The 43,994-nt window shown below is 43.5% G+C and carries 37 protein-coding genes; 18 read left to right on the plus strand and 19 right to left on the minus strand.

Features of this window, described 5'->3' with window-relative positions:
• Positions 1-414 precede the first annotated feature (414 nt).
• The 6 genes from ybgF (KFV02_RS08845) to xerC all read left to right on the plus strand — a co-directional run bounded on the left by ybgF (KFV02_RS08845) (position 415) and on the right by xerC (position 5,556).
• Positions 415-1,188 (plus strand): tol-pal system protein YbgF, encoded by a 774-nt coding sequence (gene ybgF / locus KFV02_RS08845; protein ID WP_252381185.1) that lies wholly within the window; start codon positions 415-417, stop codon positions 1,186-1,188.
• An 8-nt stretch (positions 1,189-1,196) separates the two neighbouring features.
• Entirely contained in the window at positions 1,197-2,390 is a 1,194-nt protein-coding gene (gene dprA, locus KFV02_RS08850) for a DNA-processing protein DprA (protein WP_252381186.1), read from the plus strand.
• A gap of 125 nt (positions 2,391-2,515) precedes the next feature.
• Positions 2,516-2,860 (plus strand): hypothetical protein, encoded by a 345-nt coding sequence (locus tag KFV02_RS08855; RefSeq protein WP_252381187.1) that lies wholly within the window; start codon positions 2,516-2,518, stop codon positions 2,858-2,860.
• Positions 2,861-3,703, plus strand: coding sequence for an HDOD domain-containing protein (locus tag KFV02_RS08860; RefSeq protein WP_434800289.1), 843 nt, complete (start codon positions 2,861-2,863; stop codon positions 3,701-3,703).
• A 34-nt stretch (positions 3,704-3,737) separates the two neighbouring features.
• The gene (locus tag KFV02_RS08865; RefSeq protein WP_252381189.1) at positions 3,738-4,661 is read left to right on the plus strand and encodes a GGDEF domain-containing protein; all 924 of its coding nucleotides are present in this window, start codon (positions 3,738-3,740) and stop codon (positions 4,659-4,661) included.
• Complete coding sequence (xerC, locus tag KFV02_RS08870; RefSeq protein ID WP_252381190.1) at positions 4,633-5,556, plus strand: tyrosine recombinase XerC; 924 nt, start codon at positions 4,633-4,635, stop codon at positions 5,554-5,556. The genes KFV02_RS08865 and xerC overlap by 29 nt, the downstream gene beginning before the upstream one ends.
• A 97-nt stretch (positions 5,557-5,653) precedes the next feature.
• On the opposite strand, the gene KFV02_RS08875 is transcribed toward xerC, so the two are convergent.
• The 10 genes from KFV02_RS08875 to galE all read right to left on the minus strand — a co-directional run bounded on the left by KFV02_RS08875 (position 5,654) and on the right by galE (position 15,107).
• Positions 5,654-6,394, minus strand: a complete 741-nt coding sequence (locus tag KFV02_RS08875; RefSeq protein ID WP_252381191.1) for a protein phosphatase CheZ — start codon at positions 6,392-6,394, stop codon at positions 5,654-5,656.
• A 35-nt stretch (positions 6,395-6,429) separates the two neighbouring features.
• On the minus strand, positions 6,430-7,161 hold the full coding sequence (locus KFV02_RS08880; protein ID WP_252381192.1) for an ATP-binding protein: 732 nt from the start codon (positions 7,159-7,161) through the stop codon (positions 6,430-6,432).
• Complete coding sequence (locus KFV02_RS08885) at positions 7,151-7,684, minus strand: PilZ domain-containing protein (protein ID WP_252381193.1); 534 nt, start codon at positions 7,682-7,684, stop codon at positions 7,151-7,153. Before KFV02_RS08885 ends, KFV02_RS08880 begins: the two co-directional genes overlap by 11 nt.
• A gap of 327 nt (positions 7,685-8,011) precedes the next feature.
• Positions 8,012-8,443, minus strand: coding sequence for an NIL domain-containing protein (locus KFV02_RS08890; RefSeq protein ID WP_252381194.1), 432 nt, complete (start codon positions 8,441-8,443; stop codon positions 8,012-8,014).
• An 86-nt stretch (positions 8,444-8,529) separates the two neighbouring features.
• Complete coding sequence (gene ybgF / locus KFV02_RS08895; RefSeq protein WP_252381195.1) at positions 8,530-9,420, minus strand: tol-pal system protein YbgF; 891 nt, start codon at positions 9,418-9,420, stop codon at positions 8,530-8,532.
• Between the two features lie 114 nt (positions 9,421-9,534).
• Positions 9,535-9,747, minus strand: coding sequence for a PLD nuclease N-terminal domain-containing protein (locus KFV02_RS08900; RefSeq protein WP_252381196.1), 213 nt, complete (start codon positions 9,745-9,747; stop codon positions 9,535-9,537).
• Entirely contained in the window at positions 9,747-10,493 is a 747-nt protein-coding gene (lgt, locus tag KFV02_RS08905) for a prolipoprotein diacylglyceryl transferase (protein ID WP_252381197.1), read from the minus strand. The genes KFV02_RS08900 and lgt overlap by 1 nt, the downstream gene beginning before the upstream one ends.
• Entirely contained in the window at positions 10,483-10,968 is a 486-nt protein-coding gene (lspA, locus tag KFV02_RS08910; RefSeq protein ID WP_252381198.1) for a signal peptidase II, read from the minus strand. Before lspA ends, lgt begins: the two co-directional genes overlap by 11 nt.
• 112 nt (positions 10,969-11,080) lie before the next feature.
• A complete protein-coding gene (ileS, locus tag KFV02_RS08915; protein WP_252381199.1) occupies positions 11,081-13,897 on the minus strand; it encodes an isoleucine--tRNA ligase in 2,817 nt (938 codons plus the stop codon).
• Between the two features lie 226 nt (positions 13,898-14,123).
• Entirely contained in the window at positions 14,124-15,107 is a 984-nt protein-coding gene (gene galE, locus KFV02_RS08920; protein ID WP_252381200.1) for a UDP-glucose 4-epimerase GalE, read from the minus strand.
• 223 nt (positions 15,108-15,330) lie between these two features.
• Here galE and KFV02_RS08925 point away from each other — a divergent pair, with 223 nt between their 5' ends.
• A complete protein-coding gene (locus tag KFV02_RS08925) occupies positions 15,331-18,237 on the plus strand; it encodes an insulinase family protein (RefSeq protein ID WP_252381201.1) in 2,907 nt (968 codons plus the stop codon).
• Positions 18,238-18,744: 507 nt separating this feature from the next.
• Here the strand turns inward: KFV02_RS08925 and KFV02_RS08930 are convergent.
• A complete protein-coding gene (locus KFV02_RS08930; RefSeq protein ID WP_252381202.1) occupies positions 18,745-20,031 on the minus strand; it encodes a M23 family metallopeptidase in 1,287 nt (428 codons plus the stop codon).
• A 338-nt stretch (positions 20,032-20,369) separates the two neighbouring features.
• Between KFV02_RS08930 and hysB the strand changes: the two genes are divergently transcribed.
• The 5 genes from hysB (at position 20,370) to KFV02_RS08955 (ending at position 25,963) form a co-directional block, all read left to right on the plus strand.
• The gene (gene hysB, locus KFV02_RS08935; protein ID WP_252381203.1) at positions 20,370-21,287 is read left to right on the plus strand and encodes a NiFeSe hydrogenase small subunit; all 918 of its coding nucleotides are present in this window, start codon (positions 20,370-20,372) and stop codon (positions 21,285-21,287) included.
• Positions 21,288-21,448: 161 nt separating this feature from the next.
• A complete protein-coding gene (gene hysA, locus KFV02_RS08940; RefSeq protein ID WP_252381204.1) occupies positions 21,449-22,966 on the plus strand; it encodes a NiFeSe hydrogenase large subunit HysA in 1,518 nt (505 codons plus the stop codon).
• A 73-nt stretch (positions 22,967-23,039) separates the two neighbouring features.
• Positions 23,040-23,498 (plus strand): NiFeSe hydrogenase maturation protease, encoded by a 459-nt coding sequence (hysD, locus tag KFV02_RS08945; protein WP_252381205.1) that lies wholly within the window; start codon positions 23,040-23,042, stop codon positions 23,496-23,498.
• Between the two features lie 531 nt (positions 23,499-24,029).
• The gene (locus KFV02_RS08950) at positions 24,030-24,581 is read left to right on the plus strand and encodes a glycine cleavage system transcriptional repressor (RefSeq protein ID WP_252381206.1); all 552 of its coding nucleotides are present in this window, start codon (positions 24,030-24,032) and stop codon (positions 24,579-24,581) included.
• A gap of 11 nt (positions 24,582-24,592) precedes the next feature.
• Positions 24,593-25,963 (plus strand): PFL family protein, encoded by a 1,371-nt coding sequence (locus KFV02_RS08955; RefSeq protein WP_252381207.1) that lies wholly within the window; start codon positions 24,593-24,595, stop codon positions 25,961-25,963.
• Between the two features lie 100 nt (positions 25,964-26,063).
• On the opposite strand, the gene KFV02_RS08960 is transcribed toward KFV02_RS08955, so the two are convergent.
• The 5 genes from KFV02_RS08960 to KFV02_RS08980 form a co-directional block, all read right to left on the minus strand.
• Positions 26,064-26,522, minus strand: coding sequence for a hypothetical protein (locus KFV02_RS08960; protein WP_252381208.1), 459 nt, complete (start codon positions 26,520-26,522; stop codon positions 26,064-26,066).
• Positions 26,523-26,745: 223 nt separating this feature from the next.
• A complete protein-coding gene (locus KFV02_RS08965; protein ID WP_252381209.1) occupies positions 26,746-27,081 on the minus strand; it encodes a hypothetical protein in 336 nt (111 codons plus the stop codon).
• Positions 27,082-27,162: 81 nt separating this feature from the next.
• Positions 27,163-28,476 (minus strand): glutamyl-tRNA reductase, encoded by a 1,314-nt coding sequence (gene hemA / locus KFV02_RS08970; RefSeq protein ID WP_252381210.1) that lies wholly within the window; start codon positions 28,474-28,476, stop codon positions 27,163-27,165.
• A gap of 11 nt (positions 28,477-28,487) precedes the next feature.
• On the minus strand, positions 28,488-29,315 hold the full coding sequence (ccsA, locus tag KFV02_RS08975) for a cytochrome c biogenesis protein CcsA (RefSeq protein WP_252381211.1): 828 nt from the start codon (positions 29,313-29,315) through the stop codon (positions 28,488-28,490).
• Positions 29,293-29,973: a precorrin-2 dehydrogenase/sirohydrochlorin ferrochelatase family protein gene (locus KFV02_RS08980; protein WP_252381212.1), complete on the minus strand. Its 681-nt coding sequence runs from the start codon at positions 29,971-29,973 to the stop codon at positions 29,293-29,295. The genes ccsA and KFV02_RS08980 overlap by 23 nt, the downstream gene beginning before the upstream one ends.
• A gap of 482 nt (positions 29,974-30,455) precedes the next feature.
• On the opposite strand from KFV02_RS08980, the gene KFV02_RS08985 reads away from it, so the two are divergent.
• Entirely contained in the window at positions 30,456-32,900 is a 2,445-nt protein-coding gene (locus KFV02_RS08985) for a diguanylate cyclase (RefSeq protein WP_252381213.1), read from the plus strand.
• A 360-nt stretch (positions 32,901-33,260) separates the two neighbouring features.
• Here the strand turns inward: KFV02_RS08985 and KFV02_RS08990 are convergent, their stop codons facing one another.
• Positions 33,261-34,628, minus strand: coding sequence for a sigma-54-dependent transcriptional regulator (locus KFV02_RS08990; protein ID WP_252381214.1), 1,368 nt, complete (start codon positions 34,626-34,628; stop codon positions 33,261-33,263).
• A 42-nt stretch (positions 34,629-34,670) separates the two neighbouring features.
• Entirely contained in the window at positions 34,671-35,930 is a 1,260-nt protein-coding gene (locus tag KFV02_RS08995; protein ID WP_252381215.1) for a sensor histidine kinase, read from the minus strand.
• Between the two features lie 1,297 nt (positions 35,931-37,227).
• On the opposite strand from KFV02_RS08995, the gene KFV02_RS09000 reads away from it, so the two are divergent.
• The 5 genes from KFV02_RS09000 (at position 37,228) to KFV02_RS09020 (ending at position 43,220) form a co-directional block, all read left to right on the plus strand.
• Complete coding sequence (locus tag KFV02_RS09000; protein ID WP_252381216.1) at positions 37,228-38,325, plus strand: YeiH family protein; 1,098 nt, start codon at positions 37,228-37,230, stop codon at positions 38,323-38,325.
• Between the two features lie 248 nt (positions 38,326-38,573).
• Complete coding sequence (locus tag KFV02_RS09005) at positions 38,574-39,026, plus strand: universal stress protein (RefSeq protein ID WP_252381217.1); 453 nt, start codon at positions 38,574-38,576, stop codon at positions 39,024-39,026.
• Positions 39,027-39,478: 452 nt separating this feature from the next.
• The gene (gene phnD / locus KFV02_RS09010) at positions 39,479-40,387 is read left to right on the plus strand and encodes a phosphate/phosphite/phosphonate ABC transporter substrate-binding protein (protein ID WP_252381218.1); all 909 of its coding nucleotides are present in this window, start codon (positions 39,479-39,481) and stop codon (positions 40,385-40,387) included.
• A gap of 200 nt (positions 40,388-40,587) precedes the next feature.
• Positions 40,588-41,865 carry an ATP-binding protein gene (locus KFV02_RS09015; protein ID WP_252381219.1) on the plus strand — a complete coding sequence of 426 codons (1,278 nt, stop codon included), beginning with the start codon at positions 40,588-40,590 and terminating at the stop codon, positions 41,863-41,865.
• Positions 41,862-43,220: a sigma-54-dependent transcriptional regulator gene (locus KFV02_RS09020; RefSeq protein WP_252381220.1), complete on the plus strand. Its 1,359-nt coding sequence runs from the start codon at positions 41,862-41,864 to the stop codon at positions 43,218-43,220. Before KFV02_RS09015 ends, KFV02_RS09020 begins: the two co-directional genes overlap by 4 nt.
• 332 nt (positions 43,221-43,552) lie before the next feature.
• On the opposite strand, the gene KFV02_RS09025 is transcribed toward KFV02_RS09020, so the two are convergent.
• A complete protein-coding gene (locus KFV02_RS09025; protein ID WP_252381221.1) occupies positions 43,553-43,840 on the minus strand; it encodes an SHOCT domain-containing protein in 288 nt (95 codons plus the stop codon).
• Between the last annotated feature and the right edge of the window lie 154 nt (positions 43,841-43,994).

A 43,994-nucleotide genomic window follows, 5' to 3' on the forward strand; every position in this document is an offset into this window, starting at 1 on the left:
GCCCTCGCAATGACAATCTCGCTCCTGTCATTGCGAGTGGAACAAAGTGTAGCGAAGCAATCTCAAAGTTTGAACTGGAAAAAAATCGCTCATAAATTTTAGATAGTTATGGTCAGTATCGCAAAATATTCAGCCCATTCATCCCGATGCTCTGTTTTCCGCAAGCTTGCACTAAGATGGGTTACCCAAACCATTGATAATGCATTTCAGAGACCAAGACTTTCAATCAGAGGCTAAAATGGGGTTGGGCCACAGGCTCAAAATACGAACTAGATACGCATGCAAAAATAAAGTCCTCTTTCAGAAACTGTCGAAATTTATTTATCGAATTTCAAAATTTCGCCGGTCGCCAAACAAGTCTTAAAAATTAGCGGACCAATTATTTGCATACTCATTTATTCAAAGGAGACTAAAATGCCTAAGCTTCTAATCTATACTTTAATCCTTTCTTTTTCACTTGTTGGTTGTGCAGGTAAATGGCCCAAAAGTAAGGAATGGCGCCTGCAGACTCTAGAGGAAAATTTTTTGGAGCTAAAAAACAACCAGAAAAATACCCAAACCAAACTGGTTCAACTAGAAAAAAGGCTTTCTGACGTGGAAAATAACCTGGTAGAGATAAAGCAGAAACAGGATAAAAGCCAAATCCAGCAGACAGAAATTCAGGAGAAAAATGCTGAACAGCCAAGTCAACAGGATATTATTCCTGAGTCTCAAAATAAAAGCGATCCTCAGGTCGAAGACGAAGTGTCCAAAGAAAAACAAGTGACAAAAAAAATCAATTCTGTGCCAGAGAAGCAGGAACATAAAAATGATGAACAGGCATTATACAAAAGGGCCCTTGAGCTAGTCTGGCAAAATAAACCAGAACAGGCTCGGAAACTTTTACTAGATTTTAAAAATAAATATCCCCACAGTGAGCTCATGCCCAATGTCCTATACTGGATTGGCGAAACTTATTATTCCCAGGATCAATTTGCCAAGTCTATTTTGAACTTCAAACAAGTTATGCAAACTTTCCCCAAACACCCAAAAGCTGTCCATGCCCTGTTGAAAATTGCCTATGCCTATGAAAACCTAAACGATAAAAGTAATGCCTTATTTTACCTCAAAGTACTTGTTCAAGATTACCCTAACTCTGACGTAACAGCCAGAGCCAGAAAGAAGATTAAAGAAATCAGCGGCAAATAAGGGAGTGAGTGGACTGTTGTGATCTTTATTTCTCCACCCATTTACCCGTTTGCACATATACCCATTTACCCATTATGAAAAAATACTCCCGAATTGAGGAAATAAGGGCCTGCCTTGCCATGTACCACATCAAGGGACTGGGGCCAAGAACCTGGAAAAGGTTAGCCAGCCATTTTGGGTCACCTGCCAGAGCCTTGAATAATTATGAACAGTGGTTAGACTTAGGCCTGGCCAGAGGTTCCGTGATCAAGGCAGTCAAAGATAAACAATGGGAGGAAAAGGTTGAACAGGATCTGAAAAGAATCGCTAGAAAGAATTATGGGATTGTTATCTGGACAGACGATGATTATCCCTATCTTTTAAGACAGATCCCCGATCCCCCTTTTCTGCTTTATTTTTTAGGCGATAAAAAACTATTAAATGGCGCATGTCTGGCAGTAGTTGGATCGCGCAAGTGTTCCAGGTATGGGCAGGATATGGCCGGAGAAATTTGCTCAGAGCTTTCGGCAAAAGGAGTGACCATAGTATCCGGCCTGGCGCAGGGCATTGATAGTAAAGCTCACCTGGCCGCTCTGGATGGAAAGGGTAGTTCTGTTGCTGTTTTGGGCACAGGCATTGACATTATTTATCCGGCTACGAATAAAACCTTATGGCACAAGCTGACCCAGACAGGACTGATTGTAACAGAATTTGCTCCCGGCACTAAACCTGAGTCCCCTAATTTTCCTCATCGAAACCGCATAATCAGCGGCCTGTCTCTAGGAGTGTTGGTAGTCCAGGGCGCGCAAAAAAGTGGCACCATGATTACGGCCATGCTTGCACTGGAGCAGAACCGGTTGGTGTTTGCTGTCCCCGGGGCAGTAAATATGGCCAACTTTGATGGATGCAATTATCTTATTCAACAGGGTGCTTTTTTGGTGCAAACAGCAGTAGATATCCTGCGCGAACTAAAGCCCATGCTCGGCAAACAGCATGCTTTCCCGGCAACAGAAGAAAAGGACACTGTACCACTTAATGAGGAACTTGATTTAAGTAGAGATGAAAAAAAGGTGCTTGAAACTCTGGCTAAAGAGATTAAAATGCATATTGATCACCTGGCACACGAATTAGATTGGCCCAGCTTTAAGGTTAGTCAGATACTCATCGACCTGGAGATAAAGGGGGCTGTCAAGCGACTGCCCGGAATGCACTATAGTGTTTAAAGAGGAGTAGAGTTAAGTGGGTGTTGCAATTCATTTGTTTACTCTATAACCATGATGACCGTGACATTCACCCCACCGCTCAGCCATTACTCTAAAACTTCAAATTTATATCCGAGGTTTCTGGCATGCAAAAGATCCCTTTAAACCTTGCCCAGCCAGGCATGGTCTTGGAAAAACCAGTGCTAAGAGACAATGGCCTGGTCCTGGTGGCCGAGGGCACTGAGCTCAGCGAACCACTGATCAGTCGTCTGGAGAATATGGGAGTAAAGAATATCATTGTTCAAGGCGAGCCATTAGAATTGGAAGGGATGGCTGGAACCACTTCTTATGCCCAACGCATTGAACGTTTGGACCACCTTTTTCGTAAGTTTAAAGATGACCCCTGGATGAATCAGGTCAAAGCTTTTCTAAAAGCCTATTATGAACAAAAGGCTGCTGAGCAAATCCAACCTCAAAAGCAAAACGATTAGATTATGCAAGACTTAAGAGTAGAACGTAAAGGAAGACTCCTGGCCGTTAAGGACCTGCCCACTTTGCCCACGGTTTTGGATGAGGTGAGCAAGCTGGTTCAGGATCCCGCCTCCTCCACAGAACAGATAGCCAAGGTTATTTCCAAAGACCAGGTACTATCGGCCAAGGTACTCAAGATGGTGAATTCACCCATCTATGGATTCCCCAGACGAATCAGCACAATCCAGCATGCCTTGGTTTTGCTGGGATTTAATGTCATTAAAGGTCTCATTATCAGCACTTCTGTCTTTGATATCATGGCCAAGAACATGATCGGCCTGTGGGAACATAGCTTGGGGTGTGCTCTGGCCTGCTCTAGTATAGCTAAGATTGCCGGATTAAAGGATCCTGAGGAATATTCGGTAGCAGGGCTGTTGCATGATTTGGGTAAAGTAGTGGCTACAGTACAACTGCCGGAACTGAAAGAAGAAATAGATGTTTTGCTCAAAGAAAAAGAATTGACCTATATCGAAGCCGAAGTTGAAGTTATGGGCTTTGGACATGACAGGGTTAATGCCTGGCTATCAGACCACTGGCACCTCCCCCTGCGATTACGCGAAGCACTGGCCTGGCACCATCGTCCTAAATCCGCCCAACATTATCCGGATATGGCCGCCGTTGTCCATATAGGCGACTTTCTCACTCGGGCTTTTGAAGTAGGCTCAGGCGGGGATGATCATATCAGCTACTTAAAACCTGAAGCATTAGAGATATTAAATCTTAAGCTAACCGATCTGGAAAAGGTACTCGATGACCTGGGGCAGGAGTTTGTTGAGCTTTCCGATTTTAGACCGGAAGATTAGAGGTTTGAATAATTGTTCGAGAAGCTAGGGAACTATGAAACACTTTTTTTTAGTTTCATCAGATGCAGAACTTTTTAAACTCTTTAAAGAGATCTGTCCCCAGGTGCAGTGGTCTGTTTTTGAACGCGGGGCCGGGGCCATTGAGTACCTATTCAATGATCCCCCTGAGCTCTTGATAGTGGATAATGATCTGGATGATATAAGTGGTCTGGAACTGATCAGACTTTTTAAGAGCGAAAATGTCTATCGCCAGGTCCCGGTAGTCCTTTGTCTAAAAAAGGAGGCGCTGAGACAAAATCTGGATTTCTCAATGATAGAAGTGGATGATTTCCTGGTCAAGCCGCTGGACAAAGAATTGACTGCTGCCAGGTTAAAGCTGACCTTGGCCCGGGCTGGACGGGCACTTGATGCCAACCCATTAACCAAGTTGCCAGGCAACACCTCCATTATCCATAAAATCCAGGAACTCATAGTTCGTAAACAGGAATTTGCTTTGGCTTATGCTGATTTGGACCATTTTAAATCCTTTAATGATAAATATGGTTTTTCTCGTGGAGACGAAGTACTGATGATGACCGCACGGGTTATTGTGAACACCATTCGAGCATTTGCCGGAATGGATTCCTTTGTCGGCCATATAGGTGGGGACGATTTTGTATTTATTGTGCCACCGGATAAAGTAGAGACTGTTTGTAAGATGATTATCCAAAGCTTTGATAGCATTGTGCCGAACTTCTACGACCAGGAAGACAGGACCCAGGGGTTTATTCGCTCGACAGACCGCCAGGGTAAAATCCAGACATTTCCCATCATGGCCTTGTCCATAGCAGTAGTCTTTAACTTAAAGGGAGAACTGAGTCACTATGGCCAAGCTTCACAAATTGCCATGAACCTAAAAAAATTAGCAAAGAAAAACCCAAAAAGCTGTTATGTCCTGGACCGACGAAAATCTTCCTGAGACAATCCAAATTTTTTTGGCCTATCTGGATGTGGAGAAAGGCTATTCAAAGGCCACTTTGAGCTCCTATGCTTTAGACCTGGCTCAGTGGGAAAACTTTTTAAAGACCAGGAACAAGTCCAATGAACAACCAGATCAAATAAACCGCGTTGACATTCATGCTTTTCTGGCCGAACTACACCGTCAAAGACTTGCTAAGTCCAGCATCGCCCGCAAACTCTCTTCTTTACGCAGTTTTTTTCGTTTTCTCCTCAAAAAAAAATATACTCAGCAAAACCCTTGCCAGGGGTTAAAAAACCCCAAACAAGATAAGCCCCAGCCCAAGACTTTGAATGTGGACCAGGCACTCAGTTTGATGCAGGCAGTGATTGACCCCACCCCTAAAGGTTTACGCGACCTGGCTCTGGCTGAACTACTTTATGGGTCAGGCTTGCGTATAAGTGAAGCCCTTGGGCTTGATCTGGAAGATATTGATCTGAGGCAAAAAATTATTCGTGTCCGGGGCAAGGGAGGTAAGGAAAGACTTGCTCCCATCACAGATGCAGGCCGGGATAGAGTCAAAGCCTATCTTGAGCAAAGAAGCGCTTTTAATCCTCACCCGCAGGAGCAGGCCCTGTTTTTGGGTCTTCGGGGCAGGCGGCTGCAACGCAGAGAAGCAAATAGAATTCTGGCCCGTCTAAGCAAGCTTGCAGGTCTTCCCCAGGAGATCAGTCCACATACCTTGCGACACAGTTTCGCCACCCATTTGCTCCAATCCGGTGCAGACTTAAGGAGTGTTCAGGAACTTTTGGGGCATAGTCGCATCAGCACTACCCAGCGCTACACCCATTTGAATATGGAGACAGTGATGAGAATCTACGATCAAGCCCATCCGCGCGCTCGGGAAGAAGATTGAGAAGTTGGGAGAACAAAAAAAGACTTATTCCAGCCGGCGCAACCTATCTTCCCATCTTCCCATCTTCCTAGCTTCCTATCTTCCTCTTCAAGCCTGGCTAAAGCCCTAATTGAGCCAGAAGCTCATCCACATCCGCCTGGCTAACACCTGCTTGTGGGCCTTTGAGTTCCGATACCGTCTTTTCTGTTTCTGCTTTGATAGTTTCAAAATCTTTATCAGGCTCTTTTTCCTTGGTTTTTATGGACAGTCCCGCGGTTAGATATAGTTTGAGTACATGTTCCTCAATTTTACGCAAAGAAGAAATAATTTTTTTAATCCTCTGACCGGTTAAATCCTGAAAACTTAAAGAGGTCATTATTTTCAGGAGATCCTTATTTAACTCATTGTTTTTGGCTATAAGCCAGTCAATGACCTGGGTAGCATCATGTTTTTCTTTTTTGATCTTTTCCAGAACAGTAATAATATGCGTGCTTTGTTCCAGATGTTTTTCCACAATGGCCATGATCTCTACAGTGGCCTTCTCCGTTGTCTTTAGAACGGCATCCAGCTGGTCAGATGTTTCGTGAAAAATCTCTTCGGCTTCTTCTTTAGTTAACTCAGGCAGTTCTACGCCCATCTGTTCTGTCTGCGTGATCTCGCGATAAATTATCCCCAATCCCTCACGCAGTTCATCGCTTAACTTACGATAAAATTCGCTATCCAACAACGCTTTTGACAGCGCTTCCGCAAGACCTTCTTCCAATACTCTGGCAACAGTATCTGAAACAGCTTCTTTGATAAACTTTTCTGTCTGATCAGTAATATTCGGCATAAGTTCTTGTGTAACATCCTTGGTCAAGCCAAAACCTCCTGAAATTCGTAACTTGCTAACTCTTATTTTAAAAGTGATTTTCTGTCAGGAATTTTAAGAGAAAAGACAGTATCTCCATTCTCACCGGTTAAAGAGGCTGTCCAATTAAGTCTTGAACATAAAAATTTTATTAAAGTAAGCCCCAAGCCCAGATGACCTGGCTTTGTTGTTTGCCAGGGCTGCCATGGATCTTGAACAGAAAGCTTTGTCCTGGAGATAATTTTAAATTCCACCCCATTTCCATAGGGCAAGACCATAATAACTAAATCATGTTCACTCTCCGGATCTTTTTGCTTATAAGCCTCAACGGCATTGGCCAAGGCATGTTCAATACAAAAGGTTAAAGCAAAGGCAGGACACTCAATAACAGGAATATTCTGAGCCAGATTGAACTGACATTTGACCTTGTGCTTGAAGAACAAGTCATTCTGCCAAAAAGCTTCAAGCCAATGCAAAAAATCATTAGGGCTGGCCTCGACTTGATCTTGTTGCAAATAAAATGCCCGTTGAGAATTCAAGTCCAACGCCTGCAATAACTTTTTGCTCCCCTGATTCAGGTAACCAAGTCTTTTGCTCTGATCTTTTAAAGTTGTAAGAGGGTTCTTAGTCAAAACAGAATTAAGCAGAGCAAGCTGCATATCCAAAATATGCGCAACATTATTCAGATTATGCATCAAGCCGTAAAGTTTTCCTCCGCAACTGGCATCCAAATAGTATTGGACAAATGCCAATTGTTGCTCTGGGCTAAAGTTCATTTTTCCTCTCTCTAATTTGCTCCCTTTGTTCCTGAAAAACAAATTGAACAATATGTTCCCGATCAATATCTCGGATGTTGGTAAATTGTACTACCCAAACAGGCACATTATGCAGACTTTCCTGACGATGAATAAGGCCAACTACCCCCACAATCTTCAAGGGAAATTGGGAAAGAACAAGGGCCATTTCTATGGCATCACCCTTCTTAAACTCTGTTTTGGAAACAAATTTAAGCCCTGCACCGCTAATCTCAACTACTTCTGCACTAATTGGGAAGTCTTCCTGGATAGTATCCTGTTTTAACAGGCTTAAGATCATATCCAGCTTGGCATCCATGTTTTGCAAAAATGTGATTAACTCGCGGGGAATGTGGGAACCATGTAGATTTTTGATTACAGAGCTGTCTGCATCACAACCAAGACAGGCAGAAAAAAGAGGTCTGGTATCGGGGGAAGGTAGCTTACGAACATAAGCCTTGAGCCTGGTGGAGGTTCGCGAATAGGAGCGTTTTTGCTTGATCATCTTTCTTCCCCATTAAATAGAGCTTAAAAATTAAAACAAAATCTTAGGGCGAATAGGACAGTACCTTCGCTCAAATAATCTCTCGCAACTTTCTCATAGTATACTCTCTGGCATCATCGAGCAGATGCGGGACTAGCAAGCATGAGATATTTACCGATAAAGAAGAAAGTCCGTGGGCAAGCAGAGCAAAAGTTTACTCATTGGTATATTTTAGAAATTCATTTATTTCACCACCTGCTCATGTGTAAATCATTAACGGGACAGACTAGTAACTCTCTTTTAGCATAAAAAAAAATATTTGCAAATCTTTCAAAAGTGGATTTGCGTTTAAAAGTCTCCGTTGATCTCTACATGCATTGCTTTGACAGGGCAGACACGAGTACATTGACTACAGGCAGTACATCTGGAAGATTCAAAAATCACAAGCCTTGTTTCCAAATCAAGGCGCAAGGCATTAGCTATACACAAAGAAGTGCATAACCCGCAGTGTAAGCATGATTCTTCATCGCGTGAAATACTTTGGGCTACTTCCTGGACGGACACACCATGTTCCTGCAAATAGGAAATGCCCTTTCTATAATCCTCCTCAGTGCCGGAAAGTTCTAAAATCATGTGGCCTTCTTCCTTGGGATCGATCCTGGCCTTTAAGATATTAAAGGTCAAATCAAACTTTTTAGCCAAATTATACATCATAGGACTACGAGAAGTCTCCGGCGAAAAATGTAAGGAAATTATTTTGGAATATTTTTTTTGTTGCATCTTAACTCCCTAATAAAAGAAGCAAAAAGGCCTTAAAAGTTTTGTTTAACCTCTTAGCCTCTTAAACCTTTTAATCTGAAACAGATTTAATCAATGCTGGCCAAAAAACCTTTTGCCCGTCTGGCCTCTATTGTATGAGGAAATTTTTTAATCAATTCTTTTAACACAAGCTGGCCAGCTTTTTTCTTGCCTAGCTTATAAAAGGCCATGCCCTGTTTTAACATGCTCGGCCTTAGTTTATTACTTTTGGAGAATTTACTGATGACCTCTTGGTAGGCCAGGACCGCCCTGGCATAATCCCCCATTTGATAAAAACATTCACCCTGCCAGAAATAGGCATTAGGGACCAATTTATCCTTGGGAAAAGTCCGAATAAACTCATCCCACAAAGACTGGGCCAAATCATACTTGCGAGCATAAAAAGATTCCAAGGCCTTTCTGTATAATTCCTGGGCTGAGTTAGCCGTAAGAAAGGCTGCTTCCTTTTTATCCCCTTCTTTAGGTGACACAACTTTCTCTGACTTTTCGCCTTTTTCATCTTCCAAAAATTCAAGGCCCAATTGACTTTTGGTCCTTTGCCAATTCTTTTCCAGTTGTTCAATTCTTTTGCTCAATATAGTCAGGGTCTGGGTAGAGTTGGTCTGAACCGTGTCTAGTCTTTGTAGTTTTCGGTCAAGTGCATCCATTTGACCGCTTAAAGTAGCTAGTTGAACGCGCAAAGACTCTATTTCGGCCCAGAGATTGGCCTGGGTAGATCTGACAGGAGTACTCGTTTGGACAATCTGCTCTTTTAAAATCTTGGTCCGAGAGTTTAATTCCTGGCGCAGGGCCTCAAGCTGCTTTTTTAGTGCATTATTTTCTCTTACCAGCTTGGCATTTTGGCTACTGACCTGGATACGCAGTGTATCCAGATCATTTTTAGTGACACAAGAGGCGCATAAAAATAAAGCGGCGATAAGAGTAAGTATCCCTTTCATTTCTGCCTTCTTTTGATATGCTATCGGACTACTAAATAGTCCGCCAGATTAAATATTTCCTTTACTTGCCTCCTCAACCACTCAACGACTTAACCGCTCAACTACTCAACTAAATCAAACTTTCTTCCCTCTTTTACGGCCCCAGAACAAATAGGCCAGACCGCCTAAAACAGGAATAAACACAGCACCGGCCAACCAGGCCATCTTTTCTTGAGGTGTGGCAAAGTCACGCTGAAAAATATGCCAGATTGCCCAAAGATTGGGTAAAATAGGCACAACTAATACGATTAGTACTAGTGGTAATTTCTCCGGAGGAATGCCGAACATCAAGCTCTCCTTTTATAAATGACCCAAAGGCCCAAAATAAAAAGCCCCAGGGCAAGGATTTGTGTTACGCTTAAAATTCCGATTGAGCCACGATAGTCGCCTCGAAAAAACTCGATGCTAAATCTAAAAAAAGCATATAAAATGAGAAACAAGCCCATCAATTGGCCAGATCCTTTTAGACGCTTTTTGGCGACCAAAAGGAAGATAAAAGTTACCAGCCCGGCCAGAGAATGATAGATTTGCGTTGGATGCAAGGGAACATACAGAGGCGCCAGAGAATCAGGATGAGTAAAGGTTACGGCCCATGGCAGAGTACATTTCCTCCCATAACAGCAACCGGCAGCAAAACACCCTAGCCTGCCCACGGCCTGACCCAAAGCCAGCCCCGGAGCAACGGCATCCAGCCATGGCCACAAAGGCTGGTTTCTCTTACGCAAAAACACGTACCCACATATAGCACCAACAATGGCACCACCCAAAAAAACCAGACCACCCTTCCAGAACATGAAGATTTCCAGAGGGTGTTCCAGAAAATACCTGGGATTAATGAGCACATAAAGAAGCCTGGCCCCTAAAATACCGCCCAAAATCAGATAAAAACCGAGGTCAGAGACAAGTTTAGGATTTAATCCCCGGTACCTGGCCTCGCGCATGGTCCATGACATACCAAGCAAAAAAGCCGCTGCTATAAAAAAACCATAAGTATAGATGGTAAAAGAACCAATAGTAATCAGTTTAGGATGCATTTTTCTTCCGTTTGTAAAAGGAAATAAGCAGGGCAAGCGAGCCAAGGCTAATGGCAATGTCCGCTACATTAAAGGCCGGCCAATGATGGGTACCCAGGTAAAAATCCAGAAAATCAATGACCTGCCCCAAACGAATACGGTCAACCATGTTGCCCAGAGCCCCACCTAGAATAAGTCCCAGCCCTGTAAACAAGAATTGGTCATTTCGGTCAACAGTTCTAACCAGATGAAAAATAAGGACTATAGCCAGAGCAGAAACTGCAATAAAGAAATAAGTCTGCCACGTCAGGTCTGCTCTATTTAGAAAACCAAAGGCTGCACCTTTGTTCAAGACATGGACCAGGTTAAAAAAACCGGGGATTATGGTAGTCCCTGACCATAAAGGGATGTTGTTCTGTACCCAAAGCTTGGTTATCTGGTCCAGGATCAGGACCAAGGACCCCAGAAAAATAACTATTTTGTATTTTTTGGCCATCTGACTTTACCAGGTTTGTACAATTAAACACGTAGTACTGCAAATAACAAATTAAATAAAAAGCACCGCCATTCTGAACAAAACATTTCTTCTGCTCAGAACAGCCTGGCCACTACGAGCTATATTCCCTCATCACCTCAGCACACCTGGGACAAATTTCAGGATGTTCTTCATCCTGCCCCAGTTCCTCACTGTACACCCAACAACGGCTGCATTTTTGTCCGGAAGCCCTATCGACTTTTATTTTCAGATTGTCGATCTCTTCGCTGGTGTATATGTCCTCCGGAGCCTCTGAGATGGGGGCAATATTTACCTGCGAGACAATAAAAACTTCCCTTAAATATGAGTGCACAGACTGCAACATTTCCCGAAGTTCATCGGATACATAAAGAGTGATCCGGCTATCAAGTGAATGTCCTAAAAGACCTGATTTGCGTGCCGGTTCAATGGCTCTGGTAACTTCGTAGCGCAAATCCAGGACAAGATTCCATAGACTCTTCTCTTCCTCAGTTAAGAGATCTTTTAAATCAGGTTGAAAACAAAGGCCGAACACGGTTTTCGATTCCTGCTTAATCTTTTCAGGCAGATACTGGTAAATTTCTTCCGCAGTAAAACTTAAAATAGGAGCCATATCCTGTAGCATGAGGAGAAGAATCTGGTACAAGACTGTTTGGGCCGACCTTCTCTCCAAACTCTTGGCCCCAGAGACATAGAGTCTGTCCTTTAGGATATCCAGATAAAAAGCGGACAGGTCGGTAACACAGAGGTTGTGCAACGTATGAAATACCTTGTGAAACTCAAAATCATCATAGGCCTTTTGCATACGTTTGTGCCGGGTATAAACCAAGTCTAATGCAAAGCGGTCTAATGGTAAAAGCTCCTTATTGGCCACTAAATCCTTTTGCGGGTCAAAATCCGTTAAATTCCCCAGGATAAAGCGGCAGGTATTGCGGATGCGCCGATAAGCATCGACCAGTCTCTTTAGAATTTCCTCTGAAATACGCAGGTCTTCCTGGTAATTTTCTGAAGCAACCCACATGCGCAAAATTTCTGCGCCGTATTTATCAATGATCTCTTGTGGAGCTATAACATTACCAATGGACTTAGACATTTTTCGACCCTGACCGTCAACCACAAAACCGTGAGTGAGCACGGCCTTATAAGGGGGCACATCCCTGGTGCCAATACTGGCCAGGAGTGAAGAATGGAACCATCCGCGGTGCTGGTCAGTGCCCTCCAGATAGAGATCAGCAGGAAAACGACATTCCTGACGCCCCTCTAAAACAGCAGCAAAGCTTGTGCCCGAGTCGAACCAGACATCCAAAATGTCATCTTCTTTTGTAAAATTTTTGCTGCCGCAATGAGGACAAGTAAGGTCTGCCGGCTTTAATTCATCTATTTCTGCCTCAAACCAGTAATCCGCACCACGCTCATGGGCGGCAAACTTGTCCACAACAGACTGAACCCAGTCAGGGTCATGCCAGGCTTCGCCACAATCCGTACAGAGCAAAGCAATAATTGGCACTCCCCACATCCTCTGCCTGGAGATACACCAGTCAGGCCTGTGCTCGATCATATTATAGATCCTGTCCCTACCCCAGGCAGGAATCCATTTAACCTTTTGATCTATGGCCTCCAGTGCTTTTTGGCGCAAATTATTCTCCTCCATGGAAATAAACCACTGGGTCGTGGCCCTGAAAATGACCGGTTTTTTACAGCGCCAGCAATGGGGATAGGAGTGAGTAATATCTTCCCGGGCCAGAAGATGTCCTTCCTGGCTCAACTTTTCTATGACTTTGGGATTGGCTTCAAAAACAGTCTGGCCCGCAAAAAATTCTACCGAGTTTAAAAATCTACCTTCATTATCTAAAGGTGAGAGAACCTCCAGACCATATTTTAAACCTGTTTCGTAGTCTTCGCGACCATGCCCTGGGGCCGTATGCACACAACCTGTTCCGGCATCAAGAGTAACATAATCGGCCAGGACTATAGGAGATTGGCGATCATAAAAAGGGTGTTTGGCCTTTAACCCCTCCAGGTCACTGCCTTTTATTCGCGCTATAATTTCCGGGTTTTCCCAGCCAAACCTCTCCTTATTTTCCGGCAACAAGTACTCTGCCAAAATATAACCATCATCGTTTACCTTCACCACTACATACTCAAAATCAGGATGCACGGCCACGGCCATATTATCAGGAATGGTCCAGGGCGTGGTAGTCCAGATCACTACAAAAAAATCTCCGGTAATTTGCGGAAATTTCTCTTTTGCTTTGGGGTCAGGCACAGGAAAACGAACATAAATAGAGGGAGAAGTGTGATCATAATACTCCACTTCAGCCTCGGCCAAGGCTGTCATACAGGAGATACACCAATAGATGGGCTTTTTGGCCCTTTTAACTGATCCCCTGGCCATAAACCGGCCCAGTTCGCGAGCCGTGGCCGCCTCATAGTCCGGGGTCATGGTCAGGTATGGCTTATCCCACACTCCTAGTACGCCCAACCGCTTAAATTCATCACGCTGAATATCTAAAAATTTCAGAGCATATTCCCTGCATTTTTGACGTATCTGAAGTACGGGCATCTCTTTTTTCTTCCCGCCCAGGGACTGCTCAACTTTCAACTCAATGGGTAAACCATGACAGTCCCACCCGGGTACGTATTCGGCCTTGTAGCCCTGCATGTTTTTGGACTTGACAATGATATCCTTTAAAATCTTGTTCATTGCCGTGCCTAAATGGATGTGCCCGTTGGCATAGGGGGGGCCGTCATGCAGAACATAGGTTGGCTTATCTTTATTGGCCTGGATCATGGCTTTATAGGCATTTATCTCTTCCCAAAATTTGAGCATTTTGGGTTCATTTTTCGTCAGGTTTGCCCGCATGGGAAATTTGGTCTTAGGCAAATTAAGAGTCTTTTTATAATCAACCATAAGTCAAGTTACCTCCTGCAGAGAATTTTCATATGTTAATATTGATTGTATTAATCGTAAAAGAAAAGCTGAACTTGAAACATAGTTTAACTGAAGTCAAGAAAGAGCGAAGATTAAAAGGCCATAAGTGTCTGTGGTCAAACCTTGCTCAAAGGATAATTTTACATATTTTTTTCAATCCTGATTTCTCATCTGGTAGTCAAAATGGGGTTTGGCTACAGGCTTTTTAGCCTCTTAGCTTCTTCTCCCAATTATAGGCCGTGCGGACTATCTCTTCAATGTCGTCATATTTAGGCTTCCAGTTCATCTCATTCAGAAGTTTGCCCGGGTCAGCAACAAGTTGCGCAGGGTCACCCGGACGACGGCCTGTTTCAATTACCTTAAAATCAACACCGCTTACCTTTTTGACCGCATCAATGATTTCACGCACAGAGTATCCATGTCCATAGCCACAATTGTAAATTCCGGAAGGTTTTCCCTGCTCTAAAAACTTCAGGGCCAAAACATGAACATCAGCCAGATCAACCACATGAATATAATCCCTGATGCCTGTACCATCAGGTGTTGGATAATCAGTACCAAAAATGGATAAAGATTCTCGTAACCCCAGAGCGGCTTGACAGGCTACCTTGATTAAATGTGTGGCATCTGGCGTACTCTGCCCAATGCGGCCCAGAGGATCTGCCCCTGCTACATTAAAATAACGCAAGATGATGAAATTAAAATCAGGATGGGCAAAACTTGCATCCCTGATAACCCACTCACTCATGACTTTGCTACGACCATAAGGATTTATGGGCATAAGCGGACTTTGCTCGTTTACAGGCACTTTCTCCGGCATGCCATAGACAGCCGCTGTCGAAGAAAAAACAAAGTTAGGGATGTTGTTCTTAACGGCCAATGCAATAAGAGAAGTGGTATTAGAAGTGTTGTTTAAATAATATTTCAGGGGGTTTTCTACTGATTCCGGAACCACTATACTGGCGGCAAAGTGAATAATGGCCTGAAATTTTTCTTCGCGCATAAGCTTGTCTAATTTGTCTCTATCCTTTAAGTCCCCGACCACCAGCCGGGCTGGAGGCAGTACAGCATCGACCCGGCCAGTAGAGAGGTTATCATAAACAATTACCTCATATCCTGCTTGAGTTAGAGCAAGGCTTGTATGAGAGCCGATATATCCTGCTCCACCAGTAACGAGAATCTTACCCATGAGCTTGTCTCCAAACGAAAAATTTTTCTTTTATGCTTAATAGTTTTTGCAGGCAAAGACAAATGTTTTGCGTGACCTGTATCTGTATGGTAAACATATTAAAATTAGTGGGTGAGTGGGTGGATTTGTTTGCTGGATTGATAAATAGGGGGCCTTATATCCCTTTCCCATTAATCCACCAAACAAACCACTAGCCATAACCCCAAAAGTCAGGAGGTTATTAATGCATAAAAAATACGGCTTTGAACTTATTGAGGAAAGAGAAATTAAAGAGATTTCCTCAAAGGCCAAACTTTACAGACATAAAAAAACAGGGGCCAGGTTTTTATCCATATTAAATGAAGACGAAAACAAGACCTTTGGCATAACTTTCCGCACTCCACCAAAAGACAATACAGGGGTAGCCCATATTTTGGAGCACTCGGTCCTTTGTGGTTCCAGAAAGTACCCGGTTAAAGAACCCTTTGTAGAATTGCTAAAGGGTTCACTCCAGACCTTTCTAAATGCCATGACCTACCCGGATAAAACCTGTTATCCGGTGGCCAGCCAGAACTTGCGGGATTTTTATAATCTCGTTGATGTCTACCTGGACGCGGTATTTTTCCCCCGGATTTCCAAAGAAATTTTCGCCCAGGAAGGTTGGCATTATGAATTGCATAACCCGGATGAACCGCTAAGGTATAAGGGTGTAGTGTATAACGAAATGAAAGGGGCCTATTCTTCTGCTGATAACCTCCTGGCCGAATATGCTCAACAGTCCTTGTTTCCTGACACTCCCTACAGCCTGGATTCAGGTGGGAACCCAGAACACATCCCCGACCTTACCTATGAACAATTTAAAGAGTTTCATCGCCGTTACTATCATCCGTCCAATGCCTGGATATTTTTTTATGGCGATGACCAGGAAGAAATGCGTTTTAAGGCCTTAAGCAGCTATTTGGATCAGTTTGCCCCCCTGACCATTGACTCCAGGATTCCTGAACAAAAGGCGCTGAATTTAGAAAAAAAGATAAGAAAAGCTTACATGGCAAGTGAAGACAACTCCAAGGCCATGCTCACGATAAACTGGCTCTTGCCTACCACTTTTGATCCGGAGACAAACCTCTCCTTACGTATTTTAGACTATATCCTGATTGGTATGCCGGCCTCTCCTTTACGCAAAGCCCTTGTTGACTCTGGTTTAGGAGAGGACCTGGCAGGAGTGGGTCTGGAAACAGACCTTATGCATCTGTTTTACTCCACAGGTCTTAAAGGTGTGACCAGTGATAATTTGGACCGGGTCGAAGAGCTGATTTTTTCCACTTTAAAAAGCATAGTTGCCGAGGGATTAAGCAAAGATATTATTCAGGCAGCCGTTAATACAATAGAATTTGCTTTGCGCGAAAACAATACCGGATCCTTCCCTCGCGGACTGGCAGTCATGCTTCGGGCTTTGACAACCTGGCTTTATGGACAAAGTCCTTTTCTGCTGATGGAGTTTGAACCTGTTTTAGCGCGGATTAAGGACAAAATTAACAAAGGGCCGCTGTTTGAGCAACTAATTGATAAATATTTTCTACAAAACAAGCATCGAACAACCCTGGTTTTAGAGCCTGATAAAGACCTTGAAAAACAGCTCAGGGAAAAGGAGCATAAACGACTTTTACAGGTCAAAGAAAGCTTGAGTCCCCAGGAATTAGATAGAATCATTGAAGAAACGAAAAGGCTTGAACAAATGCAGGTTGCCCCGGATTCACCCGAAGCCCTGGCCACTATCCCCAGGTTAAAAAGAGATGACCTGGATAAAAAAATAAAGAAAATTCCCCTTGAGGAAGAAAACATAAATGGAATAAACGTACTCATTCATCCTTTGCCCACTTCCGGTATCTTTTACGTAGACCTCGGACTTAATATCCATCTTCTACCCCAGAAATACCTATCTTATGTTCCCCTGTTTGGCCGGGCGTTACTTGAGCTGGGTACCAGATTTGAAGACTTTGTATCGTTGACCACCAGGATTAGAAAAAAGACCGGGGGAATTTTTGCCCAGCCTTTGGCCTCTCAGATTCTGGGCGAACAGGATTGCACGGCCTGGCTCTTTTTGCGCGGCAAGACCCTGCCTGAAAACTTAAAAGAAATGTTAAACATATATAAAGATGTGCTTCTGGATCTAGCCCTCGATAACAGAGAGAGGTTTCGTCAGATCGTCCTGGAAGAAAAGGCCGGTATGGAGGAGAGTCTTGTTCCGCAAGGCCATCGTTATGTAGCCATGCGCCTAAAGGCCAGGTTTTCCGAAGCAGACTGGGCCATGGAGCATATGTCTGGTATAAGTTATCTTTTATTTTTGCGCTATTTACTGGACCAAATTGATAATAATTGGGACCAAGTACTGAGGACCCTTGAAGAAATTAAGTTCCTTCTTATACATAAAGGCGCGCTCCTTTTGAATGTGACCACGGAAAGCAGACTTTGGGAAAAGCACAGCCAGGACTTTCACGACTTTCTGACTTTATTTCCCAAACGATTCATTTCTGATAGTAAATGGCTTCCGGGTTCTCTATGCGACAATGAAGCAATGATCCTGCCTGCCCAGGTCAACTATGTTGGCCAGGCCGTAAATCTATTCGCCAATGACTATGCCTTCCATGGTTCTTCACTGGTCGGCACAAGATTTTTACGAACCGGCCTACTTTGGGAAAAAATCAGGGTCATGGGCGGAGCTTATGGTGCTTTCTGTTCTTTTGATCACTTAACAGGAGTGATGACCTTTGTCTCTTATCGCGACCCTAATGTACTAAACACCCTTGAAGTGTTTAACCAGGCTGGAGAGTTCTTATCCACAAATCCACTGCCAGAGGAAGAAATAGACAAGGCAATAATTGGTACCATCGGCGATATGGACAGCTATCAATTCCCTGACGCTAAAGGGTTTAGCTCTCTAATCAGGTACCTGACAAAAATTGATGACCAAGTAAGGCAAAAAATTAGAAACGAAGTCCTGGAAACAGACCGTGAGGACTTGCAAAGCTTTGGTTTAAGCCTTGATAAGGCCCGCTCAGAACGATTGATTTCTATCATGGGCAACAAGGCCAAACTAGAAGAGGCTCTCAAGGAAGGCCTAGATATTGCGAACGTGTTTAGTTTGCTTTAGAGACTGTCCACCCTATTTTAAGCGCTGATTGAAAGTCTTGGTTTCTGAAGTGCATTACAAACGGCTTGGGTAACCCATCTTAGTGAAGCTTGCGGAAAACAGAGCATCGGGATGAATGGGCTGAATATTTTGCGATACTGACCATAAATATCTATAGTTTAAATTGAACGATTTTTTTGCAGTTCAAACTTTGAGATTGCTTCGCTACACTTTGTTCCACTCGCAATGACAGGAGCGAGTTCGTCATTGCGAGGGCAGCGAAGCTGTCCGTGGCAATCTCATCACCCATTGAGTGAAAATAGCTAAACTTAGGTATAATTAAAAGACTATTCGTTTACCCAAAGTATCCCATTATGCTCTGTCCGCAAGCAAGCTCTAGATGGGTCCGAGTCTTTGTACCAGCATGAAAGAAACCAAGACCGAAATAAAACCTTGGAAATTAAGTTGATAAAAAGGTTTGGCAAGAGGCTCTTTAGCAACGGCAGGCCCATGGGCCTGCCGCTTACCTCATCTATCCAGAATATTATTCTTAAGCCAGTTTAAATCCCACCATTCAACCGGATTCACCGGTAGTCCGGAAATAACGATACCAAAATGGAGGTGATCTCCACCAGCCATGCCGGTTGAGCCGGTTCTCCCGATAATCTGTCCCTTGCGTACCGACTCTCCTTCCTGAACATCAATCTGACTTAAATGGGCATAAAGTGACTGCAAACCAAGGCCATGGTCAATAATGACTACCTGACCATAAATCCCTAAAAACCCGGCAAAAACAACCTTTCCGTTATTTGCTGCCGGAACCGGGGCTTGAGCCAGGGAGGCAAGATCAATGCCCAGATGGACCTGCTTGTCAATGAGCTGACCCTGATAATAATAACTTCGATGATCACCAAAAGAAGCCTTGCGGGCAGCATTTGGCTGGCGTAAAAACTGGCCGGTAAACAAAAAGTGATCAGCTGTTTTCAGGCCGATTTTACGGAGTTCCTGGCGGTTTTTGGCCCGAAGATCCTGGTTTACTCTCAAAAATAGGTGCAACAAGTCCTTTTCTTCCGGGAAAATGGACTGAAATTGAGGCATCTTGGCCTTTAGAAACCTGTCGCTGATATTGATTTTATCATGCCGAAATTTTCTCTTGTTTAGGTGATAATAAAAACCTGACTTGGCCTTATTTTCTGCCAGATCAAGAGCCGTAATCGTAGGCATATCCTCCCCAGGCCGTGCATCATATGGATAGGCAAACAGACAATAATAAAGACCGTTTTTTTGTTTGTATGCTGGAAAAAAATATTTTCCTACCTCAACTCCCGTCTGGGTAACATCCTCGGAAACCTTGTATACAACAAGCCCTGCACCGCCCTGGGACAAATTGTGTTTTTTGCTGACCAGTGAAATGAGCGGCGCTTTAGTGTCATAAACCATTTTTTTTACATAAAGACTGGTGTTGCCCTTGCCCCAATTATTCCATGACCTATCAGTACAAATTATCAGCAACTCAAAAGGCCCCTGTTTAAGTTTCGGGAGCTTAAACTCACCGGACCAGGTCATGGTCTTGGCCGGAAAGACCTGTTCGAGGACAGTGATTCTCTTCATGTTCTGCTTTAAAATCACCCGCAGTTGCTTTAAACCCAATCCCTCATCTTTAGCTACTACTTGAAAAGTTTTTTGAGCATTAGTGTAGATTAGGTCCGGAGAAACATTAATAATGGGTTTCTTCCTCTCGCCAAAGACAAAATAAACCAAACCGAGACCTACACAGATTAAGATTATAAATAAAATATATATCTTTTTTTTCATAACTCCTCCATGGCCAGAATTTCTGGCTACCTTACCCGACCTAGCCAATAAACTCAATGTCCTCAGCTCTCATCACTCACTCCACCCCCTCAAGGTATTACCTTTTGTAAAAAGATAATCTTGGAAAAATACAATTCTAAAATAGTTATGCTTTTATTTAATTTTTATTGCTAATTATAAAAATTTTTGATTAAAATAAGCTAAATGTATAGCTAATATTCGCCCGATATTTGAATAAAGTTACATATTGGTATGTGAATTGGTAGGTCAGTATGTTTACAATTTTTTTGTAGTACTTACTAACCTACTCAAATTAACCTAATTGTAGGAGGAGGGGTATGAGTTTAACCAGACGTGAATTTGTCAAATTGTGCACCGGCACAGTTGCTGGCCTTGGGATTTCCCAGATGTTCCATCCAGCTCTTGTTCGAGCAATGGAAGAGGCAGCAAAGAAGACACCGGTGATCTGGGTCCAGGGCCAGGGATGCACAGGGTGTTCCGTATCGCTTTTAAATACAGTGCATCCAAGCATCAAAGAAGTTTTGTTAAATATTATCAGCCTGGAGTTCCACCCCACAATCATGGGCTCCGAAGGAGAAATGGCTCTTGAGCACATGTATGAAGTGGCTGAAAAGTTTGCGGGCAAGTTCTTCCTGGCTGTAGAAGGAGCTATCCCTAAAGCAGCAAACGGCAAGTACTGTATTGTGGGCGAAATGCATCATAGAGAAATCACCATGCTCGAACTGACTGAGGAGCTTGGTCAAAAAGCCGCGGCCGTGCTGGCTCTTGGCGCCTGTGCATGTTTTGATGCCGGCATTCCCGGCGCAGAGGGTAACTTGACCCAGGCCAGTTCAGTCCAGACTATATTCGATGAGAAGGGTATCAAGACTCCTGTTGTAAATATTCCCGGATGTCCGCCCCATCCTGACTGGATGGTCGGAACCATTGCGCATGCTCTCATGCACGGCATTCCCGAATTGGATGATAATGGCCGGCCAACCATGTTTTATGGAGAAAACATCCATGAAAATTGTCCTTACCTGAAATATGCCGACGATGGAGTAATGTGTGAGACATTTACACAAAAGGAAGGCTGCCGCATGGAGCTGGGTTGTAAAGGGCCAAATGCCAATGCTGACTGCTTCAAGAGAAAATGGAATAACGGCATAAACTGGTGTGTAGAGAACGCTATTTGTATTGGATGTGTTGAACCTGGCTTCCCTGATGAGATGTCTCCATTTTATGAGGGCATGTAACTTATTTTAAAGTTTAAAGTGTGGGGAAATGAACCTTATAGAGGAAACACATGTTATCTTTAACTTTCGAGATTTAAACTTTTCCTCAAAACGAGCTTAAATCAACTCTGGAACCAAACTTCACACTCTAAACTTAAATTAAATATCGAGGAGGATAAATTATGTCTGGATGCAGAGCAAAGCAGGCGCCTATGGCGGCTGGCGCTCCAGGAAAGAAAATAAAAATTGCGGTAGATCCAGTGACCAGAATCGAGGGTCACCTGAAAGTCGAGGTAGAAGTAAAGGACGGCAAAGTAGTAGATGCCCGCTGTTTTGGCGGCATGTTTCGCGGCTTTGAAAACATCCTGAAAGGCCGTGATCCCAGGGATTCCTCCCAGATTGTGCAAAGAATCTGCGGTGTTTGCCCTACTGCCCATGCCACGGCCTCGGTGCTCGCACAGGACAAGGCCTTTGGCGTCAAAGTAACCACCAATGGAAGGATTGTGCGCAATCTCATTTTTGGCGCCAACTATTTGCAATCTCATATTCTGCATTTTTACCATCTGGCTGCCCTTGACTATGTCAATGGCCCTGATGTTGCTCCTTTTGTGCCTCGGTACAAAAATAATGATGTCAGAGTAGATGCCAAAACAAACCAGATCGGGGTTGATCAATACTTGAAAGCTCTGGAAATCAGACGGATCTGCCACGAGATGGTAGCCATGTTTGGGGGCAAGATGCCTCATGTCCAGGGCTTGGTTGTTGGCGGTACTACAGAGATTCCAACCGCAGAAAAAATCAAGCACTTTGCTGCCAACTTCAAGAAAGTCAAAGAGTTCATCGAAAAAGAATACCTGCCTTTGGTTTATGCCTTGGGTTCTGTTTATCCGGATCTACTGGAAACAGGCACAGGCTGGAAAAATGTAATCTCTTATGGCGTATTCCCATTAAATGATGAAGAAACAGAGTTCCTGCTCAAACCCGGCGTCTATACCAATGGCAAAGACGCCCCATTGGATCCTGCTAAAATCAAAGAATACGTCAAATACTCCTGGTTTGACGATTCAACTACAGGCTTGCATCCCAGCGAAGGTAAAACCGTGCCCGCTCCGGAGAAAGCGACTGCCTACAGTTTTGTTAAGGCTCCACGTTACAACGATATACCCCACGAAGTTGGCCCATTGGCCAGAATGTGGATTACCAATCCCGAACTAAGCCCTGTTGCCAGGAAAGCTGGCTTTAAGAGAATGCGCGATTTCGGCGACAAGGCATTCTCCATACTGGGTCGTCACATTGCTCGTGCCGAAGAGGCATTGCTGGTGGCTCAGGCAGTTGAACAGTGGCTTGCCGAAGTAAAACCCGGAGCTGAAACTTATGTGCCCTCTGAGGTACCAGAACAAGGCGAAGGCATGGGACTTACAGAGGCCCCACGCGGCAGCTTGCTTCACTACCTGAAAGTTAAAGATTCGGTAATAGATAACTACCAGATCGTCTCTGCAACCCTGTGGAATGCTTCTCCCATGGATGACATGAATCAAAGGGGTCCCATTGAACAGGCCTTGATTGGCGTTCCTGTTCCGGATCCCAAAAATCCAGTCAATGTCGGGCGCTTGATCCGCGCCTTTGACCCGTGACTGGGCTGTGCCGTGCACGTGCTGCACGCTGAGACTGGTGAGGAGCAGGTTGTACATATAGATTAATCCGGATAAAAAATTGACGTGACAACAAAGGGCCGTTAGAAATAAACGGCCCTTTATTTTTGGATAGCAGCTTATGAAAAAATTACTGGTATTAGGCGTTGGCAATATTTTACTTATGGACGAAGGCGTGGGCGTATACGCGGTTCAGGAGCTTGGCAAGGAAGACTGGCCTGACGGGGTTGACTTTCTCGACGGCGGCACCTTTACCCAGGATCTTTTTTATCTCTTTGAAAAATATGACCATGTGCTGGTCCTTGATGCTGTCCGTGGCGGCCAGGAGCCAGGAACTATCTATCGGCTAAAGGAAAAGGATTTGATTGAAAATAAAGATCAATCTTTGTCCTTGCACGATATTGACCTGTTGGACTCCCTGAAAATGGCCGAGCTTCTGGGCAAAAGACCAGATCTGACTGTAATTGGTATTGAGCCTGAAAAGCTCGACTGGAACATGGAGCTGACTCCAACTTTAAAAGAAGCCTTCCCCAAATTTTTACAGGTCATTCGCCAGGAGATACATAAAATTCTGGAGTAACTGCTCTTTTAGTTCCTGTGGCCAAACCCTATTTTAACCGCTGATTGAAAGTCTTGGTTTCTGAAATGCATTACAAACGGCTTGGGTAACCCAATCTTAATGAAGCTTGCTTAAAAAACAGAGCATCGGGGAGACAAAGCTAAGTATCCGGGACTACTTGCCATGAGTATCTATAGTTTAATTTTAACGATTTTTTTGCAGTTCAAACTTTGAGATTGCTTCGTCGCCTCGCTCACGCTCGCTCCTCGCAATGACAGGAGCGAGTTCGTCATTGCGAGGGCAGCGAAGCTGTCCGTGGCAATCTCACCCATTGAGTGAAAATCGCTCAACTTAGGTATAATTAAAAGAATATTTGTTTACCCAAAACACCCCATTATGCTCTGTCCGCAAGCAAATTTTAGATGGATCCAAGTCTTTGTACCAGCATGAAAGAAACCAAGACAGGAATGAACAATAGCAATTGAATTGATAAAGAGGTTTGGCCACAGGCTCTTTTAGAAGTCAAAAAGACAGGAAGACGTGGAGATAATAATGCAAAAATTTGCCCTGTCAGTACTTGGCCAGGATCGGCCAGGGATCGTTGCCAAGGTTGCGGAGATACTTGCCGATTTTGGCTGTAATATTGAAGATCTGTCACAGACAATATTGCAGTGGGAGTTCGCTGCCATTTATATCTTCAGCAAGCCTGACCAGGTCGATCCCGAAGATATTTTACATACTCTTGAACAGGCCTTAAACCCATGGGGACTGACAGTTATATTAAAACCAGCCGACAAGCCAAATAAATGGATAGATGAGCCGGCTGACCCTTTTGTGGTTACCGCCATAGGGCAGGATAAAGTGGGCCAGATAGCCAAACTTACGGGAATTATGCGCGATTTTGGATGCAATATCACGGGACTTAAGGCCATAAATCATAGTCAAACTTTTCCTGACAAGATGGTCATGGTTTTTGAGATCGCGGTTCCTTTAAGTACAAATTTTAAACAGTTACGAGATGAACTGGAGCAAGCAGCCCATAGCGTTGGCTTAAAATTTACTATTCAACATCGGGATATTTTTGAAAATATTCACCGGATTTAGCGAGGTAGGCCATGCTTTCAGAACGTGAGGTTCTTTCTACTTTCGAGATGATCAAAAATGAACATCTGGATGTGCGCACCGTGACACTTGGCATTTCTCTCTTTGATTGTGCCTCTGATGATTTATCTAAATTCTTTGACAAGATCTATACTAGGATAGTTTCCACTGCAAAAGATTTAGTCCGTGTTTGTGATGAAGTAGGTGATAAGTATGGCATACCAGTGGTGAATAAGCGTATCGCCATTAGTCCCATGGCTATTGTCGCCGCACCTTTTGATTCAGAACAAATGGTTGAAATAGCCAGGACTCTGGATAAGGCAGCCAGGGAGGTCCAAATTGATTTCATCGGTGGATTTTCAGCCCTGGTGGAAAAGGGCATGGCTACTGGCGATTTGTCCTTGATAGAAGCTATCCCGGAAGCCCTGACCCAGACTGAACGAGTCTGTGCTTCAGTTAACGTGGCTTCCACCAAGGCCGGCATAAATATGGACGGAGTTTATTTGATGGGCAAAACCATCAAGGAAGCCGCGCATTTAACACGCGACAGAGATGGCCTGGCCTGTGCCAAATTGTGTGTTTTCGCCAATATCCCCCAGGATATTCCCTTTATGGCCGGGGCCTATTTGGGAGTGGGCGAGCCAGGAGCCGTGATCAATGTCGGCGTCAGCGGTCCCGGGGTAGTCAAAAAGGCCATTGACCGGACACTGGAGGCCAATCCGGAAGCAGACTTGGGAATGCTTTCAGAAACAATCAAGAAAACGGCTTTTAAAGTCACTAAAATCGGAGAACTCATTGGTCGGGAAGTAGCCAAAAAAGTAGGCGTTCAATTTGGCATTGTTGACCTTTCCTTGGCCCCTACCCCCAATGTTGGTGACAGTGTAGGCGAAATTTTTCAGTCTCTGGGCCTGGACAGTATCGGAGTACCGGGAAGTACGGCTATTCTGGCCATGCTCAATGATGCGGTGAAAAAGGGCGGCTCCTTTGCCAGCTCATATGTGGGTGGTTTAAGCGGGGCCTTTATTCCCGTCAGTGAAGATTTAAACATTGCCAATGCAGCAAGGGATGGTTTCCTGAATCTGGAAAAGCTGGAGGCCATGACTTCTGTCTGCTCCGTAGGCCTGGATATGGTGGCTGTGCCCGGGGATACCTCAGCCGAGACCCTGGCCGCTATAATCGCGGATGAAATGGCTATCGGTGTAATCAACAGAAAAACAACAGCTACCAGGATTATCCCGGTGCCCGGAAAGAAGGCAGGAGATAAAGCCTACTTTGGAGGGCTATTAGGTGAAGCCACAATTATGCCTGTGCGCGAAGGCTTCTCTGAAAAATTTATTCGTCTGGGCGGACTTATTCCTGCGCCACTACAAAGTCTGAATAATTGAAGTTGAGAAGATAAGAGGATGGGAAGATAGGAAGAAATAGAGGTTGCCTTTCCACCCTAATTTCTTAAATCCCTAACTTCCCATCTTCGCACCTAAAAAATTATTGAGCAGAGCCAAGCTCGACCTGAACCTGCTGCAGTAATTCTTTAGCCTGCATCAGCTTTGCGCTCTGTTCCTCGGTGGATACTTGCGAGCTTAAATAAGCTGCCTTCTGAGACATTTCCTGTAAAATATTGGAGAGAAGCATATTCTTGGTCATTTGTGGCAAATTTTCCAAAGTAGCAATCTTTTGCTCCATGCTCAGCATTTTACTGTCCAGACTCTGAACATCCCCTTTCAAGCTGGAAAGTTCCTCTACCTTGGCCGAAAGTCCGGAAAGATTCTGGTTCAGGCCAAAAAAGAAGACCACCAGGAGCAGGACACAAAGAATCGAAATAATCATGGCCACTTTTCCCATATCCTTGCGGGAATTGGCAATGATATCCTTGGCAAATTGCTGCTTATTATCCCCTGTCTGTTCCTCATGCCTTAATGGAGTAACCTTTTCTTGTGCTTGCATTAGAATAACCTCCCTTGTTCAATTATAAGCTTAGAGTTTGAAGAGGTGTAAGTTCCTTGTTAAAAGCTAATACGACAATGACCAGTGATATGTTTATCCGCTTTTGGGAAAAAAATATCAATTTAACAGTTCAATGGCAAGACTGAGTTTTGAGATTTAATCTTACCCGGTGAGGTCTGGCTCGCCTGGTATTTTCCTTACCTTCTTACCATCTCGCCCAAATTTAGACGGGAATATCTTGATTTTTTAACATATCATCAAGGAGTTCTATCATTTTCTCTCTTTGTGCTGGCGTGGCATAGGTAATACACTCACAGCGAATTTTGCCCCTGGCCCGCACTAAAAGTTCCAGTTTAAGCCAATTTTTTCCTGTTTCCAACGCCAGATAATATGGACCGCAGTCCTTAAGATGATCAGATTGTCTCTCGCTTAACGTATCAACAGGTAATGGCAGCCAGAAAATATCATCTATGGGGCCTTGGTAGCCTTGCTCTCTAAGATACTGCTCAAATTTTTTAATATGATCCTGGTTTATTTCTTCAATATAATATGAACGCATGATTTTCTCCTCCTTACTTCACCGCTTCCCTTTGCTAACTACTATTATATTGTCTTCTCTCCGTTTTACCCTTTCCCCTCTTCATCGTTTCCTGTCCTTGTGTGCATTTTCGGGTATATGCTCGTTATCCAGATTAAACATTCGTCTGGTTAAATCTATGAACTTTTGCGCATTTTCCTCCTCGCGAGTTCGTCTTTTTAAGAACATAATCGGTTCATGATAAAGTTTTTTCACCAAAGACTGGGCCAACGTTTCCATAGCTAAATAGGTCTTCTCATCAACATCCTGCTTTAAGCCACGCAGTGTTCTTTTGAGCTCTCTCTGGGCGATGGTTTCTCCCTTGGCCAATAAATCCACTATGGTAGGATTCAAATCCAGGGACTTAAGCCACTGGGCGAACTTGTCTACTTCCTGCTTAATGATCATCCTGGCCTTTTCAGCCTCTGCCTTCCTATTGGCCAGGTTTTCTTCCACAACCTCTTTTAAGTCATCAATATCGTAGAGATAGACATTGTCCAAAAGGTTGACGTCAGGATCAATGTCTCGGGGCACAGCAATATCAATAAAAAAAATAGGCCTGTGTTTTCTCTTTTTAAGGATCTTTTTTAAATCCCTGGCCTGAATAATAGTTGAAGGAGCGCCGGTTGAACTTATAACGATATCCACTGTAAGCAGGTTGTCCTGGAGATCATCTAGACACGCTGCCTTACCCTGAAACTTGCAGGCCAATTCTTGAGCTCGTTCCAGGGTCCTGTTGACCACCAAAATTTCCTGCACACCACTGTTTAACAGATGTATGGCTGCCAATTCAGCCATTTCCCCGGCGCCTACGAGCATGGCCCGATGTTTGGACAAGTCACCAAATATCCTTTTAGCAAGTTCCACCGCCGCATAGCTTATGGATACGGCATTGGCAGCCACTGCTGTTTCTGTGCACACTCTCTTGGCCACAGAAAAGGATTTGTGCAAAAGCCGGTTGATGATTACTTTGACTGTTTGTTCTTTTACTGCTTTTCGGTAGGCATCTTTAAGCTGCCCCAAGATTTGGGGCTCTCCTAGAACCATAGAGTCCAGGCTGGAGGCCACGGTAAACAGGTGCTCTACCGCTCCCAAGTCTTGATAAAAATACATATTTTTTTTCAACAGATTAATATCCGCAGCACAAAATCCAGCCCAGGTATTTAAGACTTTATTTTCCACATCTTCTTGCGCAGCACTTCCAACACAAAGGATTTCAACCCGGTTGCAAGTGGACAAAACCAGTGCCTCGGTTATGGGACCGTCCTGGCTTATTAAACCCTCTTTTAAGGGATTGAAGTTGGTCAGAGCAAATTTCTCCCGCACCTCAACACTGGCTGTGCGGTGATTTAAACCAAACAAATATATTTTCTGCATCGCTTCGCTATTTATGGTTTAAAACTGTGATGAGTTGGAATTAAAAAATTAACTCCGAGCATGGAGATTACAGTCAGGACAAAAATAATAATGGCCAGTTTGGCCGGTTTTCTTCCTTTCCAACCCAGGGCAAGGCGTTGATGAAAAAGATAAGCATATAATAGCCAGATGATAATGGCCAAAATTTCCTTTGGATCCCAGGTAAATATTTTTTTCCAGGTAAAGGCAGCCCAGATAAATCCTGACAAAGTTCCCACAGTAAAGAGGGGAAATCCCCAGGTCACTGCCAGGTGATTGGCGCGGTCAAAGGCAGTCAAGGAAGGCAAATCCTTGGAAAAAGAAGAAAGTCTGGATTTGGTTTTAATCTTTTTTTCTAAATATAAATAAGCAATTCCGGCTCCAAAAGCCATAGCCAAAAACCCCATGCTAATAAATAACGTGCCTATGTGCAGGGCAAACCAGAGGCCACTTAGCCGTGGAGGGATTGGGATGACTTTCGGGGAAATAGCCAAAGAAGATGAAAAAAGTATTAAAGCCAGAGGGGCAGCAATTAGAGATAAAAATTTTAATTTTAGTCTAAACCAGAGTAAGAAAAAAACCAGCAAAAAGGCCCAGGCTAATAAACTAAAATAGAACTGGCTCTGGACGAGGGTCTCCTTAAAATAAAAAAAATATTGCAAACCAAGGTCTATACTATGCAGGCCAAAACCTGCTACGGTCAGATAGTTGCCTAGACTTTGCAGTTTTTTTTGCCGGAAGAGAAAACCGGCCAAGACCTGTATCGCAGCTACAAAGTAAAGCAGTGCAATACCTAAGTCAAAAATTCTTAGAGATATCATCAATCAGTCCTCCTATATGCATATGGAGGTTTGGAGGCAAAATTTTCTTCAAAACTTTTTCTACTTTCCCCAGTTCCTTTAATTTTAAGGCATCTAAAAGCTCAGAGGAAGTTAGTTGGCGAAAAATACTCGCATTTTCTTGTTGCTCAAGACCAAGAGACAGAACCAAAGGTCTAATCTTAGACATAAGCCTGGTCAATAAAAAGTATTCGGGACCGAAGACTTGCTCTAGGTCCTGACGGATCTTCCTGGCCAGTGCCGGGCTATGCCCGCCAGTGGATATGGCCAGACATAGATCACCTTGAGTAAAGATAGAAGGAAGAATAAAGTCGCCCTGTTCAGGGGCGTTGGCTACATTGCAAAAAATATTTCTTTTTTTACATTCAGAGGCAATAGTCTGGTTTAGTTCTTTATCGTTGGTACAGACAAAAACCAGGCTGACCTCGTTTAAATCGCTGGGCTGAAAATTATTTCTTTTAAATTCAAGGCGAGGATGGGAAGATAAATCCTCAGGCAAACAGTTGTAGGGATCAAGAACAAAAATCTTTTTTGCCCCGCAATTAAGCAAGGTCCTGATTTTTCGCCGACCAACCTTACCGGCGCCAATCACCAGGCAAGTCTTGTCCTTGAGGTCTAAAAAAATTGGATAATAGCGCATCAAAAAAAGTTAAAGTTTAAGCTGTAAAGTTCACCCAAAGCATGTTTCGGGGCTCGATTTTGTACTGAACTTCAAAACAAGTCTACAGGTTTAATAAAAAACGGTAAAGGGTTTGCGGTTAATAAAATTTAAACGGTAAGTGGACAAACGCTATGAATTATCTGAGACCTGCATCTTAAATCTTTCCTTGAACAAGCCCCTATGAGCAAAGCTCAAGGAAAGAACCCCATTGACTAGACTTATTAAGTAAATGTTAACTCTTATTTGACATAAAAAATACAAGGAAATTTCGATATTTGTCAAAGATGTTGCCTCCAAACGCTAAAAAAAGTTAATAAAGTCTGTTTGCTTCAAAAAAAATTAACGTTTTTGAACAAAAAAATGTTGTCTTTCACCAAAAAAATTATCAAAGGGGGGTTGAATTAGCCTGTAATTTTTCCTATGCTAAATTCTATTATACTGTCTAACAACATAGGTGGGCTATGATAAAAATAAATGATTTCAAAAGTAAGAAGGACAAAAAAATTCAGAAGATAAAATTTTCTTTGTCCAAAATTCTTAACCCAGAAGAATGGAGCCTTAACGGAAGATTTCTATACCTACCTACAATTTTGTTAATTTTATGCCTAACTGTCAGCATGCTTTACTTTACAAACACCCTTACGAGACACTTAGGCAGCAATATAGAAAATCAATTAAAGCTTATTACCTCCGGGATACAAGATGAGATAAACAAGGGGGCCAGGTTTGCCCAAACCCAGGCATTTTCGCTCTCACTAAACCCTGAAATTCAAAAAGCACTTGAAACCCAGGACCGTGACCTTTTAAAAAAGATTGTCCTTCCATACCTTGACCGTATGCGCGTTGTTTCTGGTTACACATCTTTATCCTATCATTTTATGATTCCTCCTGCTGTCAGCTTTTTAAATACACAAGATTTAAATGTAAAAGGTACGGACTTATCCGGAGAAAAACCATTAGCGTCCAGGGCAGGAGAAGAATTACGCATGCTCTGGGAGATAGTTCCGGGACACCATGGGCTTAATATTCAGGTAGTGTGTCCGATAACTAGTGCCGACTCCTTGCTCGGCATTGTTGAAGTAAGTCTGAATGTTCAAGAAATTGTCACCAACATACAACTGCCAAAGGGTATTGGAATTGCTACTTTTGTTGACAAAAGTTTAAAATCGACTCTCGAGCCAGACATAAATTTTACAGAAGGAAAAAAATGGATCTATTTTCAAAAAGAAAGTTATCGCAAAATACTTTTTGATTTAGACGCAGATATTAATTTCCTTTCTATAAATAAAAAAGGGCAAATATATTATTCCATAATCCCCGTAAAAAACAACAGTGGCAATATCATAGGAGGGATTTCCATAAATTATGACGCCAAACTAAACCAAAAAGAAAACGAAAATGCAATCTTCTATTTCTTTAACATATTATTCTTACCTTTTCTAGCTATCATATCAGCCCTTTACTTGAACATTAAAAGAATTAAGATTTTCTTTGCTAGACTAAGAAAAATGATTATTGCATCACATACCAATGACTTTGCGGATAGATTTGAAACTGATCATATACACTGTCTAGAAGTATTGCATTGTAACCACGAAGAATGTCCCGTTCACAAAAATCCATCACTGGTCTGTTATCTGGAGACAGGCTCGGAGGCTATTTCTCCGGAATGGAGAAATAGCTGTGTGTTCTTAAATAAATATGGTTCTTGTCTGAATTGTCCTGTCTATGTACTGCGCAAAGGAGATGAACTTACAGAAATGCGCAATGTTGTTAACACCATGATGCGCTTATGGAAGACATTCCTTAGCCGCATTGGTCAACTTCTTGACGAGGTCTTGCGCACCAAAGAAAACTCAAGGCGGATCCTATCCCTTGACGAGGTATCTTCACGACTAGAGCAAATGGCAAAGCTCACCTCGTTTAGCAGAGACATCAAAGGTGTGTACAGTAAAGACGAAGTCTATGAGCAGTTAAAATACGTCTCTGAAAACACCTTTCACATGAGCCGATTTGTGATCTTTGAAGTTAACTCCAGTGACAACCGCATGATTCCAGTTTTGGACAATGTTCCTTCTGAACCACTTTGTAAACGTGACATCCTTCTCTCCCCGGAACTGTGTAGAGCTAAAAGAATGACCGAAGAGATCTGTTCAAAAAACAATCCTGCTCTTTGTCCTTTCTTTAACTGTGATCAGACCAAATATTATCGTTGCTGTTTGCCCTTGGTTATGGGTGGACAAGTCGGGGCAGTGATTTCTTTTCTGATCCCCAAGTCAGAATGGGATACACGCAGTGAACAACTCGTTATCATTAGGAAGTATCTGGATGAAACAGCCCCTGTCCTTGCATCACTCAGACTTTTGGAAATGTCCAAAGAGCAAGCCTTGCGCGATCCTTTAACTCGCTCACACAATCGAAGATTTCTAGAGGAATATATCGCGCAATTTGAACCTTTATCAAAAAGGGAAGAAAAAAATGTTGGATTTTTGATGGTAGATCTGGACTATTTTAAGCAGGTTAATGATAAGTATGGACATCAGGCAGGCGATGCAGTCCTCAAACAACTGGTAGAAATAATGAAGAAGAATATCCGTAGTTCCGACTTGCTTGTTCGTTATGGAGGAGAAGAGTTCTTAGTGCTTTTACCGCAAGTGGAACCGAATATGTCAGAAAAGGTGGCGGAAAAAATCCGGTCCAGTGTTGAACAGTATAAATTCGAGCTACCCAGAGGCCAGAAAATAAATAAGACCGTCAGCATCGGGGTTGCTGAGTACCCCAACGATGCCGATACGCTCTATAAAGCCATCAAATTCGCCGATGTGGCTCTGTACGAGGCCAAAAACCAGGGCAGAAACAGGGTGGTAAGATTTCAGAAAGAGATGTGGTTAGACGACCAATACTAGATAGATTCAGTGGCCAAACCCCATTTTGACTACCAGGTTAGAAATCCTGGTTTCTTGAATGCATTGCAAGGGGGTGGGTAAACCATCTTGGCGAAGCTTGCGGATAAGCAGAGCATCGGGGTGACAAAGCTAAATATCCGGGACTATTTACCAATAACTATCGACAATAAAAAGAATATTCATTTATCCTAAATGCCCCATTATGCTCTACCCGCAAGCAAGCTATAGATGGGTCCAGGCATTTGCACCAGCATGAAAGAAATCAGGATTGAAAAAATTATGAAAAATTGTCCTCTTAAGTAAGGTTCGGCCACTGACTCGATAGTAGAAAAGATCTACTTTTCAGCCAAGTCTAGGCAATCATTCCAACCCATATTTGGCCAGCTTGTACCGTAAAACCCGCTCTGAAATACCCAAGAGTTTGGCCGCCTTGGTCTTAATCCCTTCTGCCTCTTGCATGGCTTGAGCAATGCGCATCTTTTCCAGCTTTTCAACGGCTTCCATTAAGGGCAGATCAAAAAAGTCCTGAGCAGGATTAGACCCTTTGCTTTTATGCAAATAAGGAGGCAGGTCTTCCAGGGTAATATAGTCACTTTCAGTAAGAATCACAGCCCGTTCAACAATATTTTCCAACTCGCGCACATTGCCTGGAAAATCGTAGGTCAGCAAAGCCTCCAGAGCCTTACGCGTAAACCCCTTAATTTTCTTGTTATATTTTTGGGCAAACCTGGAGCAAAAAAAATCGGCCAAGGGGCCAATATCTTCTCTTCTCTGACGCAAGGAAGGGATGTTTAGACTGAATACATTTAACCGCCAGAAGAGATCTTCTCTAAACTTTTCTTCTTTGACCATTTCTTCAAGATTGCGATTGGTGGCCGCAATGACCCGCACATCAACTTTAATTTCCTTAACACTGCCCACGCGTGTAAATGTCCCATTTTGCAAAACTCGTAGGAGCTTGGCCTGAAGTTCTAAAGGGAGATCTCCTATCTCATCCAGAAAAATGGTTCCATGGTCAGCGGCTTCAAACAAACCTTGTTTAGCTTTGGTCGCACCTGTAAAGGCACCCTTTTCATGACCAAAAAGTTCACTCTCAAGAAGCCCGCCGGGAATGGCCGCGCAATTTATGCGTACCAATGGTTTATCTCGTCTGGGTGATAGGCGATGAATGAGTTCGGCTAAAACCTCCTTTCCCGTGCCTGACTCCCCTAAAAGAAGCACAGTGGCTTCTGTCTCGGCCACCTTTCTGGCCAAATTCAAGAGTTCCTTCATGGCGGAACTCTGGGCGATGATCTCTTTAGGCAAAAAATCCGGCCACCCACTTACCTGGCGGCGCAGACTAGCAACTTCCTGTTCAAGCCTGGCCTTCTTTAGGGCCCTCTCGATAAGCAGCAATAATTCTTCCAGGTGCACAGGCTTGGTTAAATAATAGAAAGCTCCCGCGCGCATGGCGTTCACGGCTTTGTCTACCGAACCAAAAGCAGTAATTATAATGACAGGGGTTAAGGGCAACCTCTCTTTTAACTCGGTGAGGACTTCCAGCCCATCTGCATCGGGAAGCTTATAATCGAGCAAAATCAAATCAGGGCTCTTATCCTGCGCCTGCTTGATTCCTTCTGAACCCGTCATAGCAGTAACTACTGAAAAGCCATGATGGACAAGGTAATCAGACAAGATCTCTCTCTGCGAGGAATCGTCTTCAATGATTAAAATCCTTTTTTGAGACATATTTACTTTACTGGTTTATTAGGTTGATTATTTTAGAACCTACTATTCAACCAATACAAGCGTAAACTCAGCCCCTTCACCGGTCTTACTTTCAACAATGAGCTTACCATTATGGGCCTTGGCCACCATTTCTACTAAAAAAAGACCCAGGCCAAACCCTTGTTTCTTCTGCGTGTAAAAAGGACGAGCAATCTGCTTCAATACTTGTTTTTCTATGCCAGGACCATTGTCTTTAACCTGAAGATGAACTTTTGCCCCATCTTTCCAGGCTTTCACCCGCACCCAGCCATTTTCCGGCACAGCTTCCAGGGCATTACGCACCAGGTTGCCCATGGCCCGCATAATCCAGCGGAAATCAGCCTGGAAAGAAAAGTCATTATCAAGAACCAGCTCAAAATGGACTTTTTTACTTTTGGCCAGAGGTAAATATTCCTCCTCAAGTGCATGCAAAACATCTCTGGCCTCCATTCTCACTGGTCTAACCTCTATCCCTTTGGCCACTTGCAGAAGTTCATAAATAAGCTCATCTAACTTTCTAACTTCGTTTTGCATCTTGACAAGAAGCTCTGGCTTTGGCTGACCGAGCTCTTTTAAATATTGCAGGCCCATACTCAAAGAATTCAGAGGATTGCGTACCTCATGTGCAAGCATAGAGGTCAGCCTTCCCACGGCGGCCAGCTTTTCAGCGTCTACAAGCTGCTTACTGAGCTCTTCCTGCCTGCGACTTAATCTCTGAAGAAAAATTCCAAGAACAAGCATAATCAAGCTGCCGCCTGTGGCTGTAATCACACCATGCCATAATCCTTCCATCCACATAACTCTCCCAAAACCGACATCAATACCCACTAAAATATTTACTCCAGGCTGGGGCCATTCTTTAAAAGGCTGACACACGTAGTAAATGGAGTCCTTTTCAACCCCTTGACCGCAAGACAAAAGAAGATCTTTTTCAGGGAGTCTCGCCTGAGGAAAGCTATTTAAAAAGAATCGTTCTTCCTGCCATACTAAAACTCCATAGAGGAGAGGCTGACTTTGAAATTCATCCACCAACCAAGAAAGATTTTTAAGGTACGCGGGGGGATCTGGAATGAGACCAACTGTTTCTATATGACCTACTAGCCGAAGACGGACAAAAGACAGGGCCTGCTCAGCTTCCTGGCGTAAATGTTCTTTAAGCTGAGTGTGAATGAAAAAAAGATGAATGGCCGTGGCTATCCACAAAACCAGGATTCCTGCTCCGGAGATGAGCAGAGGAAGAATGTGTTTAGAATGGAAAGTTATTTTTAATTTACTAATAGCCATCTTTTTTTGTCTGCCGCAAAATTATGTAAATGTCCATTTTAATTATTCTATTTTTCACGACCGGATGGATATGCAAAAATTAGCATTTTTGCATGGAGTTTGTAATTATGGATTTTGAGTTTTTAGTTATTTCAACATGTTGCATTGTGAAAATTCTATTGAAAATTTATAAAAACTACTTTTGCAATTGCGTCCAACCAGATATTTACAAGCTTATTGGAGCTCATGGATGCATCTGCGAGCTGTTCTGGTTTCGTCATTCTGAGCAAAGCGAAAAATCTCGTTCTCTACGTTAGGAGATCATTCGGTCACTGACGCTCCCGAATGTTTTGGATAAACGAATTTTCTTTTAATTATACCTGATGCGCCTGCCAAAAGGGACTTTTTTGCAGGCAATGTTGAATTTTGAATTATGAATGTTGAATTATTTAAACAGGTTATAGGTTGTTTTTTGTCAAAATTGTAAATTTTTAATTTTTGCAGTTGCATCATACCAAAGTTTTTAGCGATTTTCACTCAATGGGTGAGATTGCCACGGACAGCTTCGCTGCCCTCGCAATGACGAACTCGCTCCTGTCATTGCGAGTGGAACAAAGTGTAGCGAAGCAATCTCAAAGTTTGAACTGCAAAAAATCGCTCAATTTAAACTATAGATAGTTATGGCAAATAGTCCCGGATATTTAGCTTTGTCACCCCGATGCTCTGCTTTCCGCAAGCTAAGCTCAAGATGGCTTACCCAGCCCTTTGCAAGGCTTTCAAGAAACCAGGATTTCTAATCTGGTAGTCAAAATGGGGTTCGGCCATAGATTCTATAGGATAATGAGAATAAAATCATTAATCATGTTCCCATTTGGGAACACAAAATTTAACATTGTTCCAGAAAAGGAACATCTAACCTGCGCAATAAAAGACAAGTCTCAGAAAACCCTACCCGTTCAACGATTGAATTCTCCTGCCAACTTAAAACTTACAAGGATAAAAATGGGGAAAAATTTACATATAACATCCTGTTTTTACAGCCTATTTAAAAATCATTCCTTTAAAAATCAGTTTAGACCAAACGTCTAAAAAATCTCCTCTCCACCAGTCTCCCCCAATCCCCGCCTCAAATAAACTTTGGCACCTTCCTTGCTTCTGGTGGCCGCGACCGACGTCTTAATACCGTTTGCCAAACGCCATAAATCACCTTCAGCCACTGGTTGTGCGTGACTGAAGAAGCAGGAGGAGAGGCTAATCCACAGTAGAAAGGCTTAATGCCAAAGAAACCCAATTAACATTTTAAAATTTGGAGGTAGATATGTCACAAGAAGTAGGGGCAGGTGTGGCACACGAAGTGTCCGTGGAGAAACCTAAATCTTTTGCCCAGGAATTCATAGATAGCATTCCTGGAGCTATTCTTGTTATTGCTGTAGCTGTTGCAGCATACGTTATCGCACCCTATCTGCGCCAGTATCCGCTTTTTAAGACTTACCTGTCTTTAAAGGACTTCATTCTTGCTATCTTGTTTGGGATACTGATTAAAAACACCGTTGGTGTTCCTAAAAGATTTGAGCCAGGTCTGAGATTTTCCACAATTTTGACCAAGACAGGCATTGTTATAATGGGTGCCAAATATTCTCTAAGCGGCCTGCTAACAGTAGGTGGTCAGGCACTCCTGTACATCAGTATCTTCCTCTTTGGGACAGCTATCGTCATGATGTGGGTAGCCAAAAAGCTGAACTTACCAACTGCTTTGGGAGCATGTCTAGCTTCTGGCCTTTCCGTTTGCGGCGTTTCAGCAACAATTGCTATTGCACCGGCTGTTAGAGCAAAAAACCAAGACATGGCCTATTCGATTGCCGTAGTACTCATGTTTGGTCTTCTGGCTCTGCTGGTTTTCCCGCCCATCGGCAAGTTGCTCAATCTCAGCGATGCCCAGTATGGTGCCTTCTGCGGTGTTGGTATTGTAAACTCAGCACAGGTTCTGGCTGCCGGATTCGGATATAGCGAACAGGCAGGATTAATCGCTGGTATCTACAATATCGGTAGAGTAATATTCCTACCGTTTGTTGTTCTTCTCCTTGCTATCATGGCTGCAAGCCAAGAGGCCGAAATTGCCAAAGAGCAAGTGAATGTTAATAAATTCAAGATTATTGTGGACAAGTTCCCCGTCTTTGTACTCGGCTTCCTCTTTGTTGTCATGCTCAATACCATGGGACTTTTTAGCAAACCTGAAATCCATCAGGCCAAGGTTTTCATGAACTGGGCCTTTCTCCTCGGTTTTGCAAGTATCGGCCTGACTACCAGGCTCGCCGACCTGAAAGCTGCCGGATTATCCGGTTTCGTTTTAGGGTTTCTTGTCGCAGGCACCAAAGCCGCTTTAGCTTTGCTGGTAGTTCTAACCTTCATGAATTAAAGAGGCAGTCCTTGCTAGGTCGAGTACTGGTAACAAAAAAAGATTACAGAAAGGAGGTTAATTTAGATGAGCGAAAAATCTAAAAAAGGACTGTCAAAGTCGCGAAAACAGGACTTGGTTGTAATCGTTTTGGGCGTAGCAATGGTTCTCCTGGCCGCCCTGCTCAAATAAACAACCTGTCTGAATCTTAAATTTATAATAACAGGGGTAGAATTTTCTACCCCTACTTTTTTTAAGGAGACTATTTTATGTTTAAAAAGATACTTCTTGCAACGAATGGCTCCAAGGCATCGAAAAAAGCAGAGGACTATGCCCTCTACCTTGTCAAGACCAGCGGCGCCCAACTGACTGTCGTACACGTCATGGACGACAAGTTATGCCACTACGGCTACGTTGACCAGCTGGTCCCAGGGACGACCAAAGAGCAATTTGTATCTTACGTCCTTTCAGAACGCGCATCCGCAGCCCAGCAGGCTATCTACGAATTTAATGAAAAGGCAAAAGAACAAAAAATCCTCTACGACCTGAAACTCAGACGGGGGGAACCCGCCAAGGAGATAGTAGCCGCGGCTGCAGAAGAGAAATGTGATCTCGTGATTGTCGGCGGCCGTCATCCTTCTGAACGAAAACTGTTCAAATCAACTTGTACGGCAGATAAAGTTGCAAGCCAGAGCCCTTGCAGCGTAACAGTTATCATCTAAGGAAACCGTCCTTCAAACTGCTTTGTTTTTAAAAGTCGCCCCTGACGAGTCACCTAGCTCAAGCGGGCTTATTATCGGCTCATCTCTAAAAGCCGAAAATGCATCTGAAAATACTTGGGCTTTTACATAGGGCGACAAAAAATTTTCCCAGTTTTCATCAGCCTTTTAGAAAAACCTCTGGTTTAAAATACCGCAAGTAGCACAAATAACCTATTCAATACAATTGACTTTGTGGCTCTTAGAGTCTGTGCCCCCTACTCAGAGGACAATTTTCCATAATTTCTTTTCAGCCCTGATTTCTAATCTGGTAGTCAAAATGGGGTTTGGCCACAGACTCCTGACGCTTTTGAGGTTGACCAAGGCTTTTTTTTGCTTATATTAATTGGCTCCACCACGCTCGAATCTGTTTACGAACCCCTCCCCTTTTGATATTTCATGTTTAAAGGATGATTATGGATCGTATACGCCTGTTTTCAATCATATTTACCGTCTTATTTTTGTTGGCCTCGGCAACACCTCGCTTAAATGCTGAGACCAAGGAGAAACCGGGATCGCAGAAAACCGTCTATTTTGGGGTAATCACACTCTATCATCCCCTGGTCATGTACAGAAATTATCAGCCTTTTATGGATTACCTTACAAAACATACCCCCTATCATTTCGAACTCAAAATAAGCCAGGACTACAAAAATATTATTACTTACCTGCGCGATGGCAGTGTGCAGGTGGCCATGCTCGCCGGCTTGACATACCTTGAGGCAAAAAAGGCTGCCGGAGTTATCCCACTTATGGCGACACTAAGGGAAGACAAAAGACCTCTATGTCAGGGCATTTTCATTACAAGGGCTGACAACAAAAAAATAAACACCATTGCAGACATTCGAGGTAAACGCTTTGCCTTTGCGTCCGAGCGCTCAACATCTGGAAACCTTGCCCCCCTCTATCACCTGTACGCCAGGGAGGGCATAAGGCTTACTGACCTCGGTTATTACAAAAACCTCAGATATCATGACTCGGTGGCAAGAGAGGTACTCAGGGGCAACTTTGATGCGGGAGTCGTACTTGACTCTGTTGCGATGAAATATAAGGACATGGGAATAAAATTTATCGGTCAAACAGATCCGTTACCTCGATTTTTAATCGTAGCGCGTAAAGGCACGGACCACGAAGTAATGCGATCTTTGAAGAAAGCGCTCCTTGAGCTTAACTACGACAACCCGGCAAATAAAGTGATAATGGACTCATGGGATGTGAATATAAGGTACGGTTTTGCCGAAGTAGCTGATTCCGACTACGAGCCGATCAGGAATATGATCTCATATCTCGCTAAAGAAGGGGTAAAGTTAGGGGTTAGAAAGTGAGATTTTTCTTGGGGGTTCAAAGCAAGTTCATCCTGGCAACATCTCTCATTATCTTTATCTTCGCAGGCCTTGGAGGCTATATAATAATCAAGCGGGAGGAAAAACTCTATACCCAGGACACAATTCATCAGGCAAGGATCATCGCGGAAATATCAGGAGTGATTTTCACCAATGCTCTGGTTTATAAGGAACTAGGGCTCGTGGAAGATATAAGCCTGACAGACTACCTAGATTATTATGTGTCAGACATAATGCACAAGGATCAACGCATAGTCTATGTGGTTGTTCTTGACCCTAAGGGCAGGGTACTGTCCCATAGCAACATAAAGGAGTACGGCAAAATATACACAGACCATATAACGAAACAGGCTCTTAAAGCAACAGACATAACAGTTCAAAAAACCACAGACAACAACGGAAACGAGATAGTCGATGTCGCTGCCCCCTTGAAAATAAGCACAAAACACTGGGGCGTGTGCCGGGTCGGTTTTTCCCTGCAAGAGGTCAAAGAGGGAATCAGGACACTAAGAAATGAAATTATCTCCATGATAGCCCTGATGCTGATGGGCTCTTTGGCCTTTATCGGCATCTTTGCTAAAACTTTTGCAACTCCACTTATAAAATTGGCAAAGACCATGGACCAAATTACCGAGAAAGGAGACCTGGATATCAAATGTCCTGAACCAACTCCCAGGCGAGATGAGATCGGCAGACTCCAGGCGAGCTTCTCCTGGATGGTTAAGAGGTTGCGTGAAGCAAACAAAGAAAAAATGAAGGCCTTTGACATGATGTGTCAGACTGAAAAGATGGCCACCGTGGGCAATCTCGCCGCAGGAGTTGCTCATGAGATAAACAACCCCCTTGGAGGGATAATCCTCTGCTTCAAAAATCTCACAGAAACCGACATGGATGAGAAGACAAAAAAGGAACATATAGAGGTAATCAACTCTGGCCTCATTAAAATCCAAAATACAGTTAGAGAACTCCTGGACTTTGCAAGAAAAACACCTATCACCATCGTCCCATCATCCATTAACTCTCTCCTCGAAGAAAGTCTCAACTTAGCGGACGCCCTGCTATCCAAGAAAGGCATAAACATCAAAAAAGAGCTTAGCCAAGATATTCCATTGCTCCCTGTAGACCCGAATAAGATTCAACAGGTATTCCTTAATATAATTATAAATGCCGCCCATGCCATGGGAGACAGAGGCACACTTTTTCTTTCCTCAAAGGTAGAAGACGAGATGTGCGTCATCTCAATAACTGATACGGGACCGGGAATGGACCCTGAAATATTGGCCCGAATATTCGACCCTTTTTTCACCACAAAAAAACCGGGAAAAGGGACAGGATTAGGTCTTGCCGTGTCTAAAGCAATTGTAGAACAGCACGGAGGGAGCATAGAGGTTATTTCTAAAAAAGGGGCCGGTGCAAAGTTTATCGTAAAACTGCCCATAAAGGGAAATGAAAAGACATGAAACGCAGAATACTGCTTATAGAAGATGAACTTTCAGTAAGACTTGGAGTAAACCACGCTCTCGCTGGTGCTGGTTATTCTGTAACCGCCTGCGAAGATGGAGACGAAGGCATCAAAACTTTGAGTCGGGAGCCCTTTGACCTGATTATAACTGACCTGAGGCTTCCTGGCCTAAGCGGCATGGAAGTCCTTACCCAAGCCAAAGAAATCCGCCCGGATGTTGGGGTAATAATTATTACCGCCTTTCCTGAGATAGAGACCGCTGTGTCTGCCATAAAGCAGGGAGCCTTTGACTACCTGAGCAAACCATTTACAAATGAAGGGCTTCTCATAGTAGTCGACAGATACTTTAACTATCGTGAACTCCAGCTCGAGAATGTCAGACTCAAGGAAACTATCAGGGAGAAGACCCAGTTTGAAAATTTTGTAGGCGAAAGCTCAGCGATGAAGGCGGTGTTTGATCTTATAGCCACTGTAGCCCCCACAGACGTACCAGTCCTCATCCAGGGCGAAAGCGGGACAGGAAAGGAACTCGTGGCCAATGCCGTCCACAACCTAAGCCCGAGAAAAGACAAGCCTTTCATAAAGATAAACTGTGCGGCCATCCCTGAAAATCTCCTTGAATCAGAGCTCTTCGGCCACGAAAAAGGTGCCTTTACCGGGGCAATTCAGGCGAGAAAGGGCAAGTTCGAGGTCGCAGACGGCGGTACCATCTTCTTTGACGAAATCGGAGACATGCCGTTCAGCCTGCAGGCAAAGCTCCTCAGGGTGCTTGAGGACCAGGAAATTACCAGGCTCGGTGGATATAAGAGTTTCAAGGTGGATGTCAGGACGATCTTTGCCACGGCCAAAGACCTAAAAGAGGCTATAACGGCAGGGACCTTCAGGAAGGATCTCTTTTACAGAATAAATGTAGTACCCATCCACTTGCCACCTTTAAGGGACAGGGGAGAGGATCTAACCGCACTAATAGATCATTTTTTAAAGGAATATTCCAGTAAATACGGCAAGCAAGGACTCGAAATTTCACCTGATGCCTACAAAAGTCTCCTTGCCTACGACTACCCCGGCAACGTTAGGGAACTCAAGAATGCAATAGAGAGGGCCGTGCTTCTATCAACAGGCAGCCGTATCCATGTCACCCACCTACCTTCAGTCATCAGGAAACTGGCCGAAGATCTTCCCTGTGTTTCAGAAGATCTGCCTCTTGAGGAAGGAGTCAAATGTTATGAAAGGCAGAGAATTCTCAAGGCCCTTGAACAGACCAGGGGCAAAAAGATTGAGGCCGCCCAAAGACTTGGCATAAGCAGAAAAGTCCTCTGGAAGAAACTCAAGGAGCTAAACATAGATATCTAACAGATACTACACGGACCTTACACTATTATGGCCATTCAGATCCCTGTGGGCCGACCAGCATGCAACGGGTGCATCTGTCAGGTATCCTGATTACGTCATTCTGGGTGAAGCGAAAAATCTCTACGTAACGAATGAAATTTTTTCCAGCCAAAACGACACTTATACACTCTTCAGACCGAAAATCTGGCAAAACTGTTATCGCCTAGAGTAAAACTCCTACCCCGTAGATTAAAAAATTTTGATCCGAAAGTTACTGTCAATGGCCCGCCTATTCTTGCAAATTGTATGTTACAAAAAAACATACAATTTGCAGTTAATCTCTCCTAGTCTTGCTACTCCTCCAAATCCTCTTTCATTTTTTGAAACTCCTCTTTTGAGATCTCACCTCTGGCATATCTCTTCTTTAAAATATCCATTGCATTTGCTTCTTTCTGGCTATTCTTCTTTACAAGAAAATAAACGATTAATGCAACTGCTACAAGGATAAAGATCATCATAACCGCTCCCCCAAAGGGATATCCTACCATATGCCCCCATCCATCCATGTAACCACGACCATTTTGTTCAGGATATGCCACGTTTGAAAAGAAATCATTCAATAAAAACAAGTTTGACACCATCTTACTCACCTCCTTAAATAAAATTTATTTTTCAACTTTCTCGTATGTTTACATCACCTGTTTTCAAATTTAAGAGATAAAGAAATAAGAATTTAGGCGTGACAGACCGTTCAACTTTCTGGTGCATCAAGACACCGTAACTCAGCTTTTGGTC

It is taken from the genome of Desulfovulcanus ferrireducens (assembly GCF_018704065.1).
In the GTDB taxonomy this organism is placed as follows: Bacteria; Desulfobacterota; Desulfovibrionia; order Desulfovibrionales; family Desulfonatronovibrionaceae; genus Desulfovulcanus; species Desulfovulcanus ferrireducens.

Excerpts from the sequence above, each read along its gene's own strand:
- ybgF (WP_252381185.1), top strand. The coding sequence starts at position 415 with ATGCCTAAGCTTCTAATCTATACTTTAATCCTTTCTTTTTCACTTGTT.
- KFV02_RS08855 (WP_252381187.1), top strand. The coding sequence starts at position 2,516 with ATGCAAAAGATCCCTTTAAACCTTGCCCAGCCAGGCATGGTCTTGGAA.
- KFV02_RS08865 (WP_252381189.1), top strand. The coding sequence starts at position 3,738 with ATGAAACACTTTTTTTTAGTTTCATCAGATGCAGAACTTTTTAAACTC.
- xerC (WP_252381190.1), top strand. The coding sequence starts at position 4,633 with ATGTCCTGGACCGACGAAAATCTTCCTGAGACAATCCAAATTTTTTTG.
- KFV02_RS08880 (WP_252381192.1), bottom strand. The coding sequence starts at position 7,161 with ATGAACTTTAGCCCAGAGCAACAATTGGCATTTGTCCAATACTATTTG.
- KFV02_RS08885 (WP_252381193.1), bottom strand. The coding sequence starts at position 7,684 with ATGATCAAGCAAAAACGCTCCTATTCGCGAACCTCCACCAGGCTCAAG.
- KFV02_RS08890 (WP_252381194.1), bottom strand. The coding sequence starts at position 8,443 with ATGCAACAAAAAAAATATTCCAAAATAATTTCCTTACATTTTTCGCCG.
- ybgF (WP_252381195.1), bottom strand. The coding sequence starts at position 9,420 with ATGAAAGGGATACTTACTCTTATCGCCGCTTTATTTTTATGCGCCTCT.
- KFV02_RS08900 (WP_252381196.1), bottom strand. The coding sequence starts at position 9,747 with ATGTTCGGCATTCCTCCGGAGAAATTACCACTAGTACTAATCGTATTA.
- lgt (WP_252381197.1), bottom strand. The coding sequence starts at position 10,493 with ATGCATCCTAAACTGATTACTATTGGTTCTTTTACCATCTATACTTAT.
- lspA (WP_252381198.1), bottom strand. The coding sequence starts at position 10,968 with ATGGCCAAAAAATACAAAATAGTTATTTTTCTGGGGTCCTTGGTCCTG.
- ileS (WP_252381199.1), bottom strand. The coding sequence starts at position 13,897 with ATGGTTGATTATAAAAAGACTCTTAATTTGCCTAAGACCAAATTTCCC.
- galE (WP_252381200.1), bottom strand. The coding sequence starts at position 15,107 with ATGGGTAAGATTCTCGTTACTGGTGGAGCAGGATATATCGGCTCTCAT.
- KFV02_RS08925 (WP_252381201.1), top strand. The coding sequence starts at position 15,331 with ATGCATAAAAAATACGGCTTTGAACTTATTGAGGAAAGAGAAATTAAA.
- KFV02_RS08930 (WP_252381202.1), bottom strand. The coding sequence starts at position 20,031 with ATGAAAAAAAAGATATATATTTTATTTATAATCTTAATCTGTGTAGGT.
- hysB (WP_252381203.1), top strand. The coding sequence starts at position 20,370 with ATGAGTTTAACCAGACGTGAATTTGTCAAATTGTGCACCGGCACAGTT.
- hysD (WP_252381205.1), top strand. The coding sequence starts at position 23,040 with ATGAAAAAATTACTGGTATTAGGCGTTGGCAATATTTTACTTATGGAC.
- KFV02_RS08950 (WP_252381206.1), top strand. The coding sequence starts at position 24,030 with ATGCAAAAATTTGCCCTGTCAGTACTTGGCCAGGATCGGCCAGGGATC.
- KFV02_RS08955 (WP_252381207.1), top strand. The coding sequence starts at position 24,593 with ATGCTTTCAGAACGTGAGGTTCTTTCTACTTTCGAGATGATCAAAAAT.
- KFV02_RS08960 (WP_252381208.1), bottom strand. The coding sequence starts at position 26,522 with ATGCAAGCACAAGAAAAGGTTACTCCATTAAGGCATGAGGAACAGACA.
- KFV02_RS08965 (WP_252381209.1), bottom strand. The coding sequence starts at position 27,081 with ATGCGTTCATATTATATTGAAGAAATAAACCAGGATCATATTAAAAAA.
- hemA (WP_252381210.1), bottom strand. The coding sequence starts at position 28,476 with ATGCAGAAAATATATTTGTTTGGTTTAAATCACCGCACAGCCAGTGTT.
- ccsA (WP_252381211.1), bottom strand. The coding sequence starts at position 29,315 with ATGATATCTCTAAGAATTTTTGACTTAGGTATTGCACTGCTTTACTTT.
- KFV02_RS08980 (WP_252381212.1), bottom strand. The coding sequence starts at position 29,973 with ATGCGCTATTATCCAATTTTTTTAGACCTCAAGGACAAGACTTGCCTG.
- KFV02_RS08985 (WP_252381213.1), top strand. The coding sequence starts at position 30,456 with ATGATAAAAATAAATGATTTCAAAAGTAAGAAGGACAAAAAAATTCAG.
- KFV02_RS08990 (WP_252381214.1), bottom strand. The coding sequence starts at position 34,628 with ATGTCTCAAAAAAGGATTTTAATCATTGAAGACGATTCCTCGCAGAGA.
- KFV02_RS08995 (WP_252381215.1), bottom strand. The coding sequence starts at position 35,930 with ATGGCTATTAGTAAATTAAAAATAACTTTCCATTCTAAACACATTCTT.
- KFV02_RS09000 (WP_252381216.1), top strand. The coding sequence starts at position 37,228 with ATGTCACAAGAAGTAGGGGCAGGTGTGGCACACGAAGTGTCCGTGGAG.
- KFV02_RS09005 (WP_252381217.1), top strand. The coding sequence starts at position 38,574 with ATGTTTAAAAAGATACTTCTTGCAACGAATGGCTCCAAGGCATCGAAA.
- phnD (WP_252381218.1), top strand. The coding sequence starts at position 39,479 with ATGGATCGTATACGCCTGTTTTCAATCATATTTACCGTCTTATTTTTG.
- KFV02_RS09020 (WP_252381220.1), top strand. The coding sequence starts at position 41,862 with ATGAAACGCAGAATACTGCTTATAGAAGATGAACTTTCAGTAAGACTT.
- KFV02_RS09025 (WP_252381221.1), bottom strand. The coding sequence starts at position 43,840 with ATGGTGTCAAACTTGTTTTTATTGAATGATTTCTTTTCAAACGTGGCA.